At 66.4% G+C, this 57,671-nt stretch carries 45 protein-coding genes (2 of these 45 cut by a window edge); 29 read left to right on the top strand and 16 right to left on the bottom strand.

Translation table 11 applies throughout. From position 1 onward, the window contains the following. Window positions 1-890: the 5' portion of an XAC2610-related protein gene (locus LDO54_RS07680; protein ID WP_224008835.1), read on the bottom strand. It extends 1 nt beyond the left edge of the window; 890 of the gene's 891 nt are visible here — the first part of the coding sequence; the start codon lies at window positions 888-890; its stop codon straddles the left edge of the window (only 2 of its three bases are visible, at window positions 1-2). Between the two features lie 102 nt (window positions 891-992). Then, on the bottom strand, window positions 993-2,027 hold the full coding sequence (locus LDO54_RS07675; RefSeq protein WP_224008833.1) for an AraC family transcriptional regulator: 1,035 nt from the start codon (window positions 2,025-2,027) through the stop codon (window positions 993-995). A 393-nt stretch (window positions 2,028-2,420) separates the two neighbouring features. Between LDO54_RS07675 and LDO54_RS07670 the strand changes: the two genes are divergently transcribed. The 5 genes from LDO54_RS07670 to LDO54_RS07650 all read left to right on the top strand — a co-directional run bounded on the left by LDO54_RS07670 (window position 2,421) and on the right by LDO54_RS07650 (window position 7,511). Beyond that, window positions 2,421-2,714, top strand: a complete 294-nt coding sequence (locus LDO54_RS07670; RefSeq protein ID WP_224008831.1) for a hypothetical protein — start codon at window positions 2,421-2,423, stop codon at window positions 2,712-2,714. A 379-nt stretch (window positions 2,715-3,093) separates the two neighbouring features. Further along, entirely contained in the window at window positions 3,094-4,119 is a 1,026-nt protein-coding gene (locus LDO54_RS07665; protein ID WP_224008829.1) for a 2-keto-3-deoxygluconate permease, read from the top strand. Beyond that, window positions 4,116-5,573, top strand: coding sequence for a four-carbon acid sugar kinase family protein (locus LDO54_RS07660; RefSeq protein ID WP_224008827.1), 1,458 nt, complete (start codon window positions 4,116-4,118; stop codon window positions 5,571-5,573). The genes LDO54_RS07665 and LDO54_RS07660 overlap by 4 nt, the downstream gene beginning before the upstream one ends. Further along, window positions 5,570-6,568, top strand: a complete 999-nt coding sequence (pdxA, locus tag LDO54_RS07655) for a 4-hydroxythreonine-4-phosphate dehydrogenase PdxA (RefSeq protein WP_224008825.1) — start codon at window positions 5,570-5,572, stop codon at window positions 6,566-6,568. The genes LDO54_RS07660 and pdxA overlap by 4 nt, the downstream gene beginning before the upstream one ends. Window positions 6,569-6,734: 166 nt before the next feature. Further along, the gene (locus LDO54_RS07650; RefSeq protein WP_224008823.1) at window positions 6,735-7,511 is read left to right on the top strand and encodes a DeoR/GlpR family DNA-binding transcription regulator; all 777 of its coding nucleotides are present in this window, start codon (window positions 6,735-6,737) and stop codon (window positions 7,509-7,511) included. A 15-nt stretch (window positions 7,512-7,526) separates the two neighbouring features. On the opposite strand, the gene LDO54_RS07645 is transcribed toward LDO54_RS07650, so the two are convergent. Next, window positions 7,527-7,895: a nuclear transport factor 2 family protein gene (locus LDO54_RS07645; RefSeq protein WP_224008821.1), complete on the bottom strand. Its 369-nt coding sequence runs from the start codon at window positions 7,893-7,895 to the stop codon at window positions 7,527-7,529. A gap of 326 nt (window positions 7,896-8,221) precedes the next feature. Between LDO54_RS07645 and LDO54_RS07640 the strand changes: the two genes are divergently transcribed. Then, window positions 8,222-8,866, top strand: a complete 645-nt coding sequence (locus tag LDO54_RS07640) for an FMN-binding negative transcriptional regulator (RefSeq protein ID WP_224008819.1) — start codon at window positions 8,222-8,224, stop codon at window positions 8,864-8,866. Window positions 8,867-8,915: 49 nt separating this feature from the next. On the opposite strand, the gene LDO54_RS07635 is transcribed toward LDO54_RS07640, so the two are convergent. Further along, window positions 8,916-12,407 carry an AAA family ATPase gene (locus LDO54_RS07635; protein WP_224008817.1) on the bottom strand — a complete coding sequence of 1,164 codons (3,492 nt, stop codon included), beginning with the start codon at window positions 12,405-12,407 and terminating at the stop codon, window positions 8,916-8,918. Continuing rightward, window positions 12,404-13,648, bottom strand: coding sequence for an exonuclease subunit SbcD (gene sbcD / locus LDO54_RS07630; RefSeq protein ID WP_224008815.1), 1,245 nt, complete (start codon window positions 13,646-13,648; stop codon window positions 12,404-12,406). The genes LDO54_RS07635 and sbcD overlap by 4 nt, the downstream gene beginning before the upstream one ends. Before the next feature lie 423 nt (window positions 13,649-14,071). On the opposite strand from sbcD, the gene LDO54_RS07625 reads away from it, so the two are divergent. Together LDO54_RS07625 and LDO54_RS07620 are read left to right on the top strand one after the other, a co-directional pair. Next, complete coding sequence (locus tag LDO54_RS07625) at window positions 14,072-15,625, top strand: methyl-accepting chemotaxis protein (protein ID WP_224008813.1); 1,554 nt, start codon at window positions 14,072-14,074, stop codon at window positions 15,623-15,625. A gap of 231 nt (window positions 15,626-15,856) precedes the next feature. Further along, window positions 15,857-16,846 carry an IclR family transcriptional regulator gene (locus LDO54_RS07620; RefSeq protein ID WP_224008811.1) on the top strand — a complete coding sequence of 330 codons (990 nt, stop codon included), beginning with the start codon at window positions 15,857-15,859 and terminating at the stop codon, window positions 16,844-16,846. Window positions 16,847-16,948: 102 nt separating this feature from the next. Here LDO54_RS07620 and LDO54_RS07615 read toward each other — a convergent pair whose 3' ends face one another. Further along, on the bottom strand, window positions 16,949-18,022 hold the full coding sequence (locus LDO54_RS07615) for a porin (protein ID WP_224008809.1): 1,074 nt from the start codon (window positions 18,020-18,022) through the stop codon (window positions 16,949-16,951). A 452-nt stretch (window positions 18,023-18,474) separates the two neighbouring features. On the opposite strand from LDO54_RS07615, the gene LDO54_RS07610 reads away from it, so the two are divergent. The 16 genes from LDO54_RS07610 to LDO54_RS07535 all read left to right on the top strand — a co-directional run bounded on the left by LDO54_RS07610 (window position 18,475) and on the right by LDO54_RS07535 (window position 38,224). Next, window positions 18,475-18,789, top strand: a complete 315-nt coding sequence (locus tag LDO54_RS07610; RefSeq protein ID WP_065057802.1) for a non-heme iron oxygenase ferredoxin subunit — start codon at window positions 18,475-18,477, stop codon at window positions 18,787-18,789. 1 nt (window position 18,790) lies between these two features. Then, window positions 18,791-19,102: a recombinase-like helix-turn-helix domain-containing protein gene (locus tag LDO54_RS07605; RefSeq protein WP_224008808.1), complete on the top strand. Its 312-nt coding sequence runs from the start codon at window positions 18,791-18,793 to the stop codon at window positions 19,100-19,102. 37 nt (window positions 19,103-19,139) lie between these two features. Further along, entirely contained in the window at window positions 19,140-20,225 is a 1,086-nt protein-coding gene (locus tag LDO54_RS07600) for an aromatic ring-hydroxylating dioxygenase subunit alpha (protein ID WP_224008806.1), read from the top strand. Continuing rightward, window positions 20,218-21,018, top strand: coding sequence for an SDR family oxidoreductase (locus tag LDO54_RS07595; protein ID WP_224008803.1), 801 nt, complete (start codon window positions 20,218-20,220; stop codon window positions 21,016-21,018). The genes LDO54_RS07600 and LDO54_RS07595 overlap by 8 nt, the downstream gene beginning before the upstream one ends. Before the next feature lie 58 nt (window positions 21,019-21,076). Then, window positions 21,077-21,613 carry a cupin domain-containing protein gene (locus tag LDO54_RS07590; RefSeq protein ID WP_224008801.1) on the top strand — a complete coding sequence of 179 codons (537 nt, stop codon included), beginning with the start codon at window positions 21,077-21,079 and terminating at the stop codon, window positions 21,611-21,613. Between the two features lie 64 nt (window positions 21,614-21,677). Continuing rightward, window positions 21,678-22,565: an alpha/beta fold hydrolase gene (locus LDO54_RS07585; RefSeq protein WP_224009059.1), complete on the top strand. Its 888-nt coding sequence runs from the start codon at window positions 21,678-21,680 to the stop codon at window positions 22,563-22,565. A 14-nt stretch (window positions 22,566-22,579) separates the two neighbouring features. Further along, window positions 22,580-23,464: an IclR family transcriptional regulator gene (locus LDO54_RS07580; RefSeq protein WP_224008799.1), complete on the top strand. Its 885-nt coding sequence runs from the start codon at window positions 22,580-22,582 to the stop codon at window positions 23,462-23,464. Next, entirely contained in the window at window positions 23,461-24,279 is an 819-nt protein-coding gene (locus tag LDO54_RS07575; protein ID WP_224008797.1) for an SDR family oxidoreductase, read from the top strand. The genes LDO54_RS07580 and LDO54_RS07575 overlap by 4 nt, the downstream gene beginning before the upstream one ends. Further along, on the top strand, window positions 24,272-25,939 hold the full coding sequence (locus LDO54_RS07570) for a thiamine pyrophosphate-binding protein (RefSeq protein WP_224008795.1): 1,668 nt from the start codon (window positions 24,272-24,274) through the stop codon (window positions 25,937-25,939). The genes LDO54_RS07575 and LDO54_RS07570 overlap by 8 nt, the downstream gene beginning before the upstream one ends. Beyond that, the gene (locus LDO54_RS07565; RefSeq protein WP_224008793.1) at window positions 25,923-26,765 is read left to right on the top strand and encodes an aspartate dehydrogenase; all 843 of its coding nucleotides are present in this window, start codon (window positions 25,923-25,925) and stop codon (window positions 26,763-26,765) included. Before LDO54_RS07570 ends, LDO54_RS07565 begins: the two co-directional genes overlap by 17 nt. Window positions 26,766-26,867: 102 nt before the next feature. Continuing rightward, window positions 26,868-28,361, top strand: coding sequence for an aldehyde dehydrogenase (locus tag LDO54_RS07560; protein WP_224008791.1), 1,494 nt, complete (start codon window positions 26,868-26,870; stop codon window positions 28,359-28,361). Between the two features lie 23 nt (window positions 28,362-28,384). Beyond that, complete coding sequence (locus LDO54_RS07555; RefSeq protein WP_224008789.1) at window positions 28,385-29,347, top strand: VOC family protein; 963 nt, start codon at window positions 28,385-28,387, stop codon at window positions 29,345-29,347. Continuing rightward, the gene (locus LDO54_RS07550; protein WP_224008787.1) at window positions 29,344-30,585 is read left to right on the top strand and encodes an NAD(P)/FAD-dependent oxidoreductase; all 1,242 of its coding nucleotides are present in this window, start codon (window positions 29,344-29,346) and stop codon (window positions 30,583-30,585) included. The genes LDO54_RS07555 and LDO54_RS07550 overlap by 4 nt, the downstream gene beginning before the upstream one ends. A gap of 50 nt (window positions 30,586-30,635) precedes the next feature. After that, the gene (locus LDO54_RS07545; RefSeq protein ID WP_224008785.1) at window positions 30,636-32,039 is read left to right on the top strand and encodes an MFS transporter; all 1,404 of its coding nucleotides are present in this window, start codon (window positions 30,636-30,638) and stop codon (window positions 32,037-32,039) included. A gap of 406 nt (window positions 32,040-32,445) precedes the next feature. Next, a complete protein-coding gene (locus LDO54_RS07540; RefSeq protein ID WP_224008783.1) occupies window positions 32,446-37,581 on the top strand; it encodes an AAA family ATPase in 5,136 nt (1,711 codons plus the stop codon). A 139-nt stretch (window positions 37,582-37,720) separates the two neighbouring features. Beyond that, complete coding sequence (locus tag LDO54_RS07535; RefSeq protein WP_224008758.1) at window positions 37,721-38,224, top strand: DUF3455 domain-containing protein; 504 nt, start codon at window positions 37,721-37,723, stop codon at window positions 38,222-38,224. A gap of 21 nt (window positions 38,225-38,245) precedes the next feature. On the opposite strand, the gene LDO54_RS07530 is transcribed toward LDO54_RS07535, so the two are convergent. Together LDO54_RS07530 and LDO54_RS07525 are read right to left on the bottom strand one after the other, a co-directional pair. Further along, a complete protein-coding gene (locus LDO54_RS07530; protein WP_356789172.1) occupies window positions 38,246-40,567 on the bottom strand; it encodes an LPS-assembly protein LptD in 2,322 nt (773 codons plus the stop codon). 146 nt (window positions 40,568-40,713) lie between these two features. Then, window positions 40,714-41,106: a hypothetical protein gene (locus LDO54_RS07525; protein ID WP_224008754.1), complete on the bottom strand. Its 393-nt coding sequence runs from the start codon at window positions 41,104-41,106 to the stop codon at window positions 40,714-40,716. A gap of 467 nt (window positions 41,107-41,573) precedes the next feature. Between LDO54_RS07525 and LDO54_RS07520 the strand changes: the two genes are divergently transcribed. Continuing rightward, window positions 41,574-42,485, top strand: coding sequence for a glycosyltransferase family 9 protein (locus LDO54_RS07520; RefSeq protein WP_224008752.1), 912 nt, complete (start codon window positions 41,574-41,576; stop codon window positions 42,483-42,485). 67 nt (window positions 42,486-42,552) lie between these two features. Here the strand turns inward: LDO54_RS07520 and LDO54_RS07515 are convergent, their stop codons facing one another. Beyond that, window positions 42,553-43,272, bottom strand: coding sequence for a response regulator (locus LDO54_RS07515; RefSeq protein WP_224008750.1), 720 nt, complete (start codon window positions 43,270-43,272; stop codon window positions 42,553-42,555). Beyond that, window positions 43,269-44,777, bottom strand: coding sequence for an ATP-binding protein (locus LDO54_RS07510; protein WP_224008748.1), 1,509 nt, complete (start codon window positions 44,775-44,777; stop codon window positions 43,269-43,271). Before LDO54_RS07510 ends, LDO54_RS07515 begins: the two co-directional genes overlap by 4 nt. 274 nt (window positions 44,778-45,051) lie before the next feature. Here LDO54_RS07510 and LDO54_RS07505 point away from each other — a divergent pair, with 274 nt between their 5' ends. Further along, window positions 45,052-45,789, top strand: coding sequence for a response regulator (locus LDO54_RS07505; protein ID WP_224008746.1), 738 nt, complete (start codon window positions 45,052-45,054; stop codon window positions 45,787-45,789). A 356-nt stretch (window positions 45,790-46,145) separates the two neighbouring features. Next, complete coding sequence (locus LDO54_RS07500; protein WP_224008744.1) at window positions 46,146-47,291, top strand: porin; 1,146 nt, start codon at window positions 46,146-46,148, stop codon at window positions 47,289-47,291. Between the two features lie 74 nt (window positions 47,292-47,365). On the opposite strand, the gene LDO54_RS07495 is transcribed toward LDO54_RS07500, so the two are convergent. The 5 genes from LDO54_RS07495 to LDO54_RS07475 are packed head-to-tail and all read right to left on the bottom strand — an operon-like array spanning window position 47,366 to window position 54,885. Beyond that, window positions 47,366-48,610 (bottom strand): acyl-CoA dehydrogenase family protein, encoded by a 1,245-nt coding sequence (locus tag LDO54_RS07495; RefSeq protein ID WP_224008742.1) that lies wholly within the window; start codon window positions 48,608-48,610, stop codon window positions 47,366-47,368. 34 nt (window positions 48,611-48,644) lie between these two features. Then, entirely contained in the window at window positions 48,645-50,066 is a 1,422-nt protein-coding gene (locus LDO54_RS07490; protein WP_224008740.1) for an NtaA/DmoA family FMN-dependent monooxygenase, read from the bottom strand. After that, complete coding sequence (locus LDO54_RS07485) at window positions 50,063-51,307, bottom strand: ABC transporter substrate-binding protein (protein WP_224008738.1); 1,245 nt, start codon at window positions 51,305-51,307, stop codon at window positions 50,063-50,065. Before LDO54_RS07485 ends, LDO54_RS07490 begins: the two co-directional genes overlap by 4 nt. 57 nt (window positions 51,308-51,364) lie before the next feature. Further along, window positions 51,365-52,066 (bottom strand): ABC transporter ATP-binding protein, encoded by a 702-nt coding sequence (locus tag LDO54_RS07480; RefSeq protein WP_224008736.1) that lies wholly within the window; start codon window positions 52,064-52,066, stop codon window positions 51,365-51,367. After that, window positions 52,063-54,885 (bottom strand): ABC transporter permease subunit, encoded by a 2,823-nt coding sequence (locus LDO54_RS07475; RefSeq protein ID WP_224008734.1) that lies wholly within the window; start codon window positions 54,883-54,885, stop codon window positions 52,063-52,065. Before LDO54_RS07475 ends, LDO54_RS07480 begins: the two co-directional genes overlap by 4 nt. 534 nt (window positions 54,886-55,419) lie before the next feature. Between LDO54_RS07475 and LDO54_RS07470 the strand changes: the two genes are divergently transcribed. After that, a complete protein-coding gene (locus LDO54_RS07470) occupies window positions 55,420-56,517 on the top strand; it encodes a porin (protein WP_224008732.1) in 1,098 nt (365 codons plus the stop codon). Window positions 56,518-56,554: 37 nt separating this feature from the next. On the opposite strand, the gene LDO54_RS07465 is transcribed toward LDO54_RS07470, so the two are convergent. Further along, window positions 56,555-57,172 carry a TetR/AcrR family transcriptional regulator gene (locus LDO54_RS07465; protein ID WP_224008730.1) on the bottom strand — a complete coding sequence of 206 codons (618 nt, stop codon included), beginning with the start codon at window positions 57,170-57,172 and terminating at the stop codon, window positions 56,555-56,557. Between the two features lie 341 nt (window positions 57,173-57,513). On the opposite strand from LDO54_RS07465, the gene LDO54_RS07460 reads away from it, so the two are divergent. Next, window positions 57,514-57,671: the start of an efflux RND transporter periplasmic adaptor subunit gene (locus LDO54_RS07460; RefSeq protein ID WP_224008728.1), read on the top strand. Its footprint extends 1,102 nt past the window's final position; the window shows 158 of its 1,260 coding nt (coding positions 1-158); the start codon lies at window positions 57,514-57,516; the stop codon falls past the right edge of the window.

The raw sequence follows: 57,671 nt of genomic DNA, 5'->3' as shown, positions 1-57,671 counted from the left end.
CAGGGCGTCGCGGCCGCTTCGCTGACCGCGACCCAGCCCGTCACCGCGTGCGCTTGCGGGTTGCCGCTTGGACGGGTGTAGCGCACCTTGAGCCAGCTGCCGTCGTCGCTGACGTCGAGCACGTCGAGGATGTCGCCGGCCACCACGTAGCGCTTCGTCGGCGTGTCTTGCGCGCGCTCGTGCAAGGGCAGGCGCGCGACCTTCACCTTCATCGTGGCCTTGCCGCCGCCGTAGACTTGCGCCTCGCGCGCGACGACGTGGCCGGTTTCGTCGTAAGTGATCAGGATCGAGTCGGGCCCGCTGTCCTCGGGCAAGCCGAACAGCGCGTTGACTTCGTCGGGCAAGGGCGCGTCCGCCTGGTACAGATAGAGACGTCCATCGGCGCGATAGCGCCAGGCGTCGGTGTACCACATCGGGCCGCCGCGGCACGAACTGTTCAGCACGTGGGTTTTCGGGTCAGGCGAGATGTTCCACAGGCCGTCGCAGTTGCCGTTCGGACCTTTTTCCGAAGCCATGCGCAGCGGCTCGAAGCGGCGCTGGGCGTCGTCGTAGAGAAAAATCTGGTATTCGCGGTTGACCTGGCCGAGCGTGGCTGCGAAGGACAGGTCGCGATGGCCGTCGAAGTTGTAGTCGGCGCTTTCGATGCCGAAATGGCCGTCCTCGTCGACTGCCTTCACTTCCAGCGTCTGCGTCGCGCCGTCGGGCAGGATGCGCACGCGCACGTGCGTGCCGTCGATGCGCGTGATCTGCGCGCGTGTGGTGTCGTCGATCTTGATCGTGGTAGCCGCTTGCGCGGCGGACGCCGGCTGGGCCGCGCCGCCCAGCGCGCAGCCGGCCGCGAGCGCCAGCGCAAGGCGGCGCGCCGGGGCGAGTCGTGTCGAATCGGTCATGAATAGGTGCGTGAGAAGTGCGTGAGAAGTGCGTGAGATGCGGGAGCGCGACGATTGTAAATGCGCCCGGCGCGCAAGTGCCGCCGTCATGGCCCGCGCCCCTCAAGCCTCCGCGCGCCGCAACTCCACCACGCGCGCGCGCATGTCGAGCGGGCTCATGCCGAACGCGCGCCGGAACGCGCGCGTGAAATCCGACGCGCTATTGAACCCCAGCCTATACGCGATCTCCGTCACGAGCAGATGCGGAAAGCGCACCAGCTCGTCGGCGGCCTCGCGCAGACGGCGATGGCGGATATACGCGCCCAGCCCGCCCTCCTGCTCGAACCAGCGATAGATCGTCGCGCGCTTCAGTTGCAGCGCCGCGACCACCGCGCTCGGCGTGAGATCGCCCTGATGCAGGTTCGCATCGACGTAACGGCGCACCTGGGCCATCACGGCGGCCTGCGCGGCGGCGCGTCCGCGCTCGCTGAGGCGCGCCTCGCCGCGATACGCGGACACCAGCAGCTGCGCGGCGACCTGCATGGCTTCGGTGGCCTGCGCGGCGTCGAGTTGCGGCAGGGTGTCGGCGAGCGAGAGCGCGTGGGCGAGGCTCAGTTGCGCCATCGGCGTCTGCGGCGCGATGCCCAGGCCGTGAATCGACTCGGCATACGGCAGATCGGCGTCGACGATTTCCTGCGGCACGAACAGGCTCAGCACACGGCTGGCGGGCCGCACGACGTGGAACGGCTGGTTCATGTCGATGGCGACGATGCGCGTGGCCGATTCGTCGGCGCTGCGTTTTCGGCGCATGCCGGTGGTGAGGCCCGCGTCGCCCTGCACGTAGAGATGGAAGGCGTAGTCGCGCCGCTGGTCGGTCGAGACGCGCGCGACCGTGCGCTCCATGACCAGCGTGTCGGTCGTGCAGTCGGTAAACGAGAACGCGCCCGTCGCGTAGCGGTCGATCTCGCCGCGAAAGCCGGCTTCGAGCTGGCGGTTCGACGGCACCACGTCCACCACGTGCCCGACGCGCTCGCGCCACGCGAGCAACTGCTCGCCGCGCGCGTGCGCGTGCGTGTCGAAGCGGCTCGTCGCGAGGACGGCGCCGTTGCTGCTGACAGGTTCGCGGGCGAGTTCGCCCGGGGCGGGTGGTGCGTTCACGGCTGAAAAGGGCGGCGTGTCAGGGCGATCGAGTTGGGATCTGGCATTGATCTCAGTCAGCGGATGCTCGTGAGACGGACGGTCAAGCCTACCAAACATTACGGGATATTGTTGTACGACAAATAGCCGGTTTAGCGCCGGTTTCCAGCCGTGTTCGGGGCATTGCGCCGGGCCGGGCGGAAGCCGCGCGACGCCGATACGGCGGGCCCGGGGAAACGGCCCGCATCGGCGCTGATCCGGCCGCGCCGGAACGCACGACCAGAACGATCAAAGGCAATCATGAGCACGAGCGAGACCCCTCGGAAACCGCCGAAAGGACCGACGCAGACAACGAAAGCGGCAACGCAGACGGCAACGCAAGCGGCAAAAAAAACGGCAACGCAAGCGAGCGGCTTGCTGCCCGCGCGACTCGCCGATGCGCAACTCGATCACGTCGAGCGCATGTTGCAATTCCTCAGTTCCGCGGCGGCAGGCAGCGCGACGCACGGCATCGACCCCGAATACTGCCGCAAGCGCCTGCAGACGCTGGAGCAGACGCACGACCTCGTCGTCAGCCAGCGGCTGCGCATCGCCAGGCTGCTGCAACTGCTGGAGCGCGCGAGCGGCGCGCAGGCGAACGTGCTCACCAGCGCTGACACCGATCCGGCCGCGCGCCTCGTCGCGCCGCGCGGTGTGTTCGCGCCCTGACGCGGTCGCCGTGAATCCGCCTTGAGCGGGGATCCGCACCGATCCACGTCGATATCTGCCGATAAACGTCGGCAAGCGCCGCTAAAATCCCGCCACACCGCAATCCACACCGCCGCGCGCCGCCCCGGCAGCAGCGCCGTTCCCTTCGCTTTATCCTTCAAGCCGCACCACGCGGCCGCGCGCGCTCGCGCGTGCGCGCATCGTCCCCAATTTGATCGTTTCAATCATTCGTTTGATCGAATTGCGCAAATCTGAGCACGCGTTTACACTCCGCCATGATCGTTTCAATCAAAACAGTGAGCAAACCGATCAAAACGCTCAAACCGGGCGCGTCGGCCCGAGCCGTGCGCCGATCGGATCATCATTGAGGAGACTCCCCATGGCTCAGATTCCCATCAAGCGTTCGATCGAGCGCGTTCCCGGCGGCATGATGATCGTGCCGCTGCTGCTCGGTTCGCTCGTCGCGACCTTCGCCCCCGGCATGCCGAAGTTCTTCGGCTCGTTCACGAACGCGCTGTTCACCGGCGCGCTGCCGATCCTCGCCGTGTTCTATGTGTGCATGGGCGCGAGCATCGACGTGAAGGCCACGCCCTATCTGCTCAAGAAGGGCGGCGCGCTGTTCGCGACCAAGGTGGGCGCGGCGATCCTGGTCGGCATTGTCATGGGACATCTGCTCGGCGAGCAGCCGATCGCGTCGGGCCTGTTCGCGGGTCTGTCCACGCTGGCCGTGATCGCGGCGATGAACGACACCAACGGCGGCCTCTACATGGCGCTGATGGGCCAGTACGGCCGCTCGGAAGACGTCGGCGCGTACACGATCATGTCGCTCGAATCGGGCCCGTTCCTCACGATGGTCACGCTCGGCGTGGCGGGGCTCTCGGCGTTTCCGTGGCAGACCCTGGTCGGCAGCATCCTGCCGCTGTGCGCGGGCATGCTGCTCGGCAATCTCGACCGCGAAATGCGCGCCTTCCTCGCGCGCGCCGTGCCGGTGATGATTCCGTTCTTCGCGCTGGCGCTCGGCGCGGGCCTCGATCTGCACAAGGTCTGGCAGGCCGGGCTGCTCGGTATCGGGCTCGGCATCGGCGTGGTGATCGTGACGGGCATTCCGCTGTATTTCGCCGATCGCGCGACCGGCGGCACGGGCGTCGCCGGTGTGGCGGCGGCGAACACCGCGGGCAACGCGGCGGCGGTCCCGGCGCTGGTAGCCGCGGCCAATCCGGTCTACGAACCGGCCGCGCAGAGCGCGACGCTGCTGGTGGCGGCGGCCGTGGTGGTCTCGGCGATCGTCTCGCCGGTGCTGACCGCGTGGGTCGCCAAGCGCGCCAACGCGCGTCTCGCGAAGCGCGGCGAGGCATCGTCCGCCGATGTCAGCGCCGCCGGCGACGCGAAACGGGTCGCGCAATGAAGCTGCTGATCATCGCCGACGATCTGTCCGGCGCCGCCGACTGCGCGATTGGTTTCGCCAACGCGGGCCATCGCACGCTGGTGACGCTCGACGCGTCGCGCGCGATGGACGCTGCGAACGGCAGCGCGAACGACGGCGCCGATGAACACGCGCCGCGCGACGCCGACGTGATCGCCGCCGACACCGACACGCGCCGCCTCACGCCCGCCGACGCGGCGGCGCGCACGGCGCACGCGTTCGAAGCGCTGCGCGGCGCGGCCGCGTCCCGTCGCAAGCTCTACAAGAAAATCGATTCGACGCTGCGCGGCAACTGGGCCGCCGAAGTCGCGGCCTTGCAGGCGCGCGCGGGCCTTGCGATCGTCGCGCCTGCGTTTCCGGCGACGGGCCGCACGGTGCGCGACGGCGCACTGCTCGTGCACGGCGTGCCGCTCGCGCAGACCGACACCTGGCGTCTCGAACACGCCGACCGTCCCGCCGACATGGCCGTGATGCTGGCGGCGGCGGGCCTGCGCAGCGAGCGCTTCGACGCCGCGACGCTGCACGCCGACCCGCGTGCGCTCGCGCGCCGCGTGGCGCTGATCGTGGCGGAAGGCGAAGAGGGCGCGCAGGCGCTGATCGTCGATGCCCAAAGCGCCGACGATTTGCGCGAGCTTGCGCGCGCCACGCTCGCGCTCGACAGCGCGTTCTTCTGGGTCGGCTCGGGCGGGCTCGCGCGCGAACTCGCGACGCTGGATGCGCCGCAGGCTGTGACGCACGCTTCACCGCAAGCCGATATCGGCGAAGCACCCGCGCGCGATCTCGGCGGCAGCGGTGCCGGTCCGATTCTGGTGCTGGTCGGCAGCCTTTCGGCGGTCGGCGAGCGCCAATGCGCGGTCCTGCGCGAGCGCGCGGGACTCGCGGAACTGATCGTGCCGCCCGCCGTCCTGCGCGCGGGCGAGACGCACGCGCACTGGGCGCAATGGGACGCGCGCATCGGCGCGACGCTGGCGGCGGGCGAAGATCTGCTGCTGCGCATCGGCCGCGACGACGCCTTCGATCCCGCCGAGGGCGCGCGTTTGTCCGCGCGGCTCGCGGCGCTTGTCGCGCCGCATTTCACGCAGACAGCCGGGCTGATCGCGACGGGCGGCGAGACCGCGCGCGCGATGCTCGACGCGGCGGGCATCGGCAGTTTGCGCCTGATCGCCGAGATCGAAGCGGGCGTGGCCGTCGCGCGTCCGCATGCGCCGCCGCGCGCGCACCGGCCTGCCGTCGTCACGAAGGCGGGCGCGTTCGGCACCGAACAGGCGCTGTACGCGGCGTGGCTGCATCTGCGCGGCACGCCGCATGAAGCGACGCAAGCAAGCACGGAAGCAAGCGAACAAAGCACCGCACGCAGCACCGAACAAAACAGCACAAAACACGAGCCAACGGCGCCGGACGCCGGCGCGCTCACTGCACCATCAAGGAACGTATGAGCACCTATATCCCCGTCATCGGCATCACGATGGGCGACGCCGCCGGCGTCGGCCCCGAAGTCGTCGTCAAGAGCCTGACGCACGCGCAGGTCTACGAACAATGCCGTCCGCTCGTGATCGGCGACGCGCGTCGGCTTGAGCACGCCATCGTCATCTGCAAGCTCGACATGGACGTGCGCCGCATCGCCGATCCGTCCGAAGCGCGTTACGAGCGCGGCACGATCGACGTCATCGACCTCGAACTGATTCCCGAAGACCTGCCGTTCGGCGAGCTTTCGCCGCTCGCGGGCGACGCCGCCTACCGCTACATCGCGCGCGCCGTCGAACTCGCGCAGGCGAAGCAGATCGACGCGATCTGCACCGCGCCGCTGAACAAGGAAGCGCTGCACGCGGGCGGCCACAAGTATCCGGGTCACACGGAAATGCTCGCGCATCTCACGGGCGTCGACGAAGTCTCGATGATGCTGGTCGCGCCGCAACTGCGCGTGATTCACGTGACGACGCACATCGGCATCATCGACGCGATCCGCAAGATCGAACCGGGCCTCGTGCAGCGCACGATCGAGCGCGGCAACGCCACGCTCGTGAAGGCGGGCATCGCGAAGCCGCGCATCGGCGTGTGCGGCATCAATCCGCACGCGGGCGAAAACGGCCTGTTCGGCTATGGCGAAGAGGAAGAGAAGATCATTCCGGCGGTCAAGCTGCTGCAGGAACGCGGTCTCGACGTGACCGGCCCGCTGCCCGCCGACACGCTGTTCTTCCGCGCGGGCCGCGGCGACTTCGACCTCGTCGTGGCGATGTATCACGACCAGGGCCATGGCCCCGTGAAGGTGCTCGGCCTCGAAGCGGGCGTGAACGTGACCGTGGGTCTCGAAGTGATCCGCACCTCGGTCGATCACGGCACCGCGTTCGACATCGCGGGCAAGGGCGTCGTGGACGAAGGCAGCATGCTCGAAGCGCTGCGCCAGGGCGCGGAACTGGCGACGCGCCGTTAAGTGAGCGCCGTTAAGTGACCGCCGTTAAGTGAGCGCCGGTAAGTGAGCGCCGGTAAGTGAGCGCCGTTAAGTCGCTAAGCGCCGCGTCGCCCACATGGGCCGCGCGGCCCGGCGCGCACGTGCCATCGTGTAAGATCGCCGGGTTCCCGCAGCTCACTTTTTAGCAATGAAAGCGTCCGACCGTCACCGCGCCATTCTCGAACTCGTGCAGACGCGCGAGGCCAACGTCGAACAGTTGACGGAGGCGCTGGGCGTGTCGGAGGCCACGATCCGCCGCGATCTCGCGGTGCTGCACAAGCAGCGCCGTCTCGTGCGCACCTATGGCGGCGCGACGGCGATGGTCGGCGTGCACGAGCCCGAGGCCTCGCTTGAGGAACGCAAGGCGGCGCAGCGCGAGCAGAAGGAGCGCATCGCGCTGGCGGCCGCAGCTCACGTGCGCGACGGCGACACCGTCATGCTCGATGGCGGCACCACGTGCGCGGCGCTCGCGCGTCATCTGCTGGCGCGCAGCGATCTGCATGTCATCACCAATAATCTGCTCGCGGTCACGACGCTCGCGAACGCGCCCGGCATTGAAGTCACGCTGCTCGGCGGCGATCTGCGCAGTTCGAGCATGAGCACGCTCGGGCCGCTCGCGGAACTGCTGCTCACGCGCGTGAGCGTCGATACGGCCTTTCTGGGCGCCGATGGCGTGGTGGCCGAATTCGGTCTCTGCGAAGCGAGCGCGCAGCAGGCGTCGCTCAAGGCCTGCATGATCCGGCGCGCGGCGCAGGTGATCGTGCTGGCGGACTCGGACAAGCTCGGCCGCGCGCGCCAGCAGCACTGGACGCCGATCGAGCGCGACTGGCGTCTGATTACGTCCGCGAGCGCGAGCGACGCGGCGCTCGCACCGTTTCGCGCGCTGCGCGGCGTTGAGGTGGAAGTGGTGGACGCGCAGGACTAGCGCCAGGTTGCGCCCTCAATCGTGGTGGTAAGTCTTGTTGACGATCTTCCAGCCGTCGTCGAATTCCACCAGCGTCAGATAATCCGTGAAGCGCAAGCCCTGATACAGCGTGGCCGTTTTGACCGCCGCGCTGCGGCCCGTCACGTCCACGGCGACGATGCGCATGTCGAAGGGCTCGCCGTTTTCCGAAGGCTTGCCCATGCCCTCGATTTCCACGATCCATTCGTCGAGCGACTGGCGATAAAAGTCGCCGTGGTAATAGCCCCAAAGCTGTGCGTGCGGATCGAACGCCGCGCGCAGACGCCGCGGGTCGCCCGTGTGCATGCCGATGAAAAAACGCTCGATCGTCGCGGCAATCTGGGCGAATGTGTCGCCGGTTTCCATGTCCGTCTCCCTGATCGAGCGTGGCGATGCTTTAACAGCATCGCGGCGATGCGCCGTGAATGGGCGATCGTTCAAGCATAGGAGGCGGCCTCGCGAAGTCAAGCAATCGTAAGGTGGAGATTCGATGCTGCCATCGATCGAAAACGCGAAACGAATCACGCGGATTCGCATCGATTGTTTCAGTTGGACGCATGCGTTCGCACGCATGCCTGGTTCCCCGAATGCCGTGTTCGCTGGCTCTACAGCGTCGGCCGTTTTCGCGTGACAATACGTTTTTTGACGTTCGATGCGCGCGGCTTGAGCCGTCGGCGCCACGCGGAGCCCCCATGTACGTCCCTGCCCATTTCGACGAATCGCGCCCCGAGGCGCTGCACGCCTTCATCGCCCAGCATCCGTTCGGCACGCTGGTCACGCACGGCGCGAGCGGTCTCGACGCCAATCACATTCCGTTCGAACTGCTCGCAGGCGAGGGCGCGCTCGGCACGCTGCACGCGCACGTCGCGCGCGCGAATCCGCTCTGGCAGGAAGTCGCCGACGGCGACGAAGTGCTCGCGATTTTCCGCGCGGGCGACGCCTATATTTCGCCGACGTGGTATCCGAGCAAGCACGAACACCACAAGCAGGTGCCGACGTGGAATTACGCGGTCGTGCACGCGCATGGCCGCATCCGCGTGCGCGACGACGAGAAGTTCGTGCGCGGCGTGGTCGCGCGCCTCACGCGCACGCACGAAGCGGGCGAGCCGCAGCCGTGGAAGATGGGCGATGCGCCCGCCGATTATCTCGACACGATGCTCAAGGCGATCGTCGGCATCGAGATCGAGATCACGCGGCTCACGGGCAAGCGCAAGCTCTCGCAAAACAAGGAAGCGCGCGACATTCGCGGCGCGGCCGAGACGCTCCTGGCGCGCGGCGAACGCGAGATCGGCGAACCGATGCGGGAGATCGCCGCGAGCAAGGAAGCGCAGGGCTGACGCGCGCTGCATTCCTCGTCCTCGCTGCGTTCTTTCGCGTCGCGCGCGGCTAGATCACCAGCCGCGAGTGGCCGATGCCGCCGCCCTTTTCCACGCGGATCTGCGTGGCGATGCGCTCCTTGAGACTGTCGACGTGGCTGATCACGCCGATCATCTTGCCGCTCGCGTTGAGCGTATCGAGCGCATCGAGCGCGATTTCCAGCGTGTCGCCGTCGAGCGTGCCGAAGCCTTCGTCGAGGAACAGCGAATCGATCGAGGTCTTGTGGCTGACGAGATCGGAGAGCGCGAGCGCCAGCGCGAGACTCACGAGGAAGCTCTCGCCGCCCGAAAGCGTGCGCGTGTCGCGCGTGACATCCGCCTGCCAGCCGTCGACGATTTCCAGTTCAAGCTCGCCCGTCGATTTGCGGCGCAGCAGATAGCGCGCGTGCAGACGGTCGAGATGACGATTGGCGAGCGCGAGCAGATGATCGAGCGTGAGACCCTGCGCGAAGCGACGGAATTTGTCGCCCTTCGCGGAGCCGATCAGCGCTTCGAGATGCTGCCAGAGATCGGCGTCCTGGGTCTGCGCGTCGATTTGCGCGAACAGCGCGCGCTGGCTGTCGCGCTGCTGCGCGTCGCGCGTGAGCAGGCCGCGCTGATGGCCGAGCCGTTCGTTGAGCGTCGCGCTTTCTTTTTCCACGCTGTCGAGTTGCGCGTCGAGTTCGGCGAGCGTGGCGTCGGTTTGCACGGTCGCTTCGAGCCGCGTGAGTTTTTCGCGCGCGCCGTTCAGCAATGCCGTGGCCGTTTCGCGTTCCTGCTCGCGCTGTTGCTTGAGCGCGTGCAGACGCTGGCGTTCCTCGGCGGGCAGCAGCGCCGCGAGAAACGCGTCCTGCTGCGCGAACGGGCTGGCTGCGAGCGCGGCGAGCCACTGCTGCGCCGCTTGCGCTGCGGCGTCGCGTTGCTGCGCGAGCGTGCGTTCGAGTTGCGCGACCTGGCCGTCGAGCGCCGCGAGTGTTTGCGTGAGCGCGTCGGCGCGCGCGGCGGCGGTGGCGAAGTCTTCGTCGGGCGCGTCGTCTTCGTCGTCGAATAGCGAAGCCATCGGCACGTTGTGCGCCGCTTGCGCGACTTCCGCGCCGATCGCGGCGCAGCGCTCGCGCCACGATTGAAGTTGCGCGTGCGCGGTTTCGCCCTGCGCACGTTCATGCACGAGCGATTCCGCGAGCGTCTGCATGCGACGCTGCGTGTCCTGCCACTCGCGCCATTCGCTTTCGCGCGTTTGCAGCCACGCGAGAGGATCGTCGGGTAGTGCGGCGAGCGCCATGCCGCCTGTCCCGCCCATCTGCATCGATTCGAGCAGCGCTTGGGCTTCTTCTTCGATACGCACGCGCAAGGCCGCGAGTTCGCGTTCGATTTCCGCGCGGCGTTCCTGCACGCTCTTGAGCGACTGCTCCAGCAATTCGCCGCGCGCCTGCGCCGCTTGCAGCGCTTGCACACAGCGCGTGTTCGCTTCGCGCGCGAGGGCGAGCGCTTCTTCAGCGCGTTCGGCGTCGTGCAGATGCTGGCGGACCTGTTGGGCCGATTGCGCGGCGGCGTCGCGCGCTTGCGTGAGCGCGTCGGCGTCTTGCCAGGCGTCGGTATTCAGCGCGACCGGCGAGGCGAGGGCTTCGGTCAGTGCGTTCCAGTCCGCGCGATCCTGCGTGTCGCGGGCCGCGAGCGTGTCGTGTTGCGCGCGCTGCTGCGCCTGCGTCGCGCGCAGCGCGGACAGTTTCTCCGCCGCGCCGCGCAACGATTGTTCGGATACCTGAACATCGACGCGGATCGCTTGCAGCGCGCTGTGCGTCGCCGACACATCGAGCGCGCGATACGCCGCGATGGCCGGATGCTCATGCGAACCGCACAGCGGACACGCCTCGCCGGGCTGCAAGGCGTCGCGATGCTGCGAGAGACTGCGGATCACCTGCTCCTGTTCGAGCAGCGTCTGCTTGTCGGCGGCGCGCGCCTGGAGTTCGGCATGCGCGCGTTGCAGCGCGACGAGCGCATGGTCTTGCGCGGCGATCTCGCTGTCGCTGCGCGCGAGACTGGCGGCGAGCGTCGCGGTTTCCGCCGCGAGACGGCGGCGGCGCTCCGCGAGCGTTTGCAGTTGCGCCCGGCGCTCGACCGCGCGCTGCGCCGTTTGCGACGCGTCGCGCACCTGGGCGAGCGTCTGCCCCGCGAGACGCGTGGTTTGCGCCGCGCTCAACGTTTGGAGTTGCGTATCCGATTCGACTTTCGCGCGCGTGCAATCGGCGAGCGTCTTGCCGTGCTGTTCGCGCTGCGCGTGACCGTCGGCGAGTTGCTTTTGCAAGTTCGCATGCTGCGTTTCGCGCGCCTGACTATCTGCATGACGGCGCGCGCGTTGTTCGAACTGCTCGCGCCACGCGCCGATGCGCTCGCCCAGTTGCGCGTGCGTTGCGTTCGCGTTGCAGTATCGATCGAGGTGCTGCTTTTCCGCGTCGAGTTGCGCGAGACGGCGCTCGGCGTCGCGCGCGATGCGCGCGGCCAGCGCGGCGGTCGCGCCATATTGACGGCGCTGCGCCGCCAGTTGCTCGGTGCGATGGCGGCGCGACGCGGCGAGATCGGCATCGGTCTGCTTGCAGGCGCTGTCGGTCTGCTGCGCGTGCTGATAAACCGGACGCAGCGCTTCGGCGGGTTCGCTCGCGGCGAGGCGTGCGAGTTCGGGCGCGGCGGCGTCGAACGCGGCGCTCGCGCTCGCGAGCCGCGTTTGCGCCGCCTGCGCGTCGGCTTGCGCCTGGGCCAGATCGCGTCGCCATTGGCGCTGAGCGTGCAGCGTTTTCGTCTGCGTCGCGAGCGCGTTCGACTGCCCCGCGAGCGCGGCGATTTCCTGCTCCATCGACGTGCGCTGTTCGGGCGTCAGCAATTCCATGCCGTCGGCGCGTGCGCGCAACTGCTTGAGCGCGTCGCGCGCCGCGCCCGCGCGCTCGTACACCTGACGCGAGATTTCGCCGTAGATTTCGGTGCCCGTGAGTTCTTCGAGCAGTTCGGCGCGGTCGTTCGCGTTGGCGTTCAGAAAGGCCGCGAAGCCGCCTTGCGCGAGCAGCATCGAGCGCGTGAAGCGCGGGAAATCGAGCCGCGTGATTTCTTCGACGCGCCGCAGTTTCTCGTTGATGTGCTGCGTGAGGATCGTGCCGCTGCCGTCTTCGTTTTCGACGGTCGCGAGTTCGACGCGCGGCTGTTGCAGCGCGCCGTCGACCTTGTCGCGCGCGCGGCGCTGACTCCAGAACGCACGGTAAACCGCGCCTTTCACTTCGAACACCACTTCCGCGAGGCAGTCGGCGGTGTGGCGCGTCATGATGTCGTTCGCCGACGCCGACACGGTCTTCAGGCGCGGCGTCTCGTGATAGAGCGCGAGGCAGATCGCGTCGAGCAGCGTCGATTTGCCCGCGCCGGTCGGACCGGTGATCGCGAACAGGCCGTTCTCCGAGAACGGCGGCTGGGTGAAGTCGATGCGCCACTCGCCCTTCAGCGAGTTGAGATTTTTGAGTCGCAGGCTGCGGATTTTCATGCGTCGTCCTCCGGCGTGGCCTGCATGGCGGCGAGGATGTGCTTGTAGCGGTCGGTGAGCGCGGCGCGCAGATCGTCGTCGAGCGTTTCGTGGGCGAGGCGGCGCGCGAACACGTCGAGCGGATCGAGTTCGTCGAGCGTCACGCCCGCGTCGGCGTGCAGTTGCGCGGCGGCGTTGCCGCGTTCGCGGCGAATCCGCAGCACTTCCACGGGCAGATCGTCGGTCATCGCCTGGATGCGCGCGGGGAGGTCGGCGAGATAGTCGTCCTCGGCCACGGTCACTTCGAGCCATGCGGGGCGCTCGGGCGTGGCGTCGCGCGCGGCGTCGGCGAGTGCGGCGGGCAGCGTCTTCAGGTTGCCGCGCAGCGCGATCAGCGTCTGGAACACGGGCACGGCGAGCGGCGTGACGGCTTCCAGGCCGTTCGCGCCGATGTCGACGAGCAGCACTTCCTTGCGCTGCGTGGCTTCGTCGAAGCTCAGCGCGATCGGCGAACCGCTGTAGCGGATGTGCTCCAGGCCGCCCACTTTCTGCGGACGATGAATGTGCCCGAGCGCGATGTAATCGACGGGCGGAAACGCGCTGGTCGGGAACGCGTCGAGCGCGCCCACGTAGATTTCGCGCACCGATTCGCTCGCGCTCGCGCCCACGGTGGTCAGATGGCCGGTGGCGATCAGCGGGACCGGGCGGCCGAGTTCGGCGGCGAGTTGCGCGCGTTGGGACTCGGCGGCGGCGAACACAGCCTGGTAATAGGCCTGGATCGCGAGTTGCAGCGACTGCTGCTTTTGCTCGGCGCTCTGGCCGGTTTCGCCCTGCATCACGTCGCGCGCGCGGATGAACGGAATCGCGCAGACCACGCAGCCCGGTTCGTTGGCGGCGCCGCGCAGGGGCAGCACGCGCACCTGGTTCTGCGGCGCGTCGGCGTGCGGCACGACATGGGCGGACAGGCGCTCCAGCAGCGCGCGGCTTTCGCGCAGCGTCGCCACGGAATCGTGATTGCCGCCCAGCAGGAGCAGCGTCACGCCGGCGGCGTGCAGGCGCACGACGAGCTGGCTATAGAGTTCGCGCGCATAGCTCGGCGGCGTGCCGGTATCGAAGATATCGCCCGCGATCAGGACGGCGTCGACGGCGTGGGCGTCGACCTGGGCGACCAGCCAGTCGATGAGCTGCTGATGCTCGGACTGGCGGCTCTTGCCCATGAAGTTCTGGCCCAGATGCCAGTCTGAGGTGTGGAGGAGGCGCATGGGGGCGTGATGTGTACGGCGTTCGTTCGGAGGCGGCCCGGCCGCGCGCGTCGCGCGTGACGAATTGTGAGCGACAAGCGGCGAGTGACAGGCGGCGAGGCGGGCGCAAGTGGAGGATTGTAGAGCAGGGGCGGCGCGGGCCGGGATCGGCCTGACGTCGGCATCGCGTTGGCATCACGTCGGCGCACGGTCGGCCCCGCGCCGCGATGCATTAAGCACATGCCTAAAGTTTTTGCAGCGCGCTGCCGTTGACCCGTTTTGAAGCCTAAAAAAGCCGCATCGAGACTACACCAACCCGAATAGAGCCGCCCGCGCACGCTTCGCGACAGGGCGGACGATCCGTCCGTCGCCACCTTCCCGGCGACGGCTGAACAGAGGGAACGCCGCGCATCGCGCTTTCGCGCCGCGTTCCAGGAGACCAGAATGCTCAACAAGCTTTCGATACGCGCGAGTCTGACCCTGATGGTGGCGTTTTTCGGCGTGGTGCTGGTGATCGGCGCCGCGGCCGGGCTACTGTCGATGCGCGCGGGCAACGACGCGATGCAGGATATGTATACGGTGGACACCCCCGCCGTGGCCGACCTCGAAGGCAGCGCGGGCCAGCTCTTGCGGCTGCGGCTCGCGCTCGCCACCTACGCCTCGCTGGCCGATCTCGGCGACCAGAACGGCGCGAACGCCGTGCTCAAGCGCTTCGACACCTACCTCAAGATTTCCAACGATCGGCTCGATCACTATCTGTCGCTGGCCAGCCACGACGACGAGGAGCGCCGCCTGATCGCCGAGATGCAGGACAAGCGCAACACCTTCCTGCACGCGGGCGTCGATCCGGCGCTCGCGGCGCTCAAGGGCGGCGACCGCACGGCGTTCCAGGAATTGCAGGCGCACAAGCTGCCCGCGCTCTACAACGGTTTCGAAAAGGCGATGCTCGCGCTCGAACAGCGTCAGATCGACCACGGCGCGCAGCGCTATCGCGACGCGCAGACGCGCTTCAAGGCCGTGAGCATCGCGGTCGGCGTCGGCATGGTGTTCGCGCTGCTGTGCGCGTGGCTCGGCCGCGCGGCGCTGATGCGCGCGATCGTGCATCCGGTGGATGCGGCCGTCGCGCAGTTCGAGCGCATCGCGGCGGGCGACCTGAGCGCGGCGGTGGCGATCGCGAGCCGCAACGAGATGGGCAAGCTCTCGGCGGCCTTGCAGCGGATGCAGGCGGCGCTCGTGACGATGGTGAGCACGGTGCGCGCGGGCGCGGAATCGATCGACACGGGCGTGAGCGAAATCGCCGCGGGCAACACCGATCTGTCGCAGCGCACCGAGGAGCAGGCCGCCTCGCTCGAAGAGACGGCGGCCAGCATCGAGCAGCTGACGTCGACGGTCAAGCAGACGGCGGGCAACGCGCAGGAAGCCAGCTCGCTCGCGCACGGCGCGTCCGGGCTCGCGGCGCGCGGCGGCGAACTCGCGCGCGAGGTGGTGGGCACGATGCAGAACATCGTCGACGACTCGCGGCGCATCGCCGAGATCGTCGGCGTGATCGAGGGCATCGCGTTCCAGACCAATATTCTGGCGCTCAACGCGGCCGTGGAAGCGGCGCGCGCGGGCGAGGAAGGGCGCGGCTTCGCGGTCGTGGCGGGCGAGGTGCGCTCGCTCGCGCAGCGCAGCGCGGGCGCGGCCAAGGAGATCAAGTCGCTGATCGACACCTCGACGGCGCGCGTGGAAACCGGCGCGACGCTGGTCGAGCGCTCGGGCACGACGATGGAGGAGATCGTCGGCGCGATCGGGCGCGTGAGCGCGATCATGGGCGAGATTGCGTCGGCGGCGACCGAGCAGAGCACGGGCATCGACCAGGTGAATCTCGCGGTCGCGCAGATGGATCAGGTGACGCAGCAGAACGCCGCGCTCGTCGAGCAGGCCGCGGCTGCGGCGGCTTCGCTGGAGGATCAGGCGCGGCGGCTCGCTTCGGCGGTGGCGGTGTTTCGCACCTGAGGCGCGAGGCCGCAAGGTCACATTGTGGGGCACGGCCAGCGCCTGATGGCGGCGCTGGCGGGCGCGAATCGTCCGCGAATCGTCCGTGCATCGTCCGCGCATGGAGGGCGATTCCGGCATGAATCCGACGCGGCGGCATGGCGCCTTAACCGCCGATCTTTAAGTCCGGGCGGCGCTTCGCGTTATCATTGCCTCCAATCATCGACCGACTTCAGCAGATTCCAGCCGCCCATGGCCACCAAGAACACGACAGGCGCCGCGCGACGCAGCCCGGCGCCGGGCAAGCGCGCCGCGCCGCCCGAGGGGACCCGCGCCGCCGCGCAGAACGCGCCCCTCGACGAACTCGCCGACGCCGAATCGGCCAGTCCCGCCGAGGACGAAGGCGCGGGCGCTTCGACCTATCTCGTGCCGGGCCTCGAACGCGGCCTGCGCATCCTCACCGAATTCTCGGCGCGCGAACCCGTGCTGGGCGCGCCCGAACTGTCGCGCCGCATCGGCATTCCGCGCACCACCACGTTCCGTTTGCTCCAGACGCTCGAAGCGCTCGGCTTCATCGAACGCGCGAACGGCGACCGTCAATATCGCCTGAGCGTGGCGGTGCTGCGGCTCGGCTTCGAATATCTGAGTTCGCTCGAACTGACCGATTTCGGCACGCCGGTGCTCGAACGCCTGCGCGACGCCACGGGCCTGAGCACGCATCTGCTGATCCGCGACGGACGCGATGTGGTGTTCGTCGCCAAGGCGCAAACGCGCGAGCCGATGTTCAGCTCGGTGAAGGTGCATGTGGGCACGCGCCTGCCCGCGCATGCGACCGTGCACGGCCAGGTGCTGATGGGCGATCTCTCGCTCACCGAACTGCGCGGGCTCTATCCCGAGAAGCAGCTCGAACGCTATACGGACCGCACGCCCGCTACGGTCGCCGACCTCTACGCGCGCGTGCGCGAATTCGCGGAGCAGGGTTATGCGCTCAGCGAAGGGTCGTTCGAAACGGGGATTTCGGTGGTGAGTGCGCCGGTGCGCGACCAGTCGAGCCGCATCGTTGCGGCGCTGACGGCCACGGTGCCGCGCTCCGATATCGGCAGCGAGGCCGAACGCGCGCCGCTCGTCACGGCGGTGTGCGCGGCGGCGCTGGATTTGTCGGCGCGTCTGAACTATCGTCCGCTGCCGGGCGATCCCACGGCGGCGCAAGCCGCGCAGGGCCGCAGCGTGCACGCGGGCTGAGTCGGTTCTGGAGGCCTGAATCGAAAAAGCGCGCCGTGTAAAGCGGCGCGCTTTTTTCGTGCTTTTTTCGTGCTCTTTTCGTACTACTCGCGGATCACCGCATCAGAACGAGTGATGGATGCCCGTGAGCACGATCGTCTGATTGCGGCCGCTCGACACGCCCGCCGTGAAGAACGCGGCCTGCGCTTCCGAGTTCGCGTGCTCGTAGAGCGCGTTCACATAGACCTGCGTACTCTTCGAGAGCGCATAGACATCGCCGATCATCAGCTGCGTCCAGCGGCGGCCCGAGAGCGTCGTGGTGGCCGCGCCGCCCACGATCGAGTTCGCCGTTGTGAGCTGATAGTTCGCGCCTGCGTCGTAGCTCTGGAAGGTGTCGGAATAGCCGTTCGATTGCAGCTTCGTGCGCGTATACAGACCGTGCACGAGCACCTTGCCGAACGAATACGACGCGCCGATGCCCATGTTCTCGACCTTGTCGGCGATATAGCTTGCGGCGGCCTGGCCCTGGAACGTGGTGATGCCCGTAGTCGACATCGACACCGAGCGGTCATGCTCGTTCGACCACGTTGCGCCGGCCTTGAACGGACCATTCGCATAACTAATCGAAAAGCCCATCGTGCGGCCGGTCGAAAAGTTCGTGGTGTTGCCGAAGCCGAGCATCGCGCCCGCTGTGAAGCCGTACCAGTTCGGCGAGCGGTATTTCACCGAATTGTTGTAGGGCACCACGCCGGTATCCGCGAGCTGATCGATATTGCCCGGATGGAACGCGTACCAGCTCGCCGCGAGATACGCGGTGCTGAACGGATCGAGCACGTCGAACGCGAACGGCGTCTGGTTGCCGAGCGTGAGCGTGCCGAAGCGGTCCGAGCTTAGCCCCACATAAGCCTGGCGATTGAACAGCGTGTTGGCCTTCGCCATCGCGCCCGTGTTCGTATAGAAGCCGTTTTCAAGCTGGAAGATCGCCTTGAGGCCGTCGCCCAGATCTTCCTGGCCGCGCAGGCCCCAGCGGTCGGGCTGCATGTTGCCCTGTTCTTCCATCCACTTCGAATGGCCCCCCACGTTGCTGACGTAGGCCACACCGGCATCCAGGCTGCCGTATAGCGTGACGCTGCTTTGCGCCCATGCAGACGAGACGGCGCACAGACCCGTCAACCCCGCGGCAATGAAGTGCTTCAACTTTGGACTCCTGATCGTAAGACGAATGACCGGCTCCGGTGAAATGGCCTTGAAAGCCTGTCCGGAACCGCTAGACCCAACCCCTCGATGCGATGGCCGCTTTGCTTTTCTTTTTTGTCCGTCGTATGTTTCACCTATGGACAAGCGTGCTGCCTATGGAAAGTATAGAGACTTGCACGAGACGCCAAAATACTTTTTCGGGAGAGTGGTTCCCCTGGGTGGGCAAGCGTGGACAAACCCGTCCTCGATACCTAAGCACTTGCACCGTAAGCGTTTTGGCAACTGTTTCGGCGTCCTCGACGAGTGCTTGGCCGACCCTTTTGAAGACAGGCTCAGTGTTTTCCCCAGGAGCGCTGGATTTTTATTTTTTCCTCCCGGCCAGACTTCTATAATGACCATACATAAACTACTGTTCCGCGTATGGAACACGGTTGCTTCAGGAAAGGTGAGAAATGGCTGAACAATGGCGCTGTGCCGGGCATGCCGGCGATCTGACCGAAGACGCGCCGATCGAGTACAAGCTCGACGGCACTGAAATCGGCATCTACAAGGTGGGCGACGAGGTCTACGCGCTCGAAAACGTCTGCCCGCACGCGTACGCGCTGCTGACGCAAGGTTTCGTCGACGAAGGCACGGTGGAATGCCCGCTGCACGAAGCCGTGTTCGACATCAAGAGCGGCGAGTGCATCAAAGGCCCGGGCGGCCGCGCGCTGAAGCAATACGCCGTGCGTCTCGCCGGTGAAGAAATCCAGATCAAGGTGGAATGACATGCGTGAAGTCCCTGTGAATTTCAATCCGATGCTCAAGCCCTGGGTCGCGCCGCAACCCAATAACGTCGCCGGTAAAGGCGTGATCGAGCAGCCGGGCCAGACCGAAAACATGATCTGGCAAAACCGCAAGGCCGAGCCGACCCAATACGAAAACGACTTCGGCGACGCGCTCGAACAAGTCTTCGAAGCGGGCGCCACCGAACTCGACGACGTGGTCGCCGGTTTGAACCGCATCGGTTTGCGCACGCCCGAAGGCGCGGCCTGGAACGCGGAACGCCTCGCCGCCGAATTCCGTCTGCTCGCCGAATAAGCGCGCGTCGGGCCAACAAGAATACGGAGTCCTCATCATGACGTCCCCCACGACCGAAACCGCAGCGAGCGCCGATCCGATCCGCGCCTATCTCGACCGCGGCATCAAGAACTACTGGTATCCCGTCGCGCCGAGCTGGCAAGTCGGTAACGCGCCCATCGGCATCACGCGCCTCGGCGAACAGATCGTGCTGTGGCGCGATCAGGACGGCCAGGTCCACGCACTCGAAGATCGCTGCCCGCACCGTGGCGCGCGCCTGTCGCTCGGCTGGAATCTGGGCAACCGCGTGGCGTGCTGGTATCACGGCATCGAAGTCGACGGCAGCGGCACCGTGCAGAGCGTGCCGGCCGTGTCGGCGTGCCCGCTCGAAGGCCAGAAGTGCGTGAAGTCGTACCCGGCGCAAGAGCATGCAGGCGCCGTGTTCCTGTGGTTCGGCGACGACGCGCACAAGGAACCCGCGCCGCTGCAACTGCCGGAAGAACTCGTGGGCGAGGAATACGCGAGCTTCCTGTGCATGTCGAACTGGAAGTGCAATTACCAGTACGCGATCGACAACGTCATGGACCCGATGCACGGCGCGTATCTGCACGCCACGTCGCACTCGATGGCCGAAGGCGACAAGCAGGCCGACATGCGCGTGCGCAAAACCGACTCGGGCCTCGTGTTCGAAAAGGTCGGCCAGCGCGACGTCAACTTCGACTGGGTCGAACTGGGCGAAACCGGCTGCCTGTGGATGCGTCTGGAAATTCCGTACAAGAAGAAGTTCGGCCCGGGCGGCAACTTCGGCATCATCGGCTTCGCGGTGCCCGTCGACGCGGACAACTGCCAGGTGTACTTCTGGCGCACGCGCAAGGTGCAGGGCTGGCAGCGCGACGCATGGCGCTTCATGTATCGCAACCGCCTCGAAGGTCTGCATTGGGCCGTGCTCGAACAAGACCGCTACGTGCTCGAAAGCATGGCGCCGAACGCGCGCGATCAGGAATTCCTCTATCAGCACGACGTGGGCATGACGCGCGTGCGCCGCATGCTGCGCCAGCGCGCGCAGCAGCATTTCGCCGATCTCGAAGCGTTCCGCGCGCAGCAGCCCGCCGACGCGCAAGCCGAGAGCCACAGCCATGCGTGAGTCCGGCCCATCGGCACAAAGCGCGACACAAAGCGCGACACAAGGCGCGCTCGCGGGCCGTCGCGTGATCGTCACGGGCGGCGCGCGCGGACTCGGCGCGGCGTTCGTCACGACGCTCGCGGCAGCCGGTGCGCGCGTCGTGTTCGGCGACGTGCTGCACGAAGCGGGCGAAGCGCTCGCGCAATCGCTCGCGGCGCAAGGTCACGACGTCGCGTTCGCGGCGCTCGATCTTGCGCAGCCCGAGAGCATCGCGGCCTTCGTCGAAGGCGCGGCGCAGCGCATGGGCGGCATCGACGCGCTCATCAACAACGCGGCCATCACGAACTCAGGCGGCAAGTTCGCGCATGAAATCAGCGTGCCGACGTGGGACGCCGTGATGGACGTGAACGTGCGCGGCACCTGGCTCATGTGCACGGCGGCGCAGCGCTTTCTCGCGGAGTCGGGCCGGGGCGCGATCGTCAATATCGCTTCGGACACCGCGCTGTGGGGCGCGCCCAAGCTGCTCGCCTACGTGGCCAGCAAGGGCGCCGTGATCGCGATGACGCACTCGCTCGCGCGCGAATTCGGCGCGCAGGGCATCACCGTCAACGCCATCGCGCCGGGCCTCACCGAAGTGGAAGCCACCGCTTACGTGCCGGCCGAGCGCCACGCGTTCTACCTCGACGGCCGTGCGCTGCAACGCGCCCAGGTTCCCGAGGACGTGACCGGCCCCGTGCTGTTTTTGCTGACCGACGCCGCGCGTTTCGTGACCGGGCAGTTGCTGCCCGTGAACGGCGGCTTCGTGATGAATTGATATCGACGAGTTGACTATCCGTTCGCGAGAACGTTTGAAAGAACCCAAGGAGAAAACGATGGCCGATGCCGATCTCGAGCGCAAGTCGTGGGACCGTCCCGCCGAAGCGAGTTTTGATGACTGGATGAACAGCCGCGTGGCGCGCTATGAAACGCGCCGCTACGACTGGGACGCGCTGAAGTTCCAGGCCGACTACGACCCGAAGTACCGCCGCGCGCAAATGCGCTACGTGGGCACGGGCGGCACCGGCGTGTCGAAGGACAGCAACACCGTGCCGTCGGGCGGCTTCACGTTCTCGACGATGGTGATCCCGGCCGGCAACATCGGCCCGAGCCATATCCATATCGACGTCGAAGAAATCTTCTTCGTGCTGCGCGGCAAGATGAAGGTGATCTGCGAGAAGGACGGCGAAACGTGGGAAGCCGTGCTCGGCGAGCGCGACCTGATCTCGGTGCCGCCGGGCGTGTATCGCACGGAAATCAACATCGGCGAGGAAGATGCGCTGATGTGCGTGATGCTCGGTTCGTCGAAGCCGATCACGCCGACGTATCCGCCCGATTCGCCGCTCGCGAAGATCAAGCGCGAACAGAAGTAAACAAGCGATCAATCTGTACACCTGACGAAGTTGCGAACCGAAGTTGCAAGCCAACACCGAAACCATGAACGACGCGATGCTCACCGACGCCTCATCAGCCGCCACGCTCGACACGCGGCTCGCGCGCTTTGCGCCGCGCCACGCGCAAGCGGGCGAGGCCGTCGTGAGCTATCGCGAAGCGCCGGGCGCAGGCAGTGAAGACGGCAACGAGGCGCTGCCGCTCGTCCTGCTGCATGGCATCGGTTCGGGCGCGGCTTCGTGGGTGCAGCAGATGGAAACGCTGGGCGCGAGCCGTCGCGTGCTCGCCTGGGACGCGCCCGGTTACGGCGCGTCCACGCCGGTCGCGAGCGCGTCGCCGCTCGCCGCCGATTACGCGCAGGTGCTGGCGGACTGGCTCGACGCGCTCGGCATCGCGCGCTGCGTGCTGGTCGGCCATTCGCTCGGCGCGATCATCGCGGGCGCGTTCGCCGCGGCGCATCCGCAGCGTGTGAGCGGTCTGCTGCTGATTTCTCCCGCCGGCGGTTATGGCGCGGCGGACCCGCAAGTGCGCGCCGACAAGCGCGACGCGCGCCTCGCCATGCTCGCCGAACTCGGCCCGCAAGGGCTCGCCGAAAAGCGCAGCGCCAACATGCTGTCCGCGCACGCCGACGACGCCGCGCGCGCGTGGGTGCGCTGGAACATGGCGCGCGTGATCCCTCACGGTTACGCGCAGGCCACGCATCTGCTCGCGAACGCCGACCTCGCCGCCGACCTCGCGCGCTGCGTGAATAGCGTGCCGATGGCCGTGGCCGTCGGCGCCGACGACACCATCACGCCGCCGCCCGCCTGCGAACGGCTCGCGCAAGTCGCGCAGGCGCCGTTTCAGACCGTGCCGCGCGCGGGCCACGCGGGCTATATCGAACAACCGGCTGCGTACAGCGCGTTGCTCGACGCCTTTTGCCGCGCACATTAAGGAACCCTTAAAGAATGACACCCGACCTCGCCAGCGCGTCCCCCGACGCCGACGAAGACCGCAACGACACCAGCTATCGCGTGCCGGGTCTGGAACGGGGGCTGCGCATTCTCACCGAATTCTCGCCGCGCGAGCCGGTGCTCGACGCGCCCGAACTGTCGCGCCGCCTCGGCATTCCGCGCACGACGGTGTTCCGTCTGTTGCAGACGCTCGAATCGCTCGGCTTTCTCGAACGCGCCGACCGCGATCGCAACTATCGCCTGGGCGTAGCCGTGCTGCGCCTCGGCTTCGAATATCTAAGCTCGCTCGAACTGACCGATCTCGGCCTGCCGCTGATCGAAGCGCTGCGCGACGCCACCGGCCTCACCACGCACATCGTGATCCGCGACGGACGCGACATCGTGTTCGTCGCGAAGGCGCAAAGCCACGCGCCGATCTTCAGCTCGGTGAAGGTGAACGTGGGCACGCGTCTGCCCGCGCACGCCACCACGCACGGCCAGGTGCTGATGGGCGATCTCACGCTCGACGACCTGCGCGCGCTCTATCCCGAGCCGCAGCTCGAACGCTTCACGCCCTCGACGCCGGACACGGTCGAAGAACTGTTTGAACGCATTCGCGAAGACGCCGAACGCGGCTATGCCGTGAGCGAGTCGTCGTTCGAGCGCGGCATCTCGGTGGTGTCGGCGCCCGTGCGCAACGACACGGGCGGCATCGCCGCCGTGGTGACGACCACGATTCCGCGTCCGGGCATCGACACCTCGCTGCTCGACAACGGCTTGATCGACAAGGTGCGCCACGCAGCCGATGAACTGTCGAAGCGCCTCAATTACCGCGGTCAGTCTTCGCAGGCTGCGGGCAGCAAGAAAACGTCGTACATGAAGGCACTGGGGATCAAATGATTCAACTCGATTTGCGCGGCCAGGTCGCGGTGGTCACGGGCGGTTCGTCCGGCATCGGCCTCGCAACCGCCGAACTCTTTTTGCAGGCAGGCGCCTCGGTCGCGATCTGCGGCCGTGACAGCGACCGCCTCGCGCGCGCCGAACGCGAACTGCGCGAGCGCCATCCGCAGGCGCAACTGCTGGCCGCGCGTTGCGACGTGCTCGACGCGAACGACGTCGCCGCGTTCGCGAGCGCCGTCGAACAGCGCTTCGGCCGCGCCGACATGCTCGTCAACAACGCAGGCCAGGGCCGCGTCTCGACCTTCGCGGACACCACCGACGAAGCGTGGCGCGAAGAACTCGACCTCAAGTACTTCAGCATCATCCGTCCGACCCGCGCGTTTCTGCCGATGCTGAAAAGCACCGCAAAACAAGGGCAAAACGCGTCGATCGTCTGCGTGAACTCGCTGCTCGCGCTGCAACCCGAGCCGCATATGGTGGCGACTTCGTCGGCGCGCGCGGGCGTGCTCAGTCTCATCAAGTCGCTCGCGGTCGAACTCGCGCCCGAGCAGATCCGCGTGAACTCGATCCTGATCGGCATCGTCGAGTCGGGCCAGTGGCGCCGCCGCTACGAGAACGACGCCGCCGCGCAGGCCGCCGGTCAAAGCTGGCAGGACTGGACCGGCGAACTCGCGCGCAAGAAACACATTCCGCTCGGCCGCTTCGGTCGCCCCGAAGAAGCCGCGCAAGCCCTGTTTTATCTGGCCACGTCCCTGTCGTCCTATACGACGGGCAGTCATATCGATGTATCTGGAGGCGTTGCACGTCATGTCTAATAAAACCACCGTCGGCGAACTGATCGCCGCCTTCCTCGAACAATGCGGCGTTCAAACCGCGTTCGGCGTGATTTCGATTCACAACATGCCGATCCTCGACGCCATCGGCGTGCGCGGCAACATCCGCTATGTCGGCGCGCGCGGCGAAGCGGGCGCGGTCAACATGGCCGACGGCCTCGCGCGCGTCTCGGGCGGCCTCGGCGTGGCGTTCACGAGCACGGGCACGGCGGCGGGCAACGCAGCGGGCGCGATGGTCGAAGCGCTCACGGCAGGCACGGCGCTGCTGCACATCACCGGCCAGATCGAAACCGAATATCTCGATCAGGACCTCGCGTACATTCACGAAGCACCCGATCAATTGACGATGCTCTCGTCGATCTCGAAGGCCGCGTATCGCGTGCGCTCGGTCGAAACCGCACTGCCGACGATCCGCGAAGCCGTGCGCGTCGCGCAAACGGCGCCGAGCGGCCCCGTGAGCGTCGAGATTCCGATCGACATTCAGGCTGCGCTGACCGAATGGCCCGCCGATCTGGCCGCGCCGCATCTCACGACGCTCACGCACGACGAAGCGCGCGTCGAACAACTGGCGAACGCGCTCTCGAAGGCGAAGCGTCCGCTGCTGTGGCTCGGCGGCGGCACGCGTCACGCGCGCAGCGCGGTCGAGCGTCTGGTGGCGCTGGGCTTCGGCGTGGTGACGAGCGTGCAGGGTCGCGGCGTGCTGCCCGAAGATCATCCGGCGTCGCTCGGCGCGTTCAATGTGAGCCCGTCGGTCGAGCGCCTCTACAAGACTTGCGATGCGATGCTGGTGGTGGGCTCGCGCCTGCGCGGCAACGAAACGCTCAAGTACAAGCTCGGTCTGCCGCAGCCGCTCTATCGTATCGACGCCGACGCGCTCGCCGATAACCGCGGCTATCGCAACGAACTCTTCGTGCACGGCGACGCCGCGCGCGTGCTCGACGCACTCGCCACGCGCCTCGAAGGCAAGCTCAAGGTCGATCCGCAATTCGCCGCCGATCTCGCCGCCGCGCGCGAAACCGCCGTGAGCGAAACGGCCAAGGGTCTCGGCCCGTATCGCCGTCTCGTCGAAGCGCTGCAACGCGGCGTGGGCCGCGACTACAACTGGGTGCGCGACGTCACGATCTCGAACAGCACGTGGGGCAACCGCCTGCTGAAGATCTTCACGCCGCGCGCGGGCGTGCACGCACTGGGCGGCGGCATCGGCCAGGGCATGCAGATGGCGATCGGCGCGGCGCTTGCGAACGCCGCTTCGAAGACCGTCTGCCTCGTCGGCGACGGCGGCCTGATGGTCAACGTGGGCGAACTCGCGACGGCCGTGCAGGAAAAGGCCAACGTCATGATCGTGCTGATGAACGACCAGTGCTACGGCGTGATCCGCAACATTCAGGACGCGCAGTACGGCGGCCGCCGCATGTTCGTCGATCTGCACCAGCCGGAGTTCTCGCAGTTCTGCGCGAGCCTGGGCCTCAAGCATTTCCGTCTCTCGTCGCTCGATAACGCCGACGACGTGATCCGCGAAGGCATCGCGTTCGACGGCCCGGTGCTGCTCGAAGTCGACATGAAGTCGGTCGGCAGCTTCGAAGCCGTGTTCGCCGGCCCGCCGGTGCGCAAAGAGGAGCCGCAAGATGCACAGCACGCCTAACGGTCGCGCGGGCCACGCCATGCATGCGCCCATCGATATCGCGATGATCGGTTTCGGCGCGATTGGCCAGACCGTTTATCACGCGGTCGCCGCCGATCCGCTCGTGCATGTCTCGCACGTGATCGTGCCCGAGCATCACGCCGACGCCGTGCGCGCACAGGTGGACGGTTCGGTGGAAGTGGTGTCGTCGGTGGATCGTCTGTCGACGAAGCCGCATTTCGCGCTCGAATGCGCGGGCCACGCAGCGCTGGTCGATCACGTCGTGCCGCTGCTGCAAAGCGGCACCGATTGCGCGGTCGCGTCGATCGGCGCGCTGTCCGACGTCGACCTGCTCGAACGTCTGTCGCTCGCGGCGGACGAAGGCGACGCGACGGTCACGCTGCTCTCGGGCGCGATTGGCGGCATCGACGCGCTCTCGGCTGCCAAGCTCGGTGGCCTCGACGAAGTGCTGTACACGGGCCGCAAGCCGCCGCTGGGCTGGCTCGATACGCCGGCGGAAAAGGTCTGCGATCTGCGTGCGCTCACGAAAGAGCAGGTGATCTTCGAAGGCAGCGCGCGCGAAGCGGCGCGGCTCTTTCCGAAGAACGCCAATGTGGCGGCGACCATCGCGCTCGCGGGCCTCGGCCTCGACAACACGACGGTGCGTCTGATCGCCGATCCGGCGGTCGAGCGCAACGTGCACCGCATCGTGGCGCGCGGCGTGTTCGGCGAGATGTCGCTCGAAATGTCGGGCAAACCGCTGCCGGACAATCCGAAAACGTCGGCGCTCACGGCGTACAGCGCGATTCGCGCGCTGCGAAATCGTGCCGCGCGCTGTGTGATCTGATGGCGTGATCCGATGCGGCGAACGACGCATCGGCAGTGATGGAAGGCGATACGTGTGCAAATGCACAGGTATCGCCGGCAATGAAACAAAGAGACCTCTGACATGACTCCCTTCGATACGAGCCTCGTTCCCAACGGCGACATTTTCGTCGGCGGCGAATGGCGCCAGGGCCGCGCCGCGCCCTTCGCGAGCGTTTATCCGGCCGACCAGTCGCTCAACATGGAGGTCTCGACGGCGAGCGCCGAAGACGCCGCCGAAGCCGTCGAAAAAGCGCACGCCGCCTGGAAGCAGGGCGCGTGGTCGGGCATGAAGCCGCATCTGCGCGCGCTCGTGCTCTATCGCATCGCCGACCTCATCATGCAGCGCCACGAAGCGCTCGCGCAATTGCAGCGCCGCGACAACGGCAAGCCGATTGGCGAAACGCGCGTGCTGGTGGCGAGCGCCGCGAATACGTTCCGCTATTTCGCGGCCTGCCTCGAAACGCTCGATGAGGAAGTCACGCCTTCGCGCGGCGACTATCTGACGATGAGCGTGTACGAACCGATTGGCGTGGTCGCGGCGATCACGCCGTGGAATTCGCCGATCGCGTCTGACGCGCAGAAGCTCGCGCCCGCGCTCGCAGGCGGTAACGCGGTGGTGCTCAAGCCCGCCGAAGTCACGCCGCTGATCTCGCTCGCGCTCGCGCGCATCTGCGAGGAAGCGGGCGTGCCGAAGGGCATCCTGAGCGTGCTGCCGGGCAAGGGCTCGGTGATCGGCGACGTGCTCGTGCGCCATCCGCTCGTGCGCAAGGTCTCGTTCACGGGCGGCACCGAAGTGGGCCGCGGCATCGCGCGCATCGCCGCCGACAAGCTCATGCCGGTCTCGCTCGAACTGGGCGGCAAATCGCCGACCATCGTGTTCGAAGATGCCGACATCGATCACGCGATTAATGGCGTGCTATACGGAATCTTCAGTTCGTCGGGCGAGGCGTGCATCGCGGGTTCGCGCCTGTTCGTGCAGCGCTCGATCTACGACACGTTCATGAAGCGCCTCGTGTCGGCCGCGCGCGAATTGCGCGTGGGCGATCCGTCGAACGAGAAGACGCAGATGGGTCCGCTGATCACGCCGAAGCATCGCGAATCGGTCGAGCGTTACGTGGCGATCGGGCTGGAGGAAGGCGGCCGTCTGCTGTGCGGCGGCGAGCGTCCGGTGGGCGAGGGCCGCGAGCAGGGCTGCTTCTATCAGCCGACGATTCTCGAAGGTCTGACCAATCGCGCGCGCATCTGCCAGGAAGAAATCTTCGGGCCGGTGCTGGTGGCGATGCCCTTCGACGACGAAGCGGCGCTCATCGAAGAAGCCAACGACAGCGTGTTCGGTCTCGCCGCCGGCATCTGGACGCGCGACTACAAGCGCGCGTGGCGCGTCGCGCGCAAGATCGAGGCGGGCACTGTCTGGATCAATACGTACAAGCTGTTTTCGATTTCCACGCCGTTCTCGGGCTGGAAGGAAAGCGGCATGGGCCGCGAAAAAGGGCGGCTCGGCATTCGCGAATACATGCAGCAAAAGAGCCTGTACTGGGGCTTGAATGACGCGCCGCTGCCCTGGGCCAACGCCTGAGCGCGCGCAACGGAGCAATGAACATGACGATTCTCGGCATCGAACAGATTACCTACGGCGTGACGGATCTCGCCACCTGCCGCCGCTTTTTCGCGGACTGGGGCCTGAAGGAAACCGCACACGACGAAACGCGCGCGCGCTTCGAAACGCTCAACGGCTGCACCGTGCTAGCCGTGGACGCGAACGACGCGTCGCTGCCCGCCGCCTTCGAGGAAGGCCCGACGCTGCGCGAAGTGGTGTGGGGCGTGGCGACGCGCGAAGAACTCGACGCGCTGCGCGAACGCCTCAAGGGCCAGCCCGGCTATTACAGCGATGAACGCGGCGTCGGCTGTTTCGACCCTGCGGGCATGGCGATTCGCGTGGAAGTGACGCGCAAGCGCGAACTCGACGTGACGGGTTCGCCGTCGAACGTCTGGGGCCAGACGCTGCGCGTGGACACGCCCTCGCCGATCTACGAACGCGCGGAGCCGGTGGAAGTGGGCCACGTGGTGTTCTTCACGAATTGCCTCGCGCAACAGGAAGCCTTTTATCACGAGCTGCTCGGCTTCGAGACCTCGGACCGTTATCCGAATCGCGGCGCGTTCATGCGCTGCGCGCCGCACGGCGGTCACCACGACCTGTTCCTGCTCGCGCTGCCCGACGGCAAGAAGGGTTTGAATCACGTGGCGTTCACGGTGCGCGACATTCACGAAGTGTTCGGCGGCGGTCTGCATATCAGCCGCTGCGGCTGGACCACGCAGCTCGGCCCGGGCCGTCATCCGGTGTCGTCGGCGTACTTCTGGTACTTCAAGAATCCGGCCGGCGGCCTGATCGAGTATTACGCCGACGAAGACATGCTCACGCCCGAATGGCAGCCGCGCGAATTCGAACCGGGCCCGACGGTGTTCGCCGAATGGGCGATCGACGGCGGTCTCGACGGCAATACGCGCCGCCAGAAGAACGCCGAAGCGCCGAAGGGCAAGTTCATGACGGAGCGTAAGCCATGAGCGACGCGATCGAATCCGGCGAACACGCTTCGCCGCGCACCGTCGTCGTGATCGGCGGCGGCCAGGCTGCGGGCTGGGTCGTCAAGACGCTGCGCAAGGAAGGCTTCGCGGGCCGTCTCGTGATGATCGCCGACGAAACGCATCTGCCCTACGAGCGTCCGCCGCTCTCGAAAGCGGTGCTCGCGGGCGAAGCCGATATCGAAACGGTGCGTATCGCGAAGCCCGACGAATTCGCGGCGCTCGATATCGAAGCGTGGCAACCCGACTGTGCGAACGCGATCGATCGCGCGGCGCACACGGTCACCACGCGCTCGGGCCGCACGGTGAAATACGACAAGCTCGTGATCGCCACGGGCGGCGCGGCGCGCAAGCTGCCCGCGAGCGTCGCAAAGAGCGCGCACGTGACCTATCTGCGCACGCTCGACGAAGCGATGGCGCTGGGCGAACGCCTGCGTCGCAGCCAGCGCGTGCTGGTGGTGGGCGGCGGCTGGATCGGCCTCGAAGTGGCGGCCACGGCGCGCAAGCTCGGCGTCGCGGCCACGGTGATCGAAGGCGCGCCGCGTCTGTGCGCGCGTTCGCTGCCGAATGAGGTGTCGGACTTCCTGCTCGACCTGCATCGCGCGAACGGCGTGGATGTGCGCCTGAACGCGGCGCTCGTCTCGCTCGAAGACAACGCCGAAGGCGGCGTGCGCGCGACCTTCGCGGACGGCAGCACGCTCGACGCCGACTTCGCGGTCGCGGGCATCGGCCTCGCACCGCATACGGCAATCGCGGAAGCGGCGGGCATCGCGGTGCAGGACGGCATTGTCGTCGACGAATTCGGGCAAAGTTCGGATTCCGATGTATTCGCGTGCGGCGACGTGGCGAATCATCCTAATGCGTGGCTCAAGCGCCGCGTGCGTCTGGAGTCGTGGGCCAACGCGCAGAACCAGGCGATTGCGGCGGCGAAGGCCGTGCTGGGCGTGAAGGAGCCGTATGCGGAAATTCCGTGGTTCTGGTCCGACCAGTACGACGTGAACCTGCAGATTCTGGGCGACCTGCCGCCGGGCATCGCGCCCGTGCTGCGCGGCAATCTCGCGGAAAAACGCGCGACGCTGTTCTTCGTCGAGGACGGCCATCTGCGCGGCGTCATCGCGATCAACTCGGCGCGCGACCTCAAGCTCGCACGCAAGTGGATGAACCAGGGCCGCGCGGTGGACGTCGCGGCGCTCGTCGACACCAGCAAGGCTCTCGCCTGACGCGCTCGGCACTACACAACGGACCTCACATACGGGATGGGATCACAGGCATGAGAACCCTCGACAACACCCTCGGTCATCGCGGCGGCGCCGCGGTCGGCGAGTCCATCACGCGCGGTTCGATCATCGCGCGGCTCGAACGCATGCCGGCCAACGCCATGCAGGTGCGCGCGCGGATCCTGATCGGCCTCGCCACGTTCTTCGACGGCTTCGACGTGATCGCCATCGCCGCGACGCTGCCGATCCTGATCCAGAAGTGGCACCTCACGCCGTGGGAAATCGGCTTTCTGATCGCCTCGGGTTCGGTCGGCCAGTTGTTCGGCGCGTTCCTGTTTCCGTGGCTCGCGGAGCGTCATGGCCGCGTGCGCGCGATTGCCTGGAGTTCGGGCATCATCGGCGTGACCAGTATTGCCTGCGGGTTCGCGCCGAGCTTCGCGGTGTTCGCGGCGCTGCGCGTGATTCAGGGCTTCGGGCTGGGCGGCGAACTGCCCGTGGCGGCAACGTATATCAACGAGGTCAGCCGCGCGCATGGCCGTGGACGCTTCGTTCTCCTCTACGAGATCGTGTTCCCGATCGGCCTGCTCGCGTCGAATGCGCTGGGCGCGTGGATCGTGCCGCGCTTCGGCTGGCAAGTGATGTACTTCATTGGCGGCATGCCGCTGATTCTGTTCTTCGTGCTGCGCAAGCTCGTGCCGGAATCGCCGCGCTGGCTCGCCGAACGCGAACGTCTGCAAGACGCCGATCACGCCGTGAGCGCGTTCGAGCGCACCGTGAAGGGTCCGCTGGAGCCCGTCACGAACGCGGCGGAATTCGACGCGCTCGCCAAGCGTCATCCGAAGCGCAGCGTGAAGGATCTGTTCGGCCCGGCGTACCGCAAGCGCACGATCGCGGTGGCGATGCTGTGGATGACCTGCGGCTTCATTCAATACGGTCTCTCGACCTGGCTGCCGACGATCTATCGCAGCGTCTACCACGCGCCGCTGCAACTGGCGCTCAATCTCGCGGTGGCCGCTTCGGTGCTCGGCGTGCTGGGCTCGCTCACGTGTGCGCTGCTGGTGGACAAGGTGGGCCGCAAGCCCATCATCAACGTCTCGTTCGTGCTGTGCGGCATCTCGCTGGCGCTGGCCGGGATCTGCCACGCGATGTCGGTCTATGTGGTGGCGACGTTCTGCGCACTGGCGCTCGGCCTGCTCGCGAGCGGCTTCATCACGGCCTACGTGTACACGCCGGAGTTGTATCCCACCAGCATCCGCGCGCTCGGTTGCGGCGTGGGCGGCGCGTGGCTGAAGATCGCGGCGATCTTCGCGCCCACCATCGTGTCGAAGACGATGATCGGCGGCAATCTCGACGTCGCGTTCTATATTCTCGCGGCCGTGCCGCTGCTCGCGGCGGTGGCGGTGCATTTCCTCGGCATCGAGACGAAGGGCAAGGTGCTCGAACAACTCGAAGCGTAAGTCTTCGCTTCACAGGTCGCGCCGGTGCAATGGCGCGGCCAGTCAAAAGCGCGGTAGGCCAGTGATGGCGCTACCGCGCTTTTTTATTTAAATCAGCGCTTTATGGCCTATGCCCGATTGGGCGCGCGACATAAAGCGGACATATTGCCGATACACGAGGCGGTTAATCTATGAAATAAACGGCGTAATGCGGGTAATGGCGCGCCGCCATTCCGGCTTTATTCGATATTCACGTGTTGCGTGATTTCTCTTTATGCGTAAGCCAAGGGTAAGATACGCCATTTGCATGGCGTTTATCGCTTGAGCGTGCGCGGAAGTTTGCGTACATCGCCATGACGAGACGAATGAGAATAAGGCCCGGACGATATCCGGCAAAAGGCTATCCGGCACAAGGCGCAGAGGATAAATGGTCAATGTCATTCCCGAATCCGCCGCGGACTGGTCCCGTGCGCGATTCGTACTGATTCAGGACGGCGCGCCGCGGCTGTATCGCATCGTCACGCCGGAAGAGTCGGTGCTGGCCGCCGTGCCGTCTGCGCCCGACCCGGTGGCCGCGCTCGTTCGTCTGCGCTACGAGTATGGCATTCGCGCGAGTCTCGATCCCGACTTCGCGCTCCATCCGATTCAGTTCGTCGTGCACAATCAGGCGCCCGCGCTGTTGCTGTACGATCCGGGCGGCCAGATGCTCAGCGAGGCGTGCCACGCCGCGATGCCGGTCGCCGCCTTTATCCGGCGCGCCGTGAGCATGACGCAGTCCTTGGGCCTCGCGCATCTCGCCGGGCTCGTGCACGGCGCGTTGCGGCCCGCGAGCATCATGCTCGACGCCGCCGGCGACCGTGCCTGGCTGACCGGCTTCTCAGGCAGCGAGACCGCGCCCGAGATCGAAAAAGACGTGCTCGATTACGCGGCGCCGGAAGCCACGGGGCGCATCGACCGCGTCGTGGACGCGCGCTCGGATCTTTATTCGCTGGGCTGCATTTTTCATCGCATGCTGACCGGCGAGGTGCCGTTTCCGAATCTCACGGCGTCCGAGGCGATGCACGCGCATCTCACGCGGCGGCCGTTCGAAGGCGGCCAGTCGGCGGACACGCACGCGCGGATTCCCGACAAGCTCAAGGCGATCGTGCAGCGGCTGCTCGAAAAGGAGCCCGCGCAACGTTATCAGTCCGCCGCGCATCTTGCGAAGGACTTGCTCGACGCCGACGAGGGCACGACGCGCGCGCACGCCTTCACGCGACAGTTGAAGATCCGGCCGTCGCTGGGCGTGCCCGATTCGCTCTATGGCCGTCGCCGCGAAATCGAACAGTTGCTCGCCGCCGCGCGCGATGCCGCGCTCGAAGGCGGCCCGCCGCTGATGCTCGTGGAAGGTCCGGCGGGCATCGGCAAGACCGCGCTCGTGCAGCACGTGCGCAAGCGTCTCGCGGGCGCGGGGCACGAGTTCGCAACCGGCAAGTGCGAACAGGCCGATGGCGCTGCGCCTTATGCGAGCATCGCGCGCGCCCTGCATTCGCTGCTGCGCCACGTGCTCGGCTATGCGCCCGCCGAGTTCGAGCGCGTGCAGCGCCGCCTGCGCGACGCGCTCGCCGACGACGCCTCGATCGTCACCGCGGTCTTCCCGGAACTCGCGCGCGTGCTCGGCCAGTCCGAACACCAGCGCGCGGTGTCGGCGCACGCGGAAAAGCCGCGCTTTCTCGACGCGATGTCGAAGCTGATGCGCGCGTTCACCGAACCGGGTAAGGCGCTCGTGCTGTTTCTCGACGATCTGCAATGGGCCGATCGCGACACGCTCGAAGTGCTCACGCATCTGATCGGTCAAAGCGGCAGCGAGCGCGTGCTGTTTATCGCCGCGCTGCGCGATAACGAAATTCGCACGGACAACCGGCTCGTGCAGGCGCTGCGCGATGGCGCGCATTCGCATCGGGTCGCGCTCGAACCTTTATCGAGCGACGATCTCGAACAATTGATCGAGGCGATGCTGACGGGCCACGTGCAGCAGTTGCGCGAATCCGTCGATCTGATCGGCGCTTATACGGGCGGCAATCCGCTGTTTGCGATTCAGTTCGTGCGTTCGCTCGTCGACGACAGCGTGCTCGAATTCAACGAAGCGCGGGGCGAATGGCAGTCGAGCGTGGCGGGCATTGCCGAGCGCGCGAGTTCGTCGAGCCTGATGGAACTGCTGACCGAAAAAATCGCCGCGCTCGCGCCGTCGACACAAGCTGTCTTGCGCTCGGTTGCGCTGATCGCCAAACCGGTGCCGCTGAAAATGCTCGCCGACGCTGTGGGCAGCGATCCCGCGCGTCTCGAAGTGTCGCTGCGGCTCGCAATGGACGCCGCGCTGATTATTCTCGACGAAGATCTTTACACCTTCGCGCACGACCGCATTCGCGACGCCGTGTATTACGGCATGAGTCTCGAAGAACGCGAGGCGGGCCATTTGGCAATTGGCCGCCGTTTATTCGATTGCACGAATTATCTCGCGTCGTCGAGCAGTTTATTCGTGGTCGCGAATCAGTTGAATCTCGCGGCGCGGCTCGTGGTGGCGCCCGAGGAACGCGAGCGATGCGCGCGCCTGAATCTCGATGCCGCGCAGCGCGCCATTGGCGCGACCGCTTATGCGTCGGCGATGGTTTATCTGGCGGTGGCCCAGGGCTTCGCGCAAGGCAGCGCGGCAGGCGAACCGCTCGACGCGCTGATTGCGCTGCGGCTCGGCGAATGCGAGTTTCTCTGCATGGAAGTCGCGGCGGCGGCGCGCCGGCTCGCCGCCGTGAATAGCGCGCTGCTGCCGCTCGATCTGCGCGCGGAGCTGGCGCGTTTGCGCGTGGCGATGCACGTGACGATCGACGAATCGGCGACCGCGCTCGATATCGGCCTGCAATATGTGCGCGACGAAGCGGGCATCGTGCTCGCGCGCACGCCGACCGATGCCGATATCGATCGCGAATTCGCGCGCTTCAAGGCACTCGACGGCAATCGCAGCGTCGATGAACTCGCCGCGGTGCCATTGATGAGCGATCGCCGCATCTATATCGCCATGGACGTGCTTACCGATCTCGCGCCTGCCGCGAAATTTCTGAGCCAGCGTCTCGCCGATCTGATGATGCTGCGCATGAGCACGTTGAGCCTCGAACACGGCCACTGCGATGCGTCCTGCTATGCGTATGTCGGCCTGAGCCAGATCGTCGGCGAACGTTATGGCGATTACGACACGGTGCGCCGCTTCGCGGCGCTCGCGATGCGCCTGCCCGCCGAACGCGCGCTGACGAAATTTCAGGGCCGCGTGCAGATGTGCTATGGCGCGATGAGCTTGCCGTGGACCGGTTCCGCGACGCGCGCGCGCGAGCATATCGAGGCGTCGATCGCGCTCACGGCGCGGCTCGGCGACGTCACGTATCTGATTTATTCGCGGCGCCATCTCGTCACCAATTATCTGTTTTGCGGCGCGCCGCTTTCGGACGTGCAGAAAGTGGTGGAAGAAGGTTTGCCGCTCGCGCGCCAGGCCGGTTTCGCGCTGGTGATCGACGCGTTTATCGCGCAGGCCTGGGTGGTGCAGGCGCTGCGCGGCTTGCCGATCGATATTGGTCTCGGCGCGCCGAGCCGCGATTTCGAACACGTGCTCGACGATTGCCTGACCGGACGCGTGCACCGCGATATCGCGGCGTTTTCGTTCTGGACGTATCGCTTGCAGGTCGCGTATCTGTTCGCCGACTGGCCGACCGCGTTGCAGGCCGAACAGGCCGCCGACGCCACGGCGTGGGCGTCGCGCTCGTTCCTCGAAATGCCGGACTTCGTGTTTTATAGCGCGTTGCTGCGCGTGGCGCTGAGCCGCCGCGCACAAGGCAGCGAACGCGAGACGCATCTGCAGATGGCGCGCGCGCGTCTCGCGACGCTGGAGCGCTGGTGTGCGCAAAGCCCGGAGAATTTCCTGAGCCGCGCCACGCTCGTGCGCGCGGAACTCGCGTCGGTCGGCGACGATCCGCGTCTCGCACAAAGCGATTACGAGGAAGCGATTCGTCTCGCCGATCACGCGCGCATGCTGCAATTGCAGGCGCTCTCGCGCGAACTGGCCGCGCGTTTTTCGGCGCAGCAACATTGGCACGCGGCGTCGCAAGGCTATCTGCATCAGGCGTGGAGCGCGTGGGCGTGTCTGGGCGCGGACACCAAATTGCGCGCGCTCGAAAGCGAATTTCCGAATCAGGGACTCGCGAGCGCCGCGCCGAAACAATTCGATTGGGCCGCCGCGCAAGGCGCGAATGTGCGCGCGTTCGATACGCAAGTCGTCTTGAAAGCGACGCAGGCCTTGTCGAGTGAAATGTCGCTCGCGAAACTGATCAACGTGCTGCTCGATACGGCGCTGCAATACGCGGGCGCCGATCGCGCGACGCTGTGCCTGATCGAAGAAGGACAACTCGATGTCGTCGCGCGCGCCACGTATACCGATGGCGCGGTGACGGTGGAAATCGAACGCGAGAGCGCGTCGGCCGACAGCGTTCCGATGTCGATCGCGTACTGGACACAGCGCACCTGCGAGCCGGTCGTGCTCGGCAATGCGATCGAGGATCAGAATTTCGGCCGCGACGCCTATATTCGCGCGTATCGGCCGCGCTCGGCGATGTGCGTGCCGCTCGTCAAGCAAGGCTCGCTTTCGGGGCTGCTGTATCTGGAGAATCGCCTGATCGCCGATGTCTTTACGTCGGCGCGTTTGCGCATTCTGGAAATGCTGTCGTCGCAGGCGGCAATTTCATTGGAGAACGCCAAGCTCTATCACAAGGTGGAGTCCGAGCATCAGAAACGCGTGGCGGTCGAACGGCATTTGCGCGAGGCGCAGGGCAAGCTCGAACGCGCGGGGCGTTTGTCGGTGATCGGCGAATTGGCCGCGTATATCGTGCACGAAATCAGTCAGCCGATCAGCGCGGTCAGTGCGTGTTCGCGCGCGGCGATCCGCTGGTTGAATCGCGAGGCGCCCGATATCGACGAAGCGAATTCGATGCTCGAACAGATCGCGCTCGATACGCAGCGCGCCGTCGATATCGTTGCGAGCGTGCGCGCGATGGTGAAGCAGTCGCATCCGAAATCGGAACTCACCGATATCAATGACGCGATTCGCGAAGTGCTGCGCCTGCTCAGCGATCAACTCGCCGATCACCAGATCGCGGTGCGCGGCAATTACGACACGCGTCTCGACATCGTGGCCGACCGCACGCTGATTCAGCAGGTGGTGATCAATCTCGTCATGAATGCGCTGGAAGCGCTGCGCGCCGTGAGCGGGCGGCCGCGCGCGATCGAGATCGATACGTCAGTCGATGAGGGCGGCACCTTGCACGTGGTGGTGGCCGATAGCGGACCGGGCATTCCGGGCGATCTGACCGCCACGGTATTCGATTCGCTGGTGACCTCGAAGAAGTCGGGCATGGGCATGGGCCTGTCGATCTGCAAGTCGATCGTCGAGGCACATGGCGGCGAGATCGAACTCGTGCGCACGGGCGCGAACGGCACCGTGTTCCGTTTTTGCATTCCGCCGGTCGAGCCGGCGGGCGCAGTGTGATTCGTTTTTTTGCCGAAAGCGAATCGAAGGAAAGCGCGCGGAAAAACACGCAAAGCAAGCGCGGAATAGCCGATGAAGCATGCGTGTTCTGCGTTCAGGGTGCACACTGTGCAGCCTGACCCACACGAGGAGCATCGGCATGATTCGTCTGTTACGCGTGAAGCGGAGCGTTTGCATGGTGGGCGCGCTCGCGGCGCTCGCCGCAACGTCTGCGTTCGCGGAGTCCATCGACGCCCCAGGCGCGCAAAAGATATTGAGCACCACCGCGTCGGGCGTGCAGATCTACACCTGCGAATACGGCGCGGATCACACGCTCGGCTGGACCTTCCAGCAGCCGCGCGCGAAGCTCTACGACGCGCATGGCGCGGCCGTGATCGAGCATGCGGCGGGGCCGTCATGGGCGGCGCCGGACGGCAGCCGCATCGAAGGCAAAGTGGTGGCGCAGCAGCCGAGCGCGACGCTGGGCAGCGTGCCGCAACTGCTGCTGCAAACGCATTCGACCGGCGCGCCGGGCCTGCTCGCCCCGGTGCGTTACGTGCAGCGCATCAACACGGTCGGCGGCGCGAAGCCGCCTGCGCCGTGCACGAGCGAGCACGAGTCGGGCAGCTCGCCCTATCTCGCGACCTACGTGTTCTACCAGTAATCGATCGAGCGTGAAGCGCGCTTACTGGTAGTCCGTGAATCGTGAAAGCGGCGTGATGTTGTTCGAGGACGGCGTGTAGCCCGGCACGCCTTCCTTGAACTGATTCAGCATGCCGTTGTCGACCTTCGAGAGACCGCGCAGTTCGAGCTGCATCATCACGCGGCTGCCGGTGCTCGGCACCGTCGTCGAACTGGTTTCGTTGGTGTATTTCTCGAACGCGATGCCGAGCGACCAGCAGTCCGCGCTGTACTGAAAGCCCAGCATGCCCGCGATCAGACGATGCACATGCATGTCGTAATTCACGCGCGCGACGCTGGAGAGGTGGCGCGTCAGCGGCCACTGGCTCGAGATGATGAACTGGCTGACCGGCTCGTTGTCGAGGGACGCATCGGCGCGCGTGTAGCGATACGCCATGTTGATGACCTGGCCCGGCGCGGGCTCCCATGAAAAGCCCGTGCTCGTGTGCGAGAGGTAGGACTTCGACTCGTTGTACTCGATCGCCTGCTCGGCCTTGAACGCGCTGCCAATATTGAGCGAGCTGCCTTCGATGATGCCCGTGCGCGTGAGGTCGGTGGTCGAGCCGTCGGCCAGCAGCGTCACGCGCGGCGTCGTGAAGTTGTATTGCTGCGCGAGCACGAAGCGCGCGGCTTCCGAGCCCGTTTGCGGGTCGATGAAACGCGTCGTGATGGCGGCGGTGATGCGATTGGCGTCGGCGATGCGGTCGTTGCCGACGAAGCTGTTGGTCGAGAAGATCTCCGCGAGGCCGAAGTCGCTTTCGGCGGTATCGAACAGCGGCGCGAAATTCTGGTTGCGGTACGGCGTGTAGACGTAGAACAGGCGCGGTTCGAGCGTCTGGATATACGAGCGGCCGAACAGCGTGACGCTGCGCTCGAAGGTCATGCCCGAGTCGAGGCTGAGCGTCGGCACGTTGACCGAGAAATTGCGCGGCTGGCCGGCGATCGGGCTGGAGCCCAGCGACGAAAGATCATAGGCCGCGAAGTGCCACTGCACCTTCGGCGTGATGTACCACGAAGGCCGCACGATGGGCGCCGCGAGGTAGGGATTGAAAACGAAGCGGTTGCCCTGCGCGACGTCGCCGCTCGACATCGTGAAGCGCGAGGCGTCGGCTTCCGCACCGAAGTCGAGACCGTCCACGTTGTAGCGCGCGTACTTCACGTTGATCTGCGGCTCGCGGTTATAGATCGTGTCGCCCGAATACTGCTGCCAGTGCTGTTCGCGCAGCAGCACGGACCACGGGCCGTTCGCGTAGCGCAGGCCGGCTTCCTGATCGTAGAGCGTGGTCGAGCCGAGCAGATACTGGCCCGACGAGGCGAGATCGGTGGTGACGTTCGCATCGGAGACGCGGTTGTAATTCACATACGCCGAGAATCCCGAGCCGATGTTCCAGTCGTGCTTGATCGAAATGTCGTAACGCTGCGTGTTCGTTAGGGCGTCGTGCGGCAGCAGCAGCGCCGAGATTTCGCCGGTGTAATCGCTGCCCATGTAGCGATAATCGGCCGTCATCAATTCGCCGCGCCGGCTGATGATCCGCGGCGTGAGCGTGAGATCGTAATTCGGCGCGAGATTGACGTAGAACGGCATCGTCAGGTCGAAGCCGCCCGACGAATTGAACGAGAACGTCGGCGGCAGCAGACCGCTGCGGCGGTCGCTCGACAGCGGGAACGAGAGCCACGGGCTCGCGAAGATCGGCAATCCCTGGAACACGAGCACGGCGTTGCGCGCGACGCCGGTGTCGCTGCCGCTGTCCATGTCGAACTGCGAGGCGCGCAAATACCATGCGGGTTCGCCGTCGCACTGGCAGGTCGTATAGGTGCCGTTGTGCAGCACGGCGCGCTCGTTGTCGATGAGGTCCGCGCGCGTGGCCGAACCCCAGCCGCCGTTCACCACGAAGCGGTAGCGCGGCGTGCTGATATAGCCTTGCTCCGCTTCCACCACCATGTGCGCATACGGGCCGAAGAAGCTCACGCCGCTTTGCGTGATGTCCACGTGACCATAGGCGTCGGCGGTGTCGGTGTCCTGAAAGTAATGGATCGCGTCGCCTTTCAGGACCGATTCGTAGCGGCGCAATTCGGCGTTGCCGTGCAGCGTGAAGTCGGTGTTGGTGGTGCTCGTCATCGAATCGCCGAGCGCATCGGTCGCGCCTTTCTGGCCACCTTGCAGCGGGTGCTCCTGCAATTGCGGATCGACGCGCAAGGCCCAGTCGTCGCCGAGCGCCGCAGGCTGCGCCGCTGCGCCCGAGAGTTGCGCGAGGGCGTGGGGCGGCGCGAATCCAGGCACGGCGATCAGCAGGGAAATCAGGGGCTTCAGGCGAAAGCCGCGCATTACGTCACGGATCAAGGCGGGCGAGATAACGAGGGAAGTGAGGAGCATCCGGGGCACGCGCGCGGCGCTCGCGCGCCGGCCCATGCCTCGGGGCGTTGCTGCCAGCGCGGGGCGGCTGGCTGATCGCGTTCAGCTTCGCGGCGCGCTCATTGCAGCCACGTCGGGCGCGAGGACAGCGCGGCTTCGTGATCGGCGGCGCTTTCGAGCGCTTCGACGATGCCGGGAATCTGCTCGCACGGCACCGCGAACGACAGGCCGGCCGTCATCGACAGACGGAAGCGGATGACGAGGTGACGCGTGCCGTCGAGCCGGCCGATCTCACAGCCGCGCGCGTGCATGACGGTGAACGACGGCGCGGGCGTCTTCTCGATGCGCTGGATCTTTTCCATCGCATTGGGCAGCGCGACCAGCAGGTCGTTGAACACGGAGCGATGCAGCGCGGCCGTGGCGTTGCCGTCGTGAATCAGCAGGAATTCGCCGTCCGCGCTCAGGTCGGCTGAACTGATCTTGCGCACGACCGCCGTGATGTCTTCAGCCATGCGTGCGTGCTCCCGCCGTTTGCGCGGCGCGCGGCATGACGCGCTCGCGGTTCGAGAAAAGGGAATGGGACATCGCGGGCAACCTGCGTGATTCAATGGCGCCACGATAGACGATCGCGCGCGCGTCCAGGTTACGACGGGCGTGCGTTCTCTTAATGCATATTTCAGTAAGCTGCCTGTACGGTTCGCGAATGGCAAATCGTGGATCGCGCGCCGTCGCATTCGTCCCGCGGTGCGCCGGGCCGCGCGACGAGCGGTTCCTTTCAGTGTCATCCGCTGTAACTTTCATGTAACCGATGGAAGATTTCGTCGAGCTAAGCTCGCGCCCGTTCTTCTAACTCTGCGGGGCGGGTTTCGGCGGTCAGTCAGCCGCCGACGGGGCCGCTCCGACTGGAATTGCGATGCGAGTTTTGCAGCCGGCCTCTCACGCGGCCGTGATCCCTTCTCCCGCGCTCGGCGACTCTCGCATGAACGCCTTGCCGCAAACCCCCCGCCGCGTGGCCGTGCTCGCCTCGCACGCGCTCGGCGACACGCTGTTGCTGATGGTGATCGTGCGCAATCTGCAACGGCACGGCATCGAGGTCGCGGTGTTCGGACGCGCCGCGCATTCGCTGCGCGACTGGTTTCCCGATGTCGACATCCGCCCGCTGCCCGATGCCAGACAATTGCCCGGCGTGCTCGAAGCGTGGGACGTGGTGTTGCAGATGCACGCGCATCAGCCGGTGCCCAATGTCGACGCGCTGCATCCGCGCGTGCGCTATGTCGAGGCGCTCACGGAAGACCCGCTGAACCGTCCGATGTTGCAGCGTTTCGCCGAGTTCTGCGAACGCGAATTCGGCGTGCACGACGTCGGCACGCACAACGGCATCGTGCCGCTGCCCGGCTTGCAGCATCGCGGCCACGTGCGCCGCGTGGTGATTCATCCCGAGGCGAGCACGCTCGACAAGCGCTGGCTGCCGCGCCGTTTCCTGCGCCTCGCGCGCCGTCTCGAACGCCAGGGTTACGACGTCGCCTTCGTGATGTCGCCCGACGAATTGAACCGCTGGAGCGAGCCGCTGCTCGGCCGCTTCGCGGTCCATACCTTCGCGAATCTGAACGACCTGGCGGCCTGGGTCTACGAGAGCGGCTGGTTTATCGGCAACGATTCGGGCATGGGGCATCTCGCGGCCAACCTCGGCATTCCCACGCTGAGCCTGTTCCGCCGCCGCGCGGTCGCGCAGCGCTGGCGTCCCGCGTGGGGCAATGCGCATATCGTGCTGCCGTGGCAATGGGTGCCGACGGGCCGCCTCAAGGAGCGCTTCTGGCGCGAGTCGCTGACGTGTGCGCGTGTGCTGTCCGCGTTCGCGCGCATGGCGAAAAGCGAGGCGTCATCGATGTGATGTGCTTGATTGATGCGGATGCATCAATCATCCATCAGGCGCACATCAGGCACGCATCAGGCGCACATCAATCGTTCACCGGCACCAGTTCGAGCCGATACCCCACGCCGTAGATCGAGCGCACCATGTCCTGATCGGGACGGATGCCCTGGATCTTGCGGCGCAGATTCTTCACGTGCGAGTCGATCGTGCGGTCGGCGACCACGCGATGATCGTCGTAGAGCGCGCGCAGCAGATAATCGCGCGCGTAGATGCGGCCCGCGCCCGCGTGCAGCAGCGCGAGCAGACGGAATTCGATCGGCGTGAGATGCAGGTCCTTGCCGTCGAGCCGCGCCGCGTGGTGCGTCACGTCGATCGAAAACGGCGACGGCATCTCGCCCGCCTCTTCCTGCTGCGCGCGCGCGAACAACTCGGCGCGGCGCAGGATCGCCTTCACGCGCGCCACCACTTCGCGCGGGCTGAACGGCTTGCAGACGTAATCGTCGGCGCCCAGTTCGAGGCCCAGCAGACGGTCGATTTCATCCACGCGCGCCGTGATGATCATCACTGGCACCGGCGAGAACGTGCGCAATTCGCGGCACACTTCGAGGCCGCTGCGGCCCGGCAGCATCAGGTCGAGCAGCACCATCGAGGGCGCATGCTCGCGCACCCAGGGCACGACGGCGCGGCCATCCGCGAGGACGTGGGTCGCGAAATCTTCCTTGGCCAGATAGTCGGCGAGCAGCGCCGCGAGCTTCGGTTCGTCTTCGACGATCAGGACGGAAGGCCGTGTAGTCGGTTCAATCATTGTGTGTACAGGCGAGGAAGTTGGACGAGGACGCGCAGGCCGCCGATCGGCGAGCGCGACGCCTCGATGGTTCCGCCGTGGGTTTCGACGATGCGTTTGCAGAGCGCGAGACCGAGGCCCGCGCCGCCGCTTTGCCGGCTGCGCGAAGGGTCGACGCGGAAGAAGCGGTCGAACAGATGCGGCAGCAGCGGGGCGGGCACGGGCGGGAACGAATCCTGGAAGTCGACGCTCACGTGCTGGTCGTCGGCGTGGATCGCGACGACCACGCGGCCGCCGGCATTCGTATAACGCAGCGCGTTTTCCAGCAGGTTTTTCCAGAGTTGCGTGAGACGGTACGGGTCGCCCGCGAGCGTGGCGTGGCCGGGACCGGGAACGAATTCGAGCGCGATCTGCTTGGCCGCGAGGCGTTCGCGGAACGCGTCGCACGAGGCCTCCACGATCGGCACGAGATCGAGCGGCACGGTTTCGAACGAGAGCTGGCCGATGTCGGCGAGCGAGAGTTCGTAGAGGTCGTCGATCAACTGGCTGAGCATGGCGACTTCGGCTTGCAGCGAGGCGATGGTGGCCGCGTCGGGGCGGCGCACGCCGTCCTCGATCGCTTCGAGTTCGCCGCGCAGCACCGAGAGCGGCGTGCGCAATTCGTGCGAGACGTCGGCGATGAAGTCGCGCCGGTTGCCCTCGGCTTTTTCGAGCGAAGCCGCGAGCCGGTTGAAGTCGTTGGCGAGCATCTGCAATTCGTCGCTGCCCTTGGCGGGCACGCGCGTGGCGTAGTCGCCGCCCGCGAGCCGGTGCGTGGCCGTGACGATGCGCTTGACCGGCGTGAGCAGCGTGCGCGCGAGCACGATCGAGACGGCCGCGGACAGCAGCGCGGTGAAGCCCACGATGATCCACGTCGCCTGAAGCTGGCGGTTCTTGAAGCGCTTCTCGGCCTGGTTGATGAGCGAGATCGGGCTCGCCACGGCGAGCCAGCCGACGGTTTGTCCGTTGACTTTGAGCGCCTGGCGGTCGGCGTCGGGCGGCGGCGGCGGGCCTTCGCTCACGATCGCCTTCATGTGCTGGTCGTAGAGCACGAACGGCGGGCGGTGCGGGCGCATGTGGTCGTCGAAATCCGGGCCGCCGGGCGGCGCGTTCTTGCCGCCGTCGCCCCGAAAGCCGCCGGGCGGCGGGCCGTCGGGCGCATGCGAGCCATTCTGATCACCCGGACCGCCCGGGCCGCCGGGACCGCCGGGTCCACCCTGGCCGGGCGGCTCGCCGGGCGGCGGCCCGTCGTCGAACGGCCGCTGGTGCGCGTACTTCTCGCTCGCGAAATCCCAGTTGCCGTGCTCGGCATAACCGGATTGCAGTTCGTTCACGAGCGAGGCCTGGTCGGCGGCGCTTTGCTCCTGAAGGAAGTCGATGAAACCGAATTCGAAACTCGTGCGGACCGCGACGCCCATGGCCACCGCGACCAGCACGCAGGCCGAAAGAATCGCGAGAAAGAGTTTGGAAGTGATACTGGCTTTCATGAGTGGCCCAACGGGGACGGATCGGCAAAGCCGACGGTTATCCGGTGGAATGGCGGTGTGAGATCTAATCGGTGTATTCGGTTTAATAGCCGCTATTTTCCACGAAGCGTACGGTCAGGACCGCATTGCCGGTGCGAATTCACATTTTCTCCAGATTTCCCATCTTTTTCCTGCACTTTTGTTCCGTATGATCCACCCCGTCGAATCGCGGCTGCTGGGTCCCAGCGCGTGATGCTTCAGTTGCTTTCAGCTTGACCTAGTGGGGGACGGATCGATGGACATTCATGTGCTGGTAGTGGAGCCCGATGAGGCTTACCGCGACAACCTGCGCGGCTATCTGCAACGCCAGCAGATCACCATGTCGGTGCTGTACGGCACCAAGGGGCTGGAGCAGCGCCTCGCGCGCGAGATGCCCTCGCTGATCCTGATGCGCCACGACACGCGCGACGTCAACGGCATCGCCGCGCTGCGCAGCCTGCGCGAATGCGGACATTCGGTGCCCGTGATCATTGTGAGCGAAAGCGGCGATGTGGCCGACAAGGTGCTGGCGTTCGAACTGGGCGCCAACGATTACCTCGTCGATCCGTTCGATCCGCGCGAACTGCTTGCGCGCATGCGCCACGCGCTGCGCTGCAAGATCGACCTGCCCGACGCGCCGCCGAAAAAGGCGCGCTACGAATTCGACGGCTTCGAACTCGACGCCATCGACAATCAGCTGTTCAAGAACGGCTCGCGTATTCCCGCGCCGCCGCTCGCGCTCGCGGTGCTCACGGTGTTCGCCGCGAACCGCATGCGTCCGCTTTCGCGCGAGCGCATTCTGAGCCAGCTCGACCGCAATTCGCAATTGCACGCGCGTAGTCTCGATGTGATCGTGTTTCGTCTGCGTAAATTGCTGGGCTTGTCGCCGTGCGGCCGCCAATATATTCAGACGCGTTATCGCGACGGCTATGTATTTTGTCCCGACGATGCGTTTCTCAGCGTAGGCGGCGTGGCGGTGGAAGCGAGCGCCTGAAGATGTTGAGCGGGTGTTGCGAGACGGCGAAGCCGTCGTCATCGCGCCACATAAAAAGCGGAAAACTCACTTTATAAAAGCTGAATAGTGCGCGTGATCCGGCTTTCATGCGCGCATTTCAGGCGCATTGTTCAACGTCGCGCATCGCGTGGAAACGCCTGACGCAAAACGCGTTTTTCGCATCGACCATCTCGCGCTCCACGCATGAAAAACGCATTCCCTCCAGCGTGAAATGCAATTCAAAAAGCGCGCAAAGAGCTTCGATTAAATGATGCGTTAGAAAAGCGATAGCCCCTCCCTAGCATCGATCAGACCTTGCACACCGCAAGGCTTGATACACGCTTTAGGGGTTCCGCTTGAAAACTAAAACATGGCTCGGCGCATTGACCGCCGCGCTGCTCTCATCGCACGCCTTCGCACAGAACTCGGTCACGTTGTACGGCATGATCGACGCCGGTCTCATGTACACCAACAACGTGAGCAAGTCCGGCCATAGCGGCGCGCTGTTCCAGGCCACCAGCGGCAACATCAACGGCAGCCGCTTCGGCCTTCGCGGACGCGAATCGCTCGGCGACGGCGTCACCGCATTGTTCGTGCTCGAAAACGGCTTCAACGTGCAGAACGGCAAGCTCGGCCAGGATAATCGCCTGTTCGGCCGCGAAGCGTGGGCCGGTCTCGCGAGCGAGCGTTATGGCTTTGCCGCCGTGGGCCGTCAATACGATTCGGTCGTCGATTATGTCGCGCCGCTCTCGGCCGAAGCGGGATCGTTCGGCAAGACCAGCTTCGCGCATCCGTTCGACAACGACAACCTCGCCGACACGCTGCGCTTCAGCAACGCCGTCAAATACGCGAGCCCGAATTTCGCAGGCCTGCAATTCGGCGGTCTCTACGCATTTTCCAACGACACCGACTTCAGCGCGAATCGTGCGTGGAGCGCGGGCGCGCGCTATACGCACGGTCCGTTGAGCGTGGGCGCGGGTTATTTGCAGATCGATCGCGCGGGCAGCACGAGCACGGGCGCGGTCGACGTCAGCGAATCGGCGGCGAATGGCGTGGGCGGCTTCACGTTGTCGGCGGCCGTGCAGCGCGTGGCGGCGGGCGCGATCCGTTACGCGTCGGGCGGCGCGTCGCTGGCCTTCGTGTACTCGCACAGCCAGTTCGAAGGCAGCACGGCGTTCGGCTCGGCGGGCGGCGACGTCCGCTTCGACAACTACGAACTCAATGGCCAATATCCGCTCGCGAACCATCTGAAGCTTGGCCTCGCTTACGTCTACACGGATGGTCACGTGTCGGACAGCAGCACCTACGGCAGCGATCCGAAATGGCAGCAGGCCGACGCGCAACTGGTCTACTCGTTCTCGAAGCGCACCGACGTGTACTTCGAAGGGATCTATCAGCACGTTGCGGGACATCGCTACGTGGCGTTCATCGATACGGCGGGCGGGGCGTCGTCGACCGCGACGCAGGTGGTCGCGACCGTGGGGCTGCGCACGCGGTTCTGATTGTCCACGCCGATCGACGTCGATGAATGGCGACGTGGATCGCCCCACGTCGCCATCTTTTGCGCAGCGTGCCGCTACGCGATGCCGATCCGCCATTGCCCCGCGGGCAGCGTGCCCTTCACCGCGAACTCGCCCACGACGCGGTCCTTGTAGATGCGCGGATTGTGCGAAGTGATGGTGCGCGCGTTGCGCCAGTGACGGTCGAGCGCCTGCGTGCGCAGCGTGGCGGACGCGCCGAGCGCGTCGAACACGTTCGCGGTCGCGTCCAGCACGAGTTGCGAGACCACGGTCTGGGCCTGCCAGATTTCGATTTCGGCCTCGGCAATCGCGGCGGTTTCGTGCGCCTGGCCCACCGCGCGCTCGGCGCGTTCGAGCGCGCGCGCCGCCTGCGCGACCGCCGCGCTCGCGGTCCACGCATGCGCGCGGATGCGGCCGATCACCTGCAACACCTGGGCGTCGTCGGCGGGACGCGCGGCCGGCGCGTGGCTGTAGCTGCGCGTGCGCGCCGCGACCTGCGCCGCCGCTTCGTTGGCCGCCGCGCGGTTGATGCCCGCGAGCGTCGCCAGATGCACGAGCTGATAAAAGCCCTCGGAATACGCGAAGGGCGCGCGTTCGGCGACGATCTCGCGTTCTTCCACGGGCACGTCGGTGAAGCGGCTCGTGCCGCTCGCCGTGAGGCGCTGGCCCATGCCGTCCCAGTCGTCGATCACCTCGACGCCGGGCGCGCGCCGGTCGATCGTCAGCGAAATCGCCGTGCCGTTTTCATCGCTCGCGCCGATATGAATCCAGTCGGCGAACAGCGAGCCGGTCGTGTAGAACTTCGTGCCGTTCAGACGCCAGCCCTCGGGCGTGCGCGTGACGCGCGTCGAGAACTGCGCCTGCTTTGCCTCGCCGGTTTCGGACCAGGCCGCGCCCGCAATCGCGCCGTTGGCGAGACGCTCGAACCAGCGCGCCTGGCGCTCGGGCTCGCTCGCGAGAATGTGTTCGACGAAGCCGAAATGCGCGCGCAGCGCCTGAGTGAGATTCGATTCCGCTTCCGACAATTCGATCAGCAGTTCGAAGAATTCCGGCAAGCTCAGGCCGAGCCCGCCATGCTCGCGCGGCACGCGCGCGGCGGTGAGGCGCGTCTCGCGCAGCCACTCGATCGCCTCGAAGGGCAGCGTGCGTTCGGTTTCGCGCGCGGCGGCGTGCTCGCGGATGCGCGCGAACAGCGGGCGGAACGTTGCGGCGATCTCCGCATAGCGTTCGGGAAGCGGCTCGCCCCAGGCGGGGCCGGTGACGATGCCGGGCGGCAGCGGCGCGGTGCGGTCTTGGCTCATGTCGATGAACTCCTTGATGGGTTGGACGCGTGGGTCAGGCAAGCGAGGCGGAAAGCGATGCGGCGCCGTGTTCCGCCCAAGGCCGCAGACGACGCGCCGGATGGCGGTCGGGCAGATGCGGCCCGTCGCGGAACAGCTTCTCGCGCAGCGTGCCGGGCGCGTACTCGCGCTGCATCAGGCCGCGCTTTTGCAGCACGGGCACGACGTGATCGACGAACTCGCTCCACCAGCCGAGCGTGGTCACGGGCACGACGTTGAAGCCCGCGACGCCCGCGGCGGCCCAGCGTTCGATTTCGTCGGCGATCTGCTCGGGCGTGCCCGCGAACTGCGCGGAAATGGTCTTGCGCAAGGCGTCGCCGAACGTGACCACGCCTTGCGGCGCGGCGTCGATGAACGCGCGCACGCTGCCGCGCGTGCCGTTCTGCTCGCGCAGTTCGGTCAGCGGCGTGGCCGGGTCGATGGTGGTCAGATCGACGCCGATGCCGCCGCTCCAGAACACAGCGAGCGCGTCGAGGCTGAACGAATCGAGAATCTCGGCGCGGCGTGCCTTCGCTTCGGCTTCGGTGCTGCCGATCACGGGCGAGAGCATGACGATCGCGCGGATATCGTCGGCGTGACGGCCGGCGGCCACGGCGCGGCGGCGCAGATCGGCGAGATCGTTGGCGGCGCTTTCGGGCGTGCGCGAAGGCAGGAACGTGACTTCCGCATGGCGCGCGGCGAAGTCGCGGCCCGCTTCGGACGAGCCCGCCTGGAACAGCACGGGCGTGCGTTGCGGCGAGGTTCGCACGAGATGCGGACCGGCCACGCGATAACGCGCGCCCACGTGATCGATCGCGTGCAGGCGCGCGGGATCGACGAGCGTGTCGCGCGCGGCGTCGGCGACCCACGCGCCGTCTTCCCAGCTCGCTTCCCAAAGCTTGTAGACCACTTCCGCGTATTCCTCGCCCCAGACGTAGCGCTCGTCGTGCGGCGGCAATTTGTCGAAGCCGTAGTTGCGCGCGGTGTTGTCAAGATAGGACGTGACGATATTCCAGGCCACGCGTCCCTCGCTCAGATGATCGAGCGTCGAGAGCTTGCGCGCGAAGCTGAACGGATGCTCCTGGATCACCGAACTCGTGACCGCGAAGCCGATATCGTGCGTCGCGGCCGCGAGCGCGGAAACGAGCGCGGCCGGATCGTGCGAGGGAAACTGCATGCCGGTGCGCGCGGCCTGCTGCCATTGACCGTTCGAGGTTTCGTAGAGGCCCGCGACATCGGCGAGAAACACCACGTCGAAGCAGCCGCGCTCGGCCGTTTTCGCGAGTTCGATCCACGGTCCGAGCTTGTGGAAGTCGAGCTGATGCTGACCTTGCGGATGACGCCAGAAACCGTGGCTATGATGATTGGGCGTGATGTGCGCGAACGCGTTGTAAATCAGCGGACGGCGCGCGCCGTTCAAATGCGAGTATTCGCTCATTTTCCTGTTGCCTCCGCGATCTGTTGTTTGCTCCAGGGCTGCACCGGCGTTTTCTGCCACGCGCTGTACGGCACCGCATCGTCGACCACTTCATGGCCGTCCTGCACGTGGCCCGCATAAGCCCAGATGTTTTCCTGGCGCGGCATGCCTTCGACCGGCGCGACGGCCGTGAAGTCGATCGGATGCAGTACGTCGGTCGTGAACTGCTTGTCGTTCGTGACGTAGTCGCGGAAGCTGTCCACGGTCACGTCCGGCAGCTTGCGGGCGATCTGCGCGAAGGTCCACACGGCGAGCCAGTCGGTCGTGGTCGAGCCGTCGGTCGGGCCTTTCACGTCGTGATGCGGGTCGTATTTGGCGAGCTGGCGCTCGTATTCGGCCCACGTAGGAAAGCGTTTCGCGTCCTCGCCTTTTTCGAGCGCGAGCGAATTCGGAAACGGCGCCTTGCTGAGCGCGGCGATCGTGGCGTCCTCGATCACATTGTTGCTGCTCACGAACGGAATCGTCAGGCCCTGCTGCGCGGCGGCTTCGACCAGCAGCGTCTGCTGCTCGGGCGGGTAGAGCATGCCGCCCCAGACGTCGGGCTTGAGCGCCTTGATCTTCGCGATGTACGGCGCGAAGTCGGTGGTCGCGGGCGGCACTTCGACGATCTGCACGTCGCTCACGCCCGCCTGCGCGTAGCCGAAGCGCGCCGTCTGCTGATAGGTCTTGTTGCCGAGCATCGACACATAGACCGCGCGCTTCGCGCCGAAGCGTTTCGCGCCCAGATAGGTGCCTTGCGCCGCGCCCGCCGCGTTGAGCGCGGTGATGAACGAAAGCGGATTGCGCACGTCGGACGGGTCGCTGCCCATCGGGAACCACGCGGCCATTTTCTTCGCGCGCAGGATCTTGTCGACGCCGTTCGCGCTGCTGCCGCCGATCAGCGTGATCGCGCCTTCGTCGGCGAGTCGGCGTGCGCACGCGAGGCTCGCGGCGGGCTGGCCCTTGGTATCGCAGATCTCGACCACGAGCTTGCGGCCGTTGATGCCGCCCTGATCGTTGACGGCGCGCGCGGCGATCTGCGCGACGCGGCCCGGATCGGTGACGGCGAACGGCGAGCCGCTCTGCGCGATGATGAAGCCGACCAGCACGGGCGGCTGATCGGCGGCCTGGGCCGTATCGATGGCCGCGCCGAACGTCGCGGCGGCGAGGCCGAGGCTCAGAGAAAGGGCGAGCGCACGAGGGCGCGGAAAGCGTGATTTCATGCTGGCGGAAGCGGTGAGAGTTGAATGTGTTGAGCGGAGTGTCGATGCGCGAAGCGTTCAGACATCGACGGCGTGACCGAGATAGATCCCTTCGATTTCCTCGGCGCGCGCGAGCAGTTCGTCGCGGCGCAGATGCAGCTTCACGACGCCCTCGGCCACGATGGCCGCGTGCGTCGCCATGCGTTCGGCGATATGGATGTGCTGTTCGACGGCGAGCACGGCGGTGCCATCCTGGCGCGCGCGTTCGACCACGGCGTCGACGAGCCGGCGCGCCATCGCGGGACTGAGGCCGAACGTCAGTTCGTCGAGCAGCACCACGCGCGGACGGCGCAGCAGTGCGCGCGCCACGGCCACCATCTGCTGCTCGCCGCCGCTCAACTGCCCCGCGCGCACGTGCAGGCGCGCTTCGAGTTCGGGAAAGATATCGAGCAGCGCGTCGGGCGCGAGATCGGCGAGCCGCATGTTCTCCGCGACCGTGAGCGAGGCGAACAGGCTGCGCCCCTTGATGACGAGGCCGGTGCCGCGACGCGCGCGCGTATGCGGTGCGCCCGCGAGCGGCTGGCCGTCGAGCAGGATCTCGCCTTCGACTTGCGGCAGAAAGCCCGCGACGGCAAGCAGCGTGGTGGACTTGCCCGCGCCGTTGCGGCCGAGCAGCGCGACGATCTCGCCCGCATGCACATCGAGCGTGACGTCGCGCAGGATCTGGCGGCGGCCATAGCCCGCGCGCAGGCCGCGCAGACTCAGAACGGGCGTGCTCATGCGAGGGCTCCTTTGCGGATCTGCTCTTGCGTATTTGATTCGATATCCTGATCGGTTTCGATTTCAGCGATCTCGTCCGCATCGAGCGGATCGCCCAGATACGCGCGCCGCACGGCGGGCAGGCGCAGCACCTCGGCGGGCGTGCCGCGCGCGATCACGCGTCCCGCGTCCATGACGATGGCGGCGTCGCAGGTGGCGAGCACGACGTCGATGTTGTGCTCGACCAGCAGGATCGCCACGCCGAGTTCGCGCGCCGCGCGCCGGATCACGCCGATCGCATGCTGGCGCGCCTCGGGGCTCAGCGCGGCGGCGGGCTCGTCGAGGCAGAGCACGCGGGGACGCGCCGCGAGCGCGCGGGCCAGCGTCACGCGCGCCTGCCAGCCGAGCGAGAGCGTGTCGGCGGCAGCGTCGAGATGATGGACGACGCCCGCGACCTGGGCCGCCGCATGGACGGTCTGTAGCGAACGACGCGGCGCGAGGCCGAACGGCGCGGCGAACCACGCCCAGGCGTCTTTCGGCTCGGCGGCGGTTTCGAGGTTCTCGCGCACCGAGAGGTCGTCGAACAGCAGATGGTCCTGGAACGTGCGCGTGAGGCCGTGCGCCACGCGCTGCTGCGGCGCGCGCGCCGTGACATCGACGCCTTGCATGCGCACGCGGCCCGCGCGCGCCGGAACGAAGCCGGTCAGCGCATCGACGAGACTGCTCTTGCCCGCGCCGTTCGCGCCGAGCACGCCCAGCACTTCGCCGGGGGCGATGCGCAGGCTCACGCCGTCGACCACCACGGTGTCGCCGTAGGCCACGCGCAAGTCCTCGACTTCGAGCGCGGCGGTGTGGGTGTCGGCATCGGTGGGCGCGCGGCTCAGGCTGTCGCGCAACGCGTGCGCGTCGAGTGTGGGCTGCGCGTGCTGGACGCGCGGCCACTGCACGAGTGCGCGAATCGGCTTGCGCCACGCGTCGGGCAGATGCGCCACGCCGCGCAGGATTTGCGCGACCACGCCGTCCGGTTCGCTGATCAGCACGAACACGAGATTGAGCGCGAGCACGAGCGCGACCCAGTCGTTGATCGTGCCGCCGAACGAGAGCAGTTGCGCGAGCGCGCCGCCCGGCGCGAACACGCCCGCGAGCACGCCGCCGAACAGATAGCCCGCGCCGGAGAGCACGGCCATGCTGAGCACCGCGAGCGAATCGGCCCATGCGTAGCCTTCGCCGAAACGCTGGCCGCCGACCGTGCCGCTCTGTGCGGCGAGCAGTGCGCCCGCGAGTCCGGCGAGCGCGGCCGAGAGCACGAAGGCCGCGATCTTCGCGTGCGGCACGGCCACGCCGCACGCGGCGGCGGCGCGTTCGTTCGAGCGCATCGCAAGAATGCGGCGGCCCGCGCGGCTGCGCCGCAGCGCGGCCACGGCGAGCGCGGCGAGCGCCGTCACGCCCCACGCGAGCAATGCGAAGCGGCGCGGGTCGAGCGCGTTGTCGAACGAGAGGCCGAACAGCGAGATGTCGCCGATGCGCCAGCCTTGCACGCCGTTGACGAAGCGGTCGGACGTAAAGACCCAGGTTTCGAGGATGGCCGCGATGGCGAGCGTCGCGATCGTCAGGCCGATGCCGCGTAGACGCGCGCTCGGCAACCCGATGGCGAAACCGGCCGCGCCCGCCGCGAGCGCCGTGCCCGCGAGCGTCGCGCCGAACGGCGCGCCATGCTGCCCGAGCCAGCCCGCGAACAGCACCGAGGCGCCCGCGAGGCCGAGCGGCAGCAGGCTCACCTGGCCCGCGTAACCGGTGGAGACCACGACCGCGAGCCCGATCAGCGCGAAGATCGCGGTGAGCGCGAGCGTGTCGGACCAGTAATCGGGCAGCGTGTAGACGAGCGCCGCGAGCGTCGCCGCGCCGAGCGCGAGACCGAACGGACTCACGCGGCCGCTGCCGACGCGAAAGAGGCGCGGTGTGTCGAAGGTGCCGCGTCCCGGCAGATTGCGTCCGCTCACCACCAGCGCGACGAGCGTGACGAGATAGGGAATCGACTTGCCGAGCCCTGGCTCGATCGACAGACCGATCGCGAGCGATTCCGCCACGCCCGCCGCGACGGCCACCGCGAGCGCCACGCCGAAGCGCCGGAAGCCCGCGATCAGCGCCGCGCCCAGCGCGGGAATCACGAGGCTGCTCAGCGAGTTCGGGCTGAGCGCGGTGATCGGCGAAAGCAGGATGCCCGCGAGCGCCGCAAGCAGCCCGCTGATGCCCCACGCGGCCGCGCCCCACGGATGCGGCGAATAGCCGAGCGCCTGCGCGCCGAGCGGGCTGTCCTGCAGCGCGGTGGTGGCGTGGCCGAAGCGCGTGCGCTCGAACAGCAGCGTGAGCAGCACGGTGAGCGCGACCGCCGCGCCGAGCAGCACGAGCGCGAGATACTGCACGTGCGCGCCGAACAGCGTGGTGCCGCCCGAGACGAGGAAGCTGTCCACGCGCTCCTGCTGATTGGTCCACACGATGCGCACGGCCGCTTCGAGCATCAACAGCAGGCCGAGCGTGACGAGCGTCTTGGTGGTGGTCGACGCGCCCACGAGACGCCGCCCGACGAAGGCGTAGAACGCGATGCTGACCGTCACGCCCGCCGCGATGCCGAGGCCGATCGCGGGCCACAGCGGCACGCCCGCGTGCGCATGCAATTTCCAGAACGCGTAGGCGGAGGCCATGCCGATGCCGCCTTGCGCGAAGTTGACCACGCCGGTGCCGTGATACACGGCCACGAGTCCGAGCGCGACGAGCGCATACGCGCCGCCGGTGCTGAGCCCGAGCAGCGCGTAATCGATGAGTGCAATGAGCGAATGCATGATCAGTGCGCCAATGAAGCAGGCCGGACGGCGGTTGCCGCGACGGAAAGATCCGCTTGCATGTCGATATCTCCAGGGCAGCGCCGTAAATGGCGGATTGAACGGTGGAAGCGCCGGCATCGAAGCGGGATTGCCGGCTGGATCAACCATTATGTTCAGCGAACGATTAATTCAAAACCGCCAATTTCTGAAAAGCTAAAGAGATATCGGCGCTTGGCTCGCGTGGCGCGTTTGTGATAACGCGTGGCGTGCATCGAGCGAAAAAATTCTTCGTAACAGAAGCGGCATCGCACTGCGCAGCAAGCAGATAAAAAGCCTGAAAACGCAGCGCTATTCATGTTCATGCGCGCGAGAAAGTTGCTATCGCAATCAAATAATCGGCGTTAGCTAGGGCTTCGGGAAACTGCATTGCGAAGCAGTGCCGCGTTCATTTGATTCGGAGATTTGCTGCTTTGCCGATTGTCGTTTTTCACTGAACAATCCTGTCGGCTTTTCGGCTTCATCCCACGAAACTGATCGACAGGAGTCCTGGATTTGAATCGCACGATTTGGTTGACAGCGTCGCTGACGACGCTGCTGGCGGCAAGCGCCGCACACGCGCAAAGCAGTGTGACCTTGTATGGCCGGCTCGATACCGGCATCGAATATATGAGCGGCGTGCCGACGAGTAACGGCAGCGCGTCGCGCTGGCGCGCCGAGAACGGCGACTTCAGCGCGAGCATGTGGGGGCTCAAGGGCGTGGAGGATCTGGGCGGCGGACTGAAGGCGCTGTTTCAGCTCGAAGGCGCGCTGAACGTCACGAATGGCGCGGGCCCTGGTGACGGGCAATTGTTCAATCGCCTCGCGTTCGTCGGTTTGGGCAGCGAGCGTTACGGCACGGTGTTATTCGGCCGTCAGTTCTTTATTGCCAACGGCGTGTGGGATTTCGATCCGTTCGGGCAATCGGCATGGGCGTCGGGGTCGCTCGTGCGCGGCAGAAATTGGCCCTCGTCGAGCAATACGATTTCGTATCAGTCGCCGAGATATGCGGGCTTCGATTTTTACGGGCAATACGCGCTGTCCAATGCCACGAACTGGAACGGCAATGGCACGACGGCGCAAGGCCGCGAGGCGGGCGCGCAAATCACCTATACGTCGGCGTTATTCCAGTTGCGCGGCATTTACGACGAAATCCGCGATCCGGCCAATGGTCAATTCGACGATCCGTTTACGGCCTCGCGCGAATACACGGCCGCGCTCAATGTGTTTCTCGGGCCGTTCAAGATTCAGGGCGCGTATCAGGCGATCCGCACCTCGGGCGGCAGCGCGACGGCGGGCGTCGCGCCCACGACGCTCGATCACGAATGGGGCGGGGTGACGTGGCGCATCTCGCCCGCTGCCGCGTTGATCGCGGCGGTCTATCACGTCAACGCGAACAAGGGCGGCGGCAACGCGACGATCTACACGGTGGGCGGCTCGTACAACCTCTCGACGCGCACGCTGCTCGACTTCCAGGCGGCCAGCGTGCGCAACAGCAGCAGCGCGAACTTCTCGCTCAACGCCAACGCGGCGGGCACGGGCGCGGCGAGCGGCAACCCGATCGCGGGCGCGTCGCAGACCGGCGTCTACGCGGGCATTCAGCACGTGTTCTAACGGTGTCGCTACATACACTGCACACGTCGCGGGCGCATCATCTCGCCGATGACGCGCCCGCCGCATAAGCAGCCATAAACACGTCCACGGCGCGGTTCACCACCGGCGTGAGTTTCGCGCGCGACGTCTTCACCTCGTAGCCGAGCAGGGCGAGTTCGACCAGTTCGGCTTCGATCAGCGCGAGCAGATGGCGCGCGGCGACTTCCGGCTCGCACGGGCGCATCGTGCGCGCCTCGATGGCGCTCGCGAGGAAGTCGCGCACATGCATCAGACCCTGCTGCGGACCCGTTTCGTAAAGCACGCGCCCGACGTTCGAGCGATCGACCTCTTGCACGCAGAGGCGGCGCGTGGACAGAAACGAGGGTTGCAGCACCGCGTTCAGATAATGCAGCCCGAACGCGGTCAGCGACTCGCGCAGCGGCACGTCGAGCGTCAGGCGGTCGAACGCCTGGCGGATTTCGGAGCCTGCGCGGCTCGTCATTGTTTCAGCAAATAACGCCTCTTTCGACTCGAAATAGCTATAGAGCGTGGCCTTCGACGCGCCCGATCGCGTTGCGATTTGCGTCATCGAAGCCTGCTCGAAGCCGACCTCCCGAAACACGTCCAGGGCAGCGTCGATAATGGATTGGCGCTTTTCTTCCGTTTTCTTTCTCATGCGGACTCCGGTCCCGATCCCACTGACTCGCCCCTTCCCGCGCTCGTCTGCATCGTCGCGGCGTCGTGCCGTGATGGTGACGATTTGAAACATCTGCGTGACGGCGCAAACCTGTAATCGGATTGACAGCGATCATGGGTTCAATTATAAACCATACCGTTCAGTTTAGTTATTCGGAATTGCAGCGCGAGTCTGGAATTCAGGGTTGGAACGGGATGAGCGGGCACCGGGCTGCCGTTCAAAGCCTTCATTTCCCCTTGTTCGATCCTTACCGATTCTTTCCGCGCCGCATCGCTCCGCGCCTCGCCCGGTCTGGAGCATCAACGTATTCGATGGGATCTATGCCGCAACTCAAACCTACAAGCCGTGGAGCCGCGCACACGCCGCGCTGGCTCGCCGCCGCGCTCGTTTGCGCGTCCGTGCTGGCGATCGCCGGTTGTCAGCGCCACGGGGCCGACATGCCCGCCGCGCAAGCCGTCGATGTCGGCGTGCGCACGCT

It is taken from the genome of Paraburkholderia tropica (assembly GCF_914484835.1).
GTDB classification, from domain to species: domain Bacteria; phylum Pseudomonadota; class Gammaproteobacteria; order Burkholderiales; family Burkholderiaceae; genus Paraburkholderia; species Paraburkholderia tropica_A.
This window is presented reverse-complemented; position numbering and strand designations above follow the sequence as displayed.

Coding starts and splice junctions, on each gene's coding strand:
- LDO54_RS07555 (WP_224008789.1), top strand. CDS start 28,385: ATGACGATTCTCGGCATCGAACAGATTACCTACGGCGTGACGGATCTC.
- LDO54_RS07585 (WP_224009059.1), top strand. CDS start 21,678: ATGAACGACGCGATGCTCACCGACGCCTCATCAGCCGCCACGCTCGAC.
- LDO54_RS07635 (WP_224008817.1), bottom strand. CDS start 12,407: ATGAAAATCCGCAGCCTGCGACTCAAAAATCTCAACTCGCTGAAGGGC.
- LDO54_RS07620 (WP_224008811.1), top strand. CDS start 15,857: ATGGCCACCAAGAACACGACAGGCGCCGCGCGACGCAGCCCGGCGCCG.
- LDO54_RS07545 (WP_224008785.1), top strand. CDS start 30,636: ATGAGAACCCTCGACAACACCCTCGGTCATCGCGGCGGCGCCGCGGTC.
- LDO54_RS07645 (WP_224008821.1), bottom strand. CDS start 7,895: ATGGAAACCGGCGACACATTCGCCCAGATTGCCGCGACGATCGAGCGT.
- LDO54_RS07610 (WP_065057802.1), top strand. CDS start 18,475: ATGGCTGAACAATGGCGCTGTGCCGGGCATGCCGGCGATCTGACCGAA.
- pdxA (WP_224008825.1), top strand. CDS start 5,570: ATGAGCACCTATATCCCCGTCATCGGCATCACGATGGGCGACGCCGCC.
- LDO54_RS07665 (WP_224008829.1), top strand. CDS start 3,094: ATGGCTCAGATTCCCATCAAGCGTTCGATCGAGCGCGTTCCCGGCGGC.
- LDO54_RS07600 (WP_224008806.1), top strand. CDS start 19,140: ATGACGTCCCCCACGACCGAAACCGCAGCGAGCGCCGATCCGATCCGC.
- LDO54_RS07475 (WP_224008734.1), bottom strand. CDS start 54,885: ATGCATTCGCTCATTGCACTCATCGATTACGCGCTGCTCGGGCTCAGC.
- LDO54_RS07515 (WP_224008750.1), bottom strand. CDS start 43,272: ATGATTGAACCGACTACACGGCCTTCCGTCCTGATCGTCGAAGACGAA.
- LDO54_RS07660 (WP_224008827.1), top strand. CDS start 4,116: ATGAAGCTGCTGATCATCGCCGACGATCTGTCCGGCGCCGCCGACTGC.
- LDO54_RS07520 (WP_224008752.1), top strand. CDS start 41,574: ATGAACGCCTTGCCGCAAACCCCCCGCCGCGTGGCCGTGCTCGCCTCG.
- LDO54_RS07605 (WP_224008808.1), top strand. CDS start 18,791: ATGCGTGAAGTCCCTGTGAATTTCAATCCGATGCTCAAGCCCTGGGTC.
- LDO54_RS07480 (WP_224008736.1), bottom strand. CDS start 52,066: ATGAGCACGCCCGTTCTGAGTCTGCGCGGCCTGCGCGCGGGCTATGGC.
- LDO54_RS07565 (WP_224008793.1), top strand. CDS start 25,923: ATGCACAGCACGCCTAACGGTCGCGCGGGCCACGCCATGCATGCGCCC.
- LDO54_RS07575 (WP_224008797.1), top strand. CDS start 23,461: ATGATTCAACTCGATTTGCGCGGCCAGGTCGCGGTGGTCACGGGCGGT.
- LDO54_RS07550 (WP_224008787.1), top strand. CDS start 29,344: ATGAGCGACGCGATCGAATCCGGCGAACACGCTTCGCCGCGCACCGTC.
- LDO54_RS07485 (WP_224008738.1), bottom strand. CDS start 51,307: ATGAAATCACGCTTTCCGCGCCCTCGTGCGCTCGCCCTTTCTCTGAGC.
- LDO54_RS07590 (WP_224008801.1), top strand. CDS start 21,077: ATGGCCGATGCCGATCTCGAGCGCAAGTCGTGGGACCGTCCCGCCGAA.
- LDO54_RS07570 (WP_224008795.1), top strand. CDS start 24,272: ATGTCTAATAAAACCACCGTCGGCGAACTGATCGCCGCCTTCCTCGAA.
- LDO54_RS07465 (WP_224008730.1), bottom strand. CDS start 57,172: ATGAGAAAGAAAACGGAAGAAAAGCGCCAATCCATTATCGACGCTGCC.
- LDO54_RS07640 (WP_224008819.1), top strand. CDS start 8,222: ATGTACGTCCCTGCCCATTTCGACGAATCGCGCCCCGAGGCGCTGCAC.
- LDO54_RS07625 (WP_224008813.1), top strand. CDS start 14,072: ATGCTCAACAAGCTTTCGATACGCGCGAGTCTGACCCTGATGGTGGCG.
- LDO54_RS07490 (WP_224008740.1), bottom strand. CDS start 50,066: ATGAGCGAATACTCGCATTTGAACGGCGCGCGCCGTCCGCTGATTTAC.
- LDO54_RS07650 (WP_224008823.1), top strand. CDS start 6,735: ATGAAAGCGTCCGACCGTCACCGCGCCATTCTCGAACTCGTGCAGACG.
- LDO54_RS07540 (WP_224008783.1), top strand. CDS start 32,446: ATGGTCAATGTCATTCCCGAATCCGCCGCGGACTGGTCCCGTGCGCGA.
- sbcD (WP_224008815.1), bottom strand. CDS start 13,648: ATGCGCCTCCTCCACACCTCAGACTGGCATCTGGGCCAGAACTTCATG.
- LDO54_RS07505 (WP_224008746.1), top strand. CDS start 45,052: ATGGACATTCATGTGCTGGTAGTGGAGCCCGATGAGGCTTACCGCGAC.
- LDO54_RS07535 (WP_224008758.1), top strand. CDS start 37,721: ATGATTCGTCTGTTACGCGTGAAGCGGAGCGTTTGCATGGTGGGCGCG.
- LDO54_RS07595 (WP_224008803.1), top strand. CDS start 20,218: ATGCGTGAGTCCGGCCCATCGGCACAAAGCGCGACACAAAGCGCGACA.
- LDO54_RS07525 (WP_224008754.1), bottom strand. CDS start 41,106: ATGGCTGAAGACATCACGGCGGTCGTGCGCAAGATCAGTTCAGCCGAC.
- LDO54_RS07560 (WP_224008791.1), top strand. CDS start 26,868: ATGACTCCCTTCGATACGAGCCTCGTTCCCAACGGCGACATTTTCGTC.
- LDO54_RS07495 (WP_224008742.1), bottom strand. CDS start 48,610: ATGAGCCAAGACCGCACCGCGCCGCTGCCGCCCGGCATCGTCACCGGC.
- LDO54_RS07510 (WP_224008748.1), bottom strand. CDS start 44,777: ATGAAAGCCAGTATCACTTCCAAACTCTTTCTCGCGATTCTTTCGGCC.
- LDO54_RS07580 (WP_224008799.1), top strand. CDS start 22,580: ATGACACCCGACCTCGCCAGCGCGTCCCCCGACGCCGACGAAGACCGC.
- LDO54_RS07530 (WP_356789172.1), bottom strand. CDS start 40,567: ATGCGCGGCTTTCGCCTGAAGCCCCTGATTTCCCTGCTGATCGCCGTG.